At 51.1% G+C, this 57,671-nt stretch carries 46 protein-coding genes and 1 other RNA gene (1 of these 47 running past the window's edge); 24 read left to right on the top strand and 23 right to left on the bottom strand.

From position 1 onward, the window contains the following. The 4 genes from VE954_RS19135 to VE954_RS19120 form a co-directional block, all read left to right on the top strand. On the top strand, positions 1-1,008 hold the 3' portion of the coding sequence (locus VE954_RS19135) for a DNA topoisomerase VI subunit B (protein WP_324955688.1). Its footprint begins 1,128 nt before the window's first position; only the last 1,008 of its 2,136 coding nucleotides appear in the window; its start codon lies beyond the left edge, outside the window; it ends in the stop codon at positions 1,006-1,008. A 16-nt stretch (positions 1,009-1,024) separates the two neighbouring features. Next, positions 1,025-2,176, top strand: a complete 1,152-nt coding sequence (locus VE954_RS19130; protein WP_324955686.1) for a hypothetical protein — start codon at positions 1,025-1,027, stop codon at positions 2,174-2,176. A gap of 213 nt (positions 2,177-2,389) precedes the next feature. Continuing rightward, a complete protein-coding gene (locus VE954_RS19125; protein ID WP_141736834.1) occupies positions 2,390-2,623 on the top strand; it encodes a KH domain-containing protein in 234 nt (77 codons plus the stop codon). Between the two features lie 5 nt (positions 2,624-2,628). Then, positions 2,629-3,633: a glycoside hydrolase family 3 N-terminal domain-containing protein gene (locus VE954_RS19120; RefSeq protein WP_324955682.1), complete on the top strand. Its 1,005-nt coding sequence runs from the start codon at positions 2,629-2,631 to the stop codon at positions 3,631-3,633. A gap of 24 nt (positions 3,634-3,657) precedes the next feature. On the opposite strand, the gene VE954_RS19115 is transcribed toward VE954_RS19120, so the two are convergent. From VE954_RS19115 to rnpB, 5 genes are all read right to left on the bottom strand, one after another. Beyond that, positions 3,658-4,989 (bottom strand): hemolysin family protein, encoded by a 1,332-nt coding sequence (locus VE954_RS19115; protein ID WP_324955680.1) that lies wholly within the window; start codon positions 4,987-4,989, stop codon positions 3,658-3,660. A gap of 3 nt (positions 4,990-4,992) precedes the next feature. Then, on the bottom strand, positions 4,993-5,541 hold the full coding sequence (ybeY, locus tag VE954_RS19110; RefSeq protein ID WP_324955678.1) for an rRNA maturation RNase YbeY: 549 nt from the start codon (positions 5,539-5,541) through the stop codon (positions 4,993-4,995). A gap of 9 nt (positions 5,542-5,550) precedes the next feature. Continuing rightward, entirely contained in the window at positions 5,551-5,853 is a 303-nt protein-coding gene (locus VE954_RS19105; RefSeq protein ID WP_324955676.1) for a hypothetical protein, read from the bottom strand. A 70-nt stretch (positions 5,854-5,923) separates the two neighbouring features. Continuing rightward, entirely contained in the window at positions 5,924-6,649 is a 726-nt protein-coding gene (gene trmB / locus VE954_RS19100) for a hypothetical protein (RefSeq protein WP_324955674.1), read from the bottom strand. Between the two features lie 43 nt (positions 6,650-6,692). Further along, an RNA gene (rnpB, locus tag VE954_RS19095) (RNase P RNA component class A) lies at positions 6,693-7,130 on the bottom strand. 235 nt (positions 7,131-7,365) lie between these two features. Between rnpB and VE954_RS19090 the strand changes: the two genes are divergently transcribed. Both VE954_RS19090 and VE954_RS19085 read left to right on the top strand, forming a co-directional pair. Then, a complete protein-coding gene (locus VE954_RS19090; protein WP_324955672.1) occupies positions 7,366-8,400 on the top strand; it encodes a DUF3103 family protein in 1,035 nt (344 codons plus the stop codon). Between the two features lie 150 nt (positions 8,401-8,550). Further along, positions 8,551-9,312 (top strand): transporter substrate-binding domain-containing protein, encoded by a 762-nt coding sequence (locus VE954_RS19085; RefSeq protein ID WP_324955670.1) that lies wholly within the window; start codon positions 8,551-8,553, stop codon positions 9,310-9,312. A 13-nt stretch (positions 9,313-9,325) separates the two neighbouring features. On the opposite strand, the gene VE954_RS19080 is transcribed toward VE954_RS19085, so the two are convergent. The 3 genes from VE954_RS19080 to VE954_RS19070 all read right to left on the bottom strand — a co-directional run bounded on the left by VE954_RS19080 (position 9,326) and on the right by VE954_RS19070 (position 14,317). Then, positions 9,326-11,041 (bottom strand): adenylate/guanylate cyclase domain-containing protein, encoded by a 1,716-nt coding sequence (locus VE954_RS19080; RefSeq protein WP_324955668.1) that lies wholly within the window; start codon positions 11,039-11,041, stop codon positions 9,326-9,328. Between the two features lie 146 nt (positions 11,042-11,187). Next, complete coding sequence (locus tag VE954_RS19075; protein ID WP_324955666.1) at positions 11,188-12,264, bottom strand: methyl-accepting chemotaxis protein; 1,077 nt, start codon at positions 12,262-12,264, stop codon at positions 11,188-11,190. 109 nt (positions 12,265-12,373) lie between these two features. Next, positions 12,374-14,317: a 7TM diverse intracellular signaling domain-containing protein gene (locus VE954_RS19070; RefSeq protein ID WP_324955664.1), complete on the bottom strand. Its 1,944-nt coding sequence runs from the start codon at positions 14,315-14,317 to the stop codon at positions 12,374-12,376. Positions 14,318-14,615: 298 nt separating this feature from the next. On the opposite strand from VE954_RS19070, the gene VE954_RS19065 reads away from it, so the two are divergent. After that, positions 14,616-17,711, top strand: coding sequence for a 7TM diverse intracellular signaling domain-containing protein (locus tag VE954_RS19065; RefSeq protein ID WP_324955662.1), 3,096 nt, complete (start codon positions 14,616-14,618; stop codon positions 17,709-17,711). A gap of 68 nt (positions 17,712-17,779) precedes the next feature. Further along, complete coding sequence (locus VE954_RS19060; protein WP_324955661.1) at positions 17,780-18,298, top strand: TspO/MBR family protein; 519 nt, start codon at positions 17,780-17,782, stop codon at positions 18,296-18,298. A 28-nt stretch (positions 18,299-18,326) separates the two neighbouring features. On the opposite strand, the gene VE954_RS19055 is transcribed toward VE954_RS19060, so the two are convergent. Next, positions 18,327-18,452, bottom strand: a complete 126-nt coding sequence (locus VE954_RS19055; RefSeq protein WP_324955659.1) for a hypothetical protein — start codon at positions 18,450-18,452, stop codon at positions 18,327-18,329. Positions 18,453-18,645: 193 nt separating this feature from the next. On the opposite strand from VE954_RS19055, the gene VE954_RS19050 reads away from it, so the two are divergent. The 4 genes from VE954_RS19050 to VE954_RS19035 all read left to right on the top strand — a co-directional run bounded on the left by VE954_RS19050 (position 18,646) and on the right by VE954_RS19035 (position 23,695). Next, positions 18,646-20,718, top strand: a complete 2,073-nt coding sequence (locus tag VE954_RS19050; RefSeq protein ID WP_324955657.1) for a methyl-accepting chemotaxis protein — start codon at positions 18,646-18,648, stop codon at positions 20,716-20,718. A 343-nt stretch (positions 20,719-21,061) separates the two neighbouring features. Next, positions 21,062-22,264 carry a M48 family metalloprotease gene (locus VE954_RS19045; protein ID WP_324955655.1) on the top strand — a complete coding sequence of 401 codons (1,203 nt, stop codon included), beginning with the start codon at positions 21,062-21,064 and terminating at the stop codon, positions 22,262-22,264. 210 nt (positions 22,265-22,474) lie between these two features. Continuing rightward, the gene (locus VE954_RS19040) at positions 22,475-22,804 is read left to right on the top strand and encodes a hypothetical protein (RefSeq protein WP_324955653.1); all 330 of its coding nucleotides are present in this window, start codon (positions 22,475-22,477) and stop codon (positions 22,802-22,804) included. A gap of 345 nt (positions 22,805-23,149) precedes the next feature. Then, positions 23,150-23,695 (top strand): lipocalin family protein, encoded by a 546-nt coding sequence (locus tag VE954_RS19035; protein ID WP_324955651.1) that lies wholly within the window; start codon positions 23,150-23,152, stop codon positions 23,693-23,695. A gap of 12 nt (positions 23,696-23,707) precedes the next feature. On the opposite strand, the gene VE954_RS19030 is transcribed toward VE954_RS19035, so the two are convergent. Together VE954_RS19030 and VE954_RS19025 are read right to left on the bottom strand one after the other, a co-directional pair. Next, the gene (locus VE954_RS19030; protein WP_324955649.1) at positions 23,708-25,693 is read right to left on the bottom strand and encodes a cation:proton antiporter; all 1,986 of its coding nucleotides are present in this window, start codon (positions 25,691-25,693) and stop codon (positions 23,708-23,710) included. Between the two features lie 24 nt (positions 25,694-25,717). Further along, positions 25,718-26,062, bottom strand: coding sequence for an RNHCP domain-containing protein (locus tag VE954_RS19025; protein WP_324955647.1), 345 nt, complete (start codon positions 26,060-26,062; stop codon positions 25,718-25,720). A gap of 115 nt (positions 26,063-26,177) precedes the next feature. Here VE954_RS19025 and VE954_RS19020 point away from each other — a divergent pair, with 115 nt between their 5' ends. Both VE954_RS19020 and VE954_RS19015 read left to right on the top strand, forming a co-directional pair. Next, positions 26,178-27,554, top strand: coding sequence for a hypothetical protein (locus tag VE954_RS19020; RefSeq protein WP_324955645.1), 1,377 nt, complete (start codon positions 26,178-26,180; stop codon positions 27,552-27,554). Positions 27,555-29,093: 1,539 nt separating this feature from the next. Further along, positions 29,094-29,852, top strand: a complete 759-nt coding sequence (locus VE954_RS19015; RefSeq protein WP_324955643.1) for a hypothetical protein — start codon at positions 29,094-29,096, stop codon at positions 29,850-29,852. Between the two features lie 324 nt (positions 29,853-30,176). Here VE954_RS19015 and VE954_RS19010 read toward each other — a convergent pair whose 3' ends face one another. The 3 genes from VE954_RS19010 to VE954_RS19000 form a co-directional block, all read right to left on the bottom strand. Further along, the gene (locus VE954_RS19010) at positions 30,177-31,928 is read right to left on the bottom strand and encodes a leucine-rich repeat domain-containing protein (protein ID WP_324955641.1); all 1,752 of its coding nucleotides are present in this window, start codon (positions 31,926-31,928) and stop codon (positions 30,177-30,179) included. A 100-nt stretch (positions 31,929-32,028) separates the two neighbouring features. Continuing rightward, positions 32,029-32,625, bottom strand: a complete 597-nt coding sequence (locus VE954_RS19005) for a hypothetical protein (protein ID WP_324955639.1) — start codon at positions 32,623-32,625, stop codon at positions 32,029-32,031. Between the two features lie 266 nt (positions 32,626-32,891). Further along, on the bottom strand, positions 32,892-33,671 hold the full coding sequence (locus VE954_RS19000; protein WP_324955637.1) for a sterol desaturase family protein: 780 nt from the start codon (positions 33,669-33,671) through the stop codon (positions 32,892-32,894). A 221-nt stretch (positions 33,672-33,892) separates the two neighbouring features. Here VE954_RS19000 and VE954_RS18995 point away from each other — a divergent pair, with 221 nt between their 5' ends. Further along, positions 33,893-35,977: an ATP-binding protein gene (locus VE954_RS18995; RefSeq protein ID WP_324955635.1), complete on the top strand. Its 2,085-nt coding sequence runs from the start codon at positions 33,893-33,895 to the stop codon at positions 35,975-35,977. 21 nt (positions 35,978-35,998) lie between these two features. On the opposite strand, the gene VE954_RS18990 is transcribed toward VE954_RS18995, so the two are convergent. Continuing rightward, positions 35,999-36,634 (bottom strand): CAP domain-containing protein, encoded by a 636-nt coding sequence (locus VE954_RS18990; protein ID WP_324955633.1) that lies wholly within the window; start codon positions 36,632-36,634, stop codon positions 35,999-36,001. Between the two features lie 318 nt (positions 36,635-36,952). On the opposite strand from VE954_RS18990, the gene VE954_RS18985 reads away from it, so the two are divergent. Both VE954_RS18985 and VE954_RS18980 read left to right on the top strand, forming a co-directional pair. Then, positions 36,953-38,632 (top strand): right-handed parallel beta-helix repeat-containing protein, encoded by a 1,680-nt coding sequence (locus tag VE954_RS18985; protein ID WP_324955631.1) that lies wholly within the window; start codon positions 36,953-36,955, stop codon positions 38,630-38,632. 303 nt (positions 38,633-38,935) lie between these two features. Continuing rightward, complete coding sequence (locus tag VE954_RS18980) at positions 38,936-39,685, top strand: DUF4360 domain-containing protein (RefSeq protein WP_324955629.1); 750 nt, start codon at positions 38,936-38,938, stop codon at positions 39,683-39,685. 43 nt (positions 39,686-39,728) lie between these two features. Here the strand turns inward: VE954_RS18980 and VE954_RS18975 are convergent, their stop codons facing one another. The 6 genes from VE954_RS18975 to VE954_RS18950 form a co-directional block, all read right to left on the bottom strand. Beyond that, complete coding sequence (locus VE954_RS18975; protein ID WP_324955627.1) at positions 39,729-40,358, bottom strand: hypothetical protein; 630 nt, start codon at positions 40,356-40,358, stop codon at positions 39,729-39,731. A gap of 33 nt (positions 40,359-40,391) precedes the next feature. Beyond that, positions 40,392-40,919 carry a hypothetical protein gene (locus VE954_RS18970; protein WP_324955625.1) on the bottom strand — a complete coding sequence of 176 codons (528 nt, stop codon included), beginning with the start codon at positions 40,917-40,919 and terminating at the stop codon, positions 40,392-40,394. Between the two features lie 15 nt (positions 40,920-40,934). Next, positions 40,935-43,313 carry a hypothetical protein gene (locus tag VE954_RS18965; protein ID WP_324955623.1) on the bottom strand — a complete coding sequence of 793 codons (2,379 nt, stop codon included), beginning with the start codon at positions 43,311-43,313 and terminating at the stop codon, positions 40,935-40,937. Positions 43,314-43,754: 441 nt separating this feature from the next. Next, positions 43,755-45,092: a hypothetical protein gene (locus VE954_RS18960; RefSeq protein ID WP_324955621.1), complete on the bottom strand. Its 1,338-nt coding sequence runs from the start codon at positions 45,090-45,092 to the stop codon at positions 43,755-43,757. A gap of 616 nt (positions 45,093-45,708) precedes the next feature. Then, positions 45,709-46,470, bottom strand: a complete 762-nt coding sequence (locus tag VE954_RS18955; protein WP_324955619.1) for a hypothetical protein — start codon at positions 46,468-46,470, stop codon at positions 45,709-45,711. Between the two features lie 217 nt (positions 46,471-46,687). Then, positions 46,688-48,397 carry a right-handed parallel beta-helix repeat-containing protein gene (locus VE954_RS18950; RefSeq protein ID WP_324955617.1) on the bottom strand — a complete coding sequence of 570 codons (1,710 nt, stop codon included), beginning with the start codon at positions 48,395-48,397 and terminating at the stop codon, positions 46,688-46,690. Positions 48,398-48,638: 241 nt separating this feature from the next. On the opposite strand from VE954_RS18950, the gene VE954_RS18945 reads away from it, so the two are divergent. Further along, complete coding sequence (locus tag VE954_RS18945) at positions 48,639-49,430, top strand: hypothetical protein (protein WP_324955616.1); 792 nt, start codon at positions 48,639-48,641, stop codon at positions 49,428-49,430. A gap of 9 nt (positions 49,431-49,439) precedes the next feature. On the opposite strand, the gene VE954_RS18940 is transcribed toward VE954_RS18945, so the two are convergent. Both VE954_RS18940 and VE954_RS18935 read right to left on the bottom strand, forming a co-directional pair. Beyond that, positions 49,440-50,090 carry a DUF4360 domain-containing protein gene (locus VE954_RS18940; protein WP_324955614.1) on the bottom strand — a complete coding sequence of 217 codons (651 nt, stop codon included), beginning with the start codon at positions 50,088-50,090 and terminating at the stop codon, positions 49,440-49,442. A 279-nt stretch (positions 50,091-50,369) separates the two neighbouring features. Beyond that, positions 50,370-51,116: an RICIN domain-containing protein gene (locus VE954_RS18935; RefSeq protein ID WP_324955612.1), complete on the bottom strand. Its 747-nt coding sequence runs from the start codon at positions 51,114-51,116 to the stop codon at positions 50,370-50,372. Between the two features lie 555 nt (positions 51,117-51,671). Here VE954_RS18935 and VE954_RS18930 point away from each other — a divergent pair. The 6 genes from VE954_RS18930 to VE954_RS18905 all read left to right on the top strand — a co-directional run. After that, the gene (locus VE954_RS18930) at positions 51,672-52,271 is read left to right on the top strand and encodes a hypothetical protein (protein ID WP_324955610.1); all 600 of its coding nucleotides are present in this window, start codon (positions 51,672-51,674) and stop codon (positions 52,269-52,271) included. A 528-nt stretch (positions 52,272-52,799) separates the two neighbouring features. Further along, positions 52,800-53,708 carry a hypothetical protein gene (locus VE954_RS18925; protein ID WP_324955608.1) on the top strand — a complete coding sequence of 303 codons (909 nt, stop codon included), beginning with the start codon at positions 52,800-52,802 and terminating at the stop codon, positions 53,706-53,708. A 164-nt stretch (positions 53,709-53,872) separates the two neighbouring features. After that, the gene (locus VE954_RS18920) at positions 53,873-54,352 is read left to right on the top strand and encodes a sigma-70 family RNA polymerase sigma factor (RefSeq protein WP_324955606.1); all 480 of its coding nucleotides are present in this window, start codon (positions 53,873-53,875) and stop codon (positions 54,350-54,352) included. Further along, entirely contained in the window at positions 54,345-55,139 is a 795-nt protein-coding gene (locus tag VE954_RS18915; protein WP_324955604.1) for a hypothetical protein, read from the top strand. The genes VE954_RS18920 and VE954_RS18915 overlap by 8 nt, the downstream gene beginning before the upstream one ends. Further along, on the top strand, positions 55,136-57,136 hold the full coding sequence (locus tag VE954_RS18910; protein ID WP_324955602.1) for a caspase family protein: 2,001 nt from the start codon (positions 55,136-55,138) through the stop codon (positions 57,134-57,136). The genes VE954_RS18915 and VE954_RS18910 overlap by 4 nt, the downstream gene beginning before the upstream one ends. After that, positions 57,136-57,671: hypothetical protein (locus VE954_RS18905; protein ID WP_324955600.1), on the top strand; the 536-nt coding region annotated here is incomplete at its 3' end. The genes VE954_RS18910 and VE954_RS18905, both read left to right, overlap by 1 nt.

Genomic DNA, 57,671 nt, shown 5'->3' with positions numbered 1-57,671 from the left:
GCTGAAGGTGAAGACGACGAAGCCTGTCAGGTCCTGCGCTTTGCCAACCGCGTGCCTCTGCAGTTCGACAAGGCCGGTTGTGCGATCGTCAAAGCCATCACTTCGGTCAACTGGAAAGTCTACGGCATGAAGCAGGCCCGCGGTGCGATTCCGCAGGGGCCTTATATTATCGCCGTTTCCATCGTTTCGCCCTTTATCAAATTTAAAAACGCTTCCAAGGAAACGATCGATGCCTCGGATGAACTCGTCGAAGAAATTCGCCGAGCGTTGATGCAGGGTGGACAGAGACTGTCCCGCCACCTGCGCCGTGAGCATAAGGAAGCTATGCTGGAAAGCAAGATGGCTCACATCGAGCAGTTTGCACCGATTCTGGTCGAAGGTCTGGTGCGCATGACCTCGTCGGGCGATGATCGCCGGCAGGCGGCCCACCGTGGTCTGCTTAAAATCCTGGGACGCGATACGCAGGAAGCAGCCAAGGAGCTGGAAGAAGCGGAAGCTCAGCTCGACGTCGCCATCAAGCGCAAGAAGAAGCGTTTGGGTGCTGCTTATGAACTGACCCTGACCAACGCGGAAAAAGGCATTACGGATGATGAAGAGGACGAAGAGGAACTAACGCCTGCATCCGACGATCGCCCTCGCGGCAGCAAGCGTGGGAAATCCCGTGAAGTGGTCGACGAAATCGATGTCGAGGAGCTGGCCGAGGAAACGGTGACATCCGGGAAAAAGACCAAGGTGAAGGCTATCGCCAAGAGCAAGGCCGAAGCCGCCCGTAGCACAGCGAAAGCGGCCGCCAAAGCCCCACCACCTAAAACCAAAGCCAAAGGTCAAGCCGCCGCCAAGGAAGCTCCGAAAGCTTCGGCTCAAGGCACGACCAAAAAAGCTCCTAAAGCGGCCAAGGCTACCAAGGCCACCAAGGCCACCAAGGCCACCAAGGCCACGAAGCCGGCTGCAAAAAAGACCAAGCCCAAGCCGACTAAAAAAGTTCCCAGCAAGGGCAAGAAAAAGTAAGCAAAGGAGTTCAATAATGCGCGGCAAGGTTCTACAGCACGATATACCTGATTTGTCGATTGAGCTGTGCGAGAGACTGCTGAAGGATCTGGAAAAAGCCAAACGCCCGGTGATTGAAGCCACCAAGTGTAGTCTGGATAACGCCCTCTACGACTTTAAAGTAGGCTTTCTGACTCCTGGCAAAAAGAAGGTGACGACGGAGCTGAACGTGGCGTCCGTGAAAAAAATGTCACGGGCGGTCTTCATGCTGGAGATTCTGCTGCGAAACATCGCCACGGGTGCGGTCAACACCAAGCGCGAGCTTTACTATATTTCCAAAGGTGAAGTGAAGCATAACGCCTTCATGAAACCCATCGACTTTGGTGATCAGGATGAATCTGATGGCATTATCGATTTCATCTGCGAGATCCTGGAATGTTACCGGGAAGAGCTGAATTGCTATGCCAACGACCGCGGGGGGCAGACTTACTCCCAGCAGCTGGTCGTCGAAGAATCGCTGTCGGATGGAACCAGCGCCACGATTGATCTTTCTCAGCTCGGTACCTCGCCATTTCAGCCAAAAAACCGGCCACAAAATCTGACCCTGCGGGCTCGTAAAAAAATCGACTATTGTCTGATCGTCGAATCGGAAGGTACGGCGAACACTTTGGTAGCGAATGGTTATACCAAGCGGCACAACTGCATCCTGGTTGGTGCTCAAGGTGTGCCTTCGAACGCGGTACGCGGTTGGCTCAGGCGGATTCAGGATCAGCTGCAGGTGCCTTTGTATTTCTTCGGCGACCTTGACGCCTATACGATGCAGAACATCTTCCGGACCCTGAAAGCTGGTTCGGCTGCCTCACTCATTCGGAACTCCAATTATTCGGCTCCGGACGTCAGATTTTTGGGCGTTTTGCCCGAAGATATCAAGAAATACGATTTGAATGACTACCCCGTTAAAGAGAACGATGCGCAGGAAGTCAGAGCCTTGAAAAAGGCCAGAGACGCCTTGGCGAACGATCCGTTCTTCCGTGACAAACGCAACAAGGGCCTTGCTGATATTCTGCGTTGGCTCCTTGAAAACAAGCGTCGTTGCGAACAGCAGGCGTTTTTCACCGTCGATCCACGTGATCCAACCATGCCAGAAAAAATCATAGTAGAGAAGATCAAGAGCGGCATATATGTTTGATATTATTTACTTATTTTGGCGAATAAGGCGCCAGGGAGAGTGATTGAAGCAGTGTTCGTTCCTACTCGGAAAAAATGGGTAGGCCTCAGATTGCCTTCTTTTCTTCAACTGGAACTTTCTGTAAGATTGAAGATAGGAGAGGTTTAAGGCCTTGTGATTTGCGGTAACTGATTCACACGGAAGATAGATATGGCTCAACACGATGATGGTTCTATGAAGGCTCTTGTGGAGTACGTGGCGAAAGCTCTGGTGGATGAGGTTGATCGTATCGAAATCAGTGAGATCACGGGAAACCAGACCAATATCATTGAACTCAAGGTCGCCAAAGAGGACATCGGCAAGGTCATCGGTCGTCAGGGAAGGACTGCGGATGCGATCCGTACTATCCTCAACTGCGCTGCTGCCAAGCTGAATAGGCGTTACATCCTTCAAATTATTGACGAGTAAAGACGATGTCCCCAGATCAGGCCAGCGCAGTTATCCTGGCTGCGCTCGAAGGCACTTCGCTTTCCGCTGAAGAGCAGAAGTGCTTCCAAAGACTACCGCCAGCAGGATTCACACTCTTCCGTCGTAATCTTTCACCTGAATTCGCAAGGGTTCGGCGTCTGTGTACGAGCCTTCAATCCTTGATTGATGCAAGTGCGCCGCCGATGATGCTTGCAATCGATCAGGAAGGTGGACGGGTTGCCCGCCTGAAACAACCGTTTCCTGACGGTGGACCAGCCATGCTCCTGGCTGAAGGGCGCGTGGATACCGATGCCCTGCTGACTGTGGAAAATCATGGCTACATAGTGGGATCGGCGTTGGCCGGGCTTGGGTTGAATGTCAACTTCGCCCCGGTCGTCGACGTCCTAAGCAATGACGATAATACTGCCATTGGTGATCGTTGCTTTGGTCGCAGCACTGAGTCTGTGACGCAACGTGCGTTCGCTTATTTGCATGGGCTACAGGCGTCAGGTGTTCTGGGTTGTCTGAAGCATTTTCCCGGGCAGGGTGATGCCGGAGCGGATACCCATGAGCAGGGAACCGTGATTGACGCCAGCATGGATACTTTGTTCAACCGTGAACTCATGCCCTTTCTGGCTTTGATGAACGAATGCCCCATGGTGATGATATCCCACGCGGTCTATCCTGCGTTGGATGCCGAACTGCCCGCCAGTCTTTCGACCAAGGTGATGCAGGGGTTTTTACGTGATCGCCTGAAATACAAGGGTTTGATCGTTACCGATGATATGAACATGAAAGCCATCGCGCAGGACCGGGAAAGCTGGACCGCAGCGGTGATCGCCTCAGTTGCCGCGGGGGCGGATCTGGTTCTCGTGTGCCGGGAATTGGACCGTTATCGTTGGGCTGTTGATGCTCTGTCACGTGAGGCGCAACGGAGCTTTAGCTTTCATCGGCGAATGAACGAAGCCCAGAAGAAACTGGCGGAAGTGCGGGTCCGGCTGCGGCGTTAACGCAAGCCGGGGAGACTGACCTGGTTAGCTTCCTGACTCGGCTGCTGAGACTGCCTGTGACGAGCGATGGCGAATCACACGTAGCCTTTCAATGCGATGGCGATCGACCTCAGTGACCTCAAAGGTCAATTCCCCATGAGTCACAGTCTGACCGACTTCCGGCAAATGGCCCAGCAACTGGGTCATCCAGCCCGCCATGGTATCGACTTCACCTTCCACATCCTTGGCGAACGACTCATTCAAATCAAAGAAATCCATGAACTCGGTGATGTTCACATACCCGGCCACATCATAGACGTCATCCTCGATCTGCAGGATCGCGGCTTCTTCCGCATCAAATTCATCCTGAATATCGCCGACGATTTCCTCGAGGATATCTTCCATCGTCACAAGGCCAGCTGTCCCGCCATATTCATCGATGATGATGGCCATATGGTTCTTGGATTGCTTCAATTCCTTGAAGACTTCCATCAGGGGTTTGCTTTCCGGTACGAATTGAGGTTCGCGCATCACGGCGGTCAAAGGCGTGGGCTGATTGGTGGCGGCTTTGGAACGTTTGGGATCGGACAGATACCGCAAAAGATCCTTGGCGAAGACAATGCCCATCACGTTATCGATCTGCTCGTCATAAACGGGCAAACGCGAATGACCGGACTGAATGATCGTGCGAACCGCCTGATCGATACTATCGTTCTTTTCCACAGCGAAAATATCGGTCCTTGGCGTCATGACTTCGCGGACTTTGGTTTCGTCGAACTCAAAGACACCGTTGATCATGTCCTTTTTCATATCCTCGATGACGCCGGATTTTTCCCCGACTTCCAGAAGGTATTCGAGTTCCTCTTCGGTGATCGCAGCTTGCAGGGTTTGATCGCTGCCCAGTTTGCGAATCACAAAATTAGCCAGTTCCGAGAACAGCCAGATGATGGGAAAGAACAAGCGATAGAGAACATACATCACCATCATCGCGACGCGCGCCACCTGCTCGGAGTTCGCACGGGCGAATGATTTTGGGATGATCTCGCCGAGCACCAAAAAGAGCAGGGTCACAACCCCGATGGCCACGCTGATCGCCTGATCACCAAAGAACCGCATCGCGAGGTCAGTGGCCACCACGGACGCCATGACCTTGCAAAAGTTATTAAAGATCAGAATGGTGGTGAGAACGCGCGAAGGTTGGGCCAGCCAGAGCCGCAGCGATTGCGACATCTGTTCCTTGCGGGCCACGATTTGCCGCATTTTCAAAGCACCCAGCGACGTGATCGCGGTTTCGGCCGCCGAAAAAAACGCAGCACCGATGATCGACAGGCCGATCACCAGCATTTCAGTAAGATCTTGGGAAAGGGCAAAGTCCATCGCTTAGCCTCTAACCTCGCAGCAGCCCGTCCAGAGGGGGCTTTGCTCGGCACGTTCGAGGAAAGCCATGATCGCCTGCTGTTCGGCGATCATACGTTGTTCGTCTTCAGGTTGCAGATGGTCGTGTCCACATAGATGCAGAATACCATGCACCAATAGAAAAGCGGTTTCGCGATCGAGCTTGTTTCCGATATTTTCAGCATTGGCCAGAGCATCCGCCGGGCTAATGATCACATCACCCAGCATCTGCGGGGGCATGTCATCGTCCTGGTGCGACTCCGGCAAAGGCCACTGGGGTGGCGCAAAATGCAAAGGTTCCGCCCATTCCTCTTGAGGGAAGGACAGAACATCGGTGGATTGATCCTTGCCGCGATATTGATGATTGAGGGTCTTCATTTCATCCTGGTCGATAAAATCCCAGGACACTTCATAATCAGGCAGACCCAGGCCGGCGCAAATCACGCGCGACAGGCGATCGATAATCGGTGCCTGGATTTCAAAATGGTGCAGGGGCGTCTCGACGATAAATGAGGGACGACTGTCTGATTCCAAAGCTTTTTTCTACTCCTTGCGAAAACGACTTAAATTCACAGGGGCCGCATCCCCGGGCGCCGGCTCATCTTCGGCCGACTTCTTCTTGATCCGGAGTCCTCTCTGCATACTTTCCAGAGGGGCAACCTGGCAGCGGGGAAGCGTGTTCGTATCCCTGCTCTGTGAATTCAAAGCTACCACATCTTGCGCGAATCTGGCGAGATCCGTTCCGGCCCACTGAGACGCCGCAGGACCAGATCCATCCTGGGCCGCATGATCCTTGAAGGCAAGGATGATGCCATCTTCTGGTTTTCGATAGGGTTTTTCGCTCATGCCCGCCGATTCTCCTGTGTGGACTTCATACGATTCGGCAGGTTGAGGCTGAGTCTTGATGGGGAAAAACTTACAGATCGGTCCGGATTGGGCCTTTGGAGGTCCAACAGAATTCATGACAAGGCAAACCCTGCTCACGGAATAGTCTCTCAAAGCGACTGGTGTAGATCCCCGATGGTATCCCTTGGCGTGTTTGGTGCTGTTCCCAAACGCTTGGGTCAAAGGCTTCGCAAACATCGGTGTAGTAAGGCTCACAGTCGGTCTTGAGCCAAAAAAAGCCACCCGGTTTCAGCTTTTTCTGCAGAATGCGCACAAAATCCTGCTGGACCAGACGATTTTTCATCTGGCGTTTCTTTTGGGCCCAAGGATCAGGGAAAAAGATAAAAATTCCGTCCAGTTCGCCATCCGCAAAGACCTGGTCCAAGGCTTTGGCGTTGCAGAGAACGCTCACCATATTGCGGGACCCTTGGGCGAGGCTTTTTTGGGCCACCTTCACGACTCGTTTGAAGGTGATGTCCATGCCAATAAAGGCAGTCTCAGGATGCTCCGTCGCCATTTTCAGGATGACTTCGCCAAAGTGACTGCCGATTTCCAAAATCAGCTGCTGGGGTGTTTCACCCATAGCGTCTGCGAAGTGCTGGCGCCATTGCCCAGGCAAACTTTCCATGGCCGGACCATAGAGCAAGGGTAGATCACCGGATTCCATGCCTTCCTTGAGAAGGGTCAGGTAGCGATTGACCTCGGGCCGCATACGCTCCAGGGGATCGTGAAAGGGATTGGCAGTCTTGATGGGCATGTAAGAGGGTTCCTTTGAAGTCCGGAGGCGAGTCCATCGTACCTTAGTGGGCTGTTATAAGCCGGATTCTGTCGAGTCCCGAAAGACCCCGACTGTCATTAATCTGGGATTGACGTTACCGTCAACCTCGGGCGGCCTACCCAAGGGCTGGATCGGGCCGATCTTGTTCCTTTGATCCTCAACATCCGAACATAAATTGAGGTCGCCCTCAACGCTACGTACGTCTTATGAAGCCGCCGGAACCCCTTTGTTTGGCCTTGCATCGAATGGGGTTTACCTAGCCAGCCTGTTACCAGGACTGCTGGTGAGCTCTTACCTCACCGTTTCACCCTTACCGGCCTGTCCTTGCGGTCAGGCAGGCGGTTTACTTTCTGTTGCACTTGCCGTCGGGTTTCCCCGCCTGGCCGTTAGCCAGCATTCTGCCCTGCGATGTCCGGACTTTCCTCGATTCAGCGAACTGAACCGCGACAGTCTAAACCCTCATAGTACGATGGACTCGCCTATCGGAGTCCTTGGATAAGAGAAAAGGAGCAGTCTGTCAACCAGGATAAGCGAAAGGCGAGGCAGGACGCGGAAATAAACGCCGTCTTTTTCTACAAACTGTCGGCAGCCTCAACACACGATTCAGGTTAATTCACTGGAATCACATCGGGACAGCAGGGCATAGTCTTTGCTGACAAAACTTCATGACAAGCCACAACAATAGGGGAAACCTGATGAGAGCCATGACAGCCGGAATCGTGCTTGCCGTCCTGAGTGTTGCGTGCGGTCGCCACGTGGAGCAGAAAAGTGCGGTCCAAAGCATTGCTTCGACCGCCAATGATCACTTGATTGCCGATGTGGAAGCAGCCACTCAAGTTAACCAGGAATTGAAACTCAGTCAGGTCATCGCCCGAAAGGAATACTACGGCCTCAGCGAGCGGGAAGTGAAGATTATCCGTGAGGCCTTCACAGCCGCGGAATATGATCGGCTGGTCCTGAAATTCCTGGATCCGAATCAGAAGCGCGGCCTGGCGTCCCCACAGTGGGCCTTTATTCCTAACGTCTCGGATGACTCGGGCGAATTGAAGGAAATTGAGGTCGTCGATAAGCAGGGGCGTAAAGAGTTGATCGACGGAACGGATAGGGTGGAAGACCTGGCGTTCCCCCTTATCACCCTTGGATTTTCCGAGAAAATCGAAGGGGCCACCCAACTGAAATTGGCTGATGTTCCGGCGGCCGACGGTGGTCTGATGCTGAATTCCCTCGAATTCAGTAACGATCATGAGCCATGGATCAAAGGCGGCGCGGAAGTCTATGCCGTGATCAGTTTCCTTGGCAAGGATGGCAAAGGCACCAGTGAGCTGGTGGAATTTCCATCCGTGGATAACGACGGGAAACGCTACGATCTGCGGCAGATCGTTCACCTGTGGCCGCAGAATAAATATCAGATCGCCAACATTGCCTTTTTTGAACATGATTCAGGCTATAACTATTCTGAGCTCACCAAAATTTTCATCACGGCGGCCACCAGTATCGTGACCTCGATCATTGATCCCACGCAAACCACAACGATCGCCATTGCGGGTTTGGTCGGACAACTGGCAGGTAAAATTGTGGATGCTCTTCCGGCTGGATCGTTGACCGATGACGACGATTATATGGACACGATTAACACCATCGAAAAATATGCGCCCGGCGTCCGTAGTGGAGTCAGCGGCAATGCCAGGGTTGAAATGTCTTTGTATCAGGTGAAAATCAACGACGAGTAACTTATAGGCAATTCTGCGCAAGCGAGGACGTCATCATGCAGGATGTCCTCGCCCGCTATCATCTATCTTCCTTGCCCCAGACCCTGTAAACTTTCTGCAAAGCCTGGCTTGGGCAGCTTGCTCAAGCGTATCTCAAATTCAATAGGCCTTATGCTCAAATTTCTTCGATCACCTCCAGCATTAGCGCAAAGTTTGCTGCTGGCCATCCTTCTGGCCTTGTTTGCAGGCAACGTCTTCGCCCAATCGCATCCCAGGACGTACGCCATCGGTGTGGAGGATGTCGACTATCCCCCTATCTTTAGCATTCAACAGGGTACCTTTACGGGCTATAGCCGCGACCTTTTGGATCTGTTTGCCCGTCATGAATCCATTCATTTCGTCTACCGGCCTTTTCCCATTCGGCGCCTGATGAAGGAATATGAAAAAGGCCATGTGGATGGCATTTTTCCAGACAATCCTAAATGGGATTCTGCCGATAAAAAGCGCTTTAAGGTTCATTATTCAGCGCCAGCTTTGACGTTTCAGGATGCGATCATGGTCCAGGCGGATCGGGTGGGTCAGCCCATGCAATCACTTGGTATCATCATTGGCTTTCAGCCTTGGAAATTCATGGACGATATCGAGGCCGGGCGCATCCGCGTTTCGAATGCTCCCGGCGCCGTCAGCCTTCTGCAGATGGTTTTGAATGGGCGGGTGGATGGCGGGAATGTGGCGCTGCAGGTGGCGCGTTATCATCTGGCGCGTTTGGGAAAACTTCACGCCCTGCAGCCTGATCCGAAACTTATGCCCCTGGTTAACAGCCACTATCATCTGTCGAGTGTTCGCTACCCGGAGCTGATCAAAAGTTTTGACAAGTTTTTGCTGAAGGAGCACATAGCTGTCAAAGCTTTGCAGCAGAAGTATGGTTTTTAACCTCGCGTGGCGATCACGCCGCATCCTTCTGGCTTTTTTCCTCGATCAGCAGAAAGGATCGAATGCGCCCTTTGCCTTTGATCTCGCGTTCACCGAGGGACTGCATATGAAAGCTGCTTTGCAGGCAGCGGAAGGTGGATTCGGTCACCTGAATTTTTCCGGGGACGCCGGATGACTCCATACGACTTGCGGTATTGACAGTATCACCCCAAAGATCATAGAGAAATTTCTTCGTCCCAATGACACCGGCCACCACCGGGCCTGTATTGATCCCGATACGGACCTCGAGCGTCTGCCCACGCGCATCACCGATGGCATGCAGTACGGTCAGCATATCCAGGGCCATCCGGGCCGTCGCCTCAGCGTGATCGGCTCGCTTTTCAGGCAAACCACCGACCACCATATAGGCATCGCCAATGGTTTTGATTTTTTCCAGGCCATGTTTTTCGGCCAGTTTATCAAAAGCCGAAAAGACTTCATTCAGCAGATTGACCAGATGCTCGGGGCTGACCTGGGTCGACATCGTCGTGAAATCCACGATGTCGGCGAAGAGAATGGTAACGTCAGGATAACTTTCCGCGATAACCCCGCTGTCCTCTTTCAGTCTGTTGGCAATTGCATCAGGCAGAATGTTATGAAGCAGACGTTCCGACTTGCCTTTTTCGATTTCAAGAAGCCCATGCAGGTCATCGTGGGCTTTCAGCATGCGGTTGATCGAATCCGCCAGCAGTCCAATTTCATCCGAGCCGCTCGAACTGATCCGTTGACTGAGATCCTGACTTCCACCCAGAGCCACCACCTCGGCCGTTAGCCGTGACATCCTTGAGAGGATCAGGCGCTCCAAGAGCCAGAGTATCATGGCGGAAAAAACCGTCGCGCAGATCACAACCGCTGTCATCAAATAATAAAGACTCTTCTGACCCTGGATGAATATGGTTCTTGGCAAATTCAAAAACATATAAAGCGCGGGTTTTCCATCCAGATCATGGATCACTTCCACAGCCAACAATTCCTGCCCGTTCAAAGGCTGCATGGCTCGGGCATGATCGGCTTCCAGACCCTGGGTCAAAGCCTGGTAGGAATCCGAAAGGCCAGACTCCTGCACCGACTTCCATTCCAGTTGTAAACGGGTTTGTTTAGCCAGCATCTGGTTCTCCACCTTGGACAGGAGACGACCGGTCACCATCAATCCCTGGGATGGGCCCTGCAGATTGCTTTGCAGAACCTCACGGCATACCACGAACATGACGCCATCCCGAGTTTGGACCAGACCTTTAACTGACGTTGCAGATTGCTGAGGCTTGAGTCGCGTGAGGCGGGATTGAATCGCTTCGTTCCAATGAGATGGCATGGGTATGGAGCGTCCTTCATCCAGGTCGAAGGCCCCTTGGTAAACCATGGATCCAGCCGGATCGACCAGAACGATGAAATTCCAGCGCGTGTTGCTGTAAGTTGAATCCACAAGGTTTACATCGGCAAAAGCCCGGTCACGACTGTTCATGAAACGGTAGAGGTCATCCCAGTAGCTGTAATCCTGGGTGGTCCGATCCATATGGTCCAAAGATCCCATGAGCGCATTCAAGCCGCGATCCAGGTTTTCCTCGGCATCCTGCCTCTCGATCTGCAGATAACTATCCAGAAGGATGGTGCGCAGACTCAAGGTCAGCACCACGAGCAAGGCGGCCAGAGTGAGGCCAGTAACAACCAGGGTTTTCAAGCGTAGTGACATGAGTCCATCCTTGCCTTGTTTCGCAGCAGGGATGGCATCGGTTGAGCGGAGGCGGAGCTGAATCCAATAACCTTTTACTTTTGATGCTGAATGTGGATTTTACTGGCAAAAGGGCAAGGGGGAATCTCCCAAGGCCGCTGGCATTCTTACGCCGCCTGGGGGATTGCGGCCGTTTCGCCTGATAATGAGTCCTGACCCTGCACCACGCGTGTGAGGCGAAGAACAGCGGCATCGAGCTGGCCCGACTCTTCGACCAGTTCGGTGCTGGACTCACTTGTTTCCATGGAAGTCGAAGCCGCTTTTTGCGTGGCTTCATCAATTTGCGATAGAGCAAGCACCACCTGGGACATGGCACGCGCCTGTTCCTGCGAGGCCTCCGAGATATCGGTCATGAGCGAGGTCGCTGATTCCGTGACCTCGACTATGTTTTTCAAATGATGGCTCATATCCTCCGCCAGTCGCGCCCCGTGCTTGGTGGAGTTGCTGTTGCTGCGGATGATGCTGGTAATTTCCTTGGACGCTGATGAACTCCGCTGCGCCAGGGAACGCACAGCCTCAGCCACCACCGCGAAACCTTTGCCGTGTTCGCCGGCTCGCGCCGCTTCAATTGCCGCATTCAAAGCCAGAAGGTTGGTCTGAAAAGCGATCTCTTCGATCATTTGAATGATTTCCTCGGCCCGCTTGCTCGAGGCCACAATGCTTTGCATGGCGGATTGCATTTGCTCCACATCCTTGAATCCGGCTCGCGCCGTTTGCAAGGACTCACTCGCCAGACTGCGCGCTTTCAACGATCGTTCGGAATTTTCCTTGATCATGCGCGATACGGATTCCGTGGTCGCCGCTGTTTCCTCGAGCGCAGCGGCATTCTCGGTGGTGAGCGATGCCAATAGTGAACTGGCTTCATTCAGAGAGTGACCCGTGTGACGAACTGAGTGACTGCTCCGGGTCACAATCTCGACCGATTGATTCACTTCCTGAACGAGTCGCAAAGCGACCCCACCCACCACGAGGCCGAGCAACGCAAACAGGATGACGGAAAAAATCACCATACGCATCAGCACCGAGCGAAAGGTTTCGTTCACGTCATCAAGGTAGACGCCGGCGCCGATGACCCAATTCCATTGGGGAATGAGTTTGACAAAGGAAACCTTGGGCACGGCCTGGCCTCCGGCATTGCTCGGGGAAGGCGCGACATGTGGCCTACCTCTCTGCACAACAATCATGCCTTGCGCATCGGAAAACGGTAAGAATTCTGTAGAAGGCGCGTCTTGAGGAAATTGAGGTGTGACGTTAAATTTCGGCGAAATTTTCGGAGTTTTCCAAAGGATAGGATTAGGCGGACGACTTCTGTGTGGTCCCCATGGAAGTCAGCATCTGATAATAGACCTGTCGGGCTTTGGGATCATCGCGGACGACTTCGTTGTGCGCCTGCAGATCGAATACGTTGAAGTCCCCTTGCAGAATGGAATCAAGATTCTTGTGCACCTGATCCTGCAGAATCAGGATGCTCTCGGGGACAGCGTTTTTTAACAGGACCTTCCGCATCCCTTCATAGCGCGTCGCCAGGACAATGGCGCGACCGTAGAGATCGTATTCCCGCGCTCCAGTTTCCGGATAGAACCCGGCGATACTGTCCATCGCAATCCCAATTCCACAGTGCACAGGTTCGAGCAATTGAAAGTGTCGGGCTTCCTGCTGAAACACGTCATGGAATTTCAAAGCCAATTCGTAGGCCCCCTGAGCAATGGAGCCGTGGGGTGAGCGAAAGGGATAGCCGACGCTGCAAAGGAATCCATCCCCCAGTTCCTTGATCCGGTAAGCCCCGGCGCGAAGCTCCAGACCATCATACCCTTCCATCATAATCTCATTGCAACGGCGGAAGACGCTGCGGAAAAAATCCTTGGCCTTCTCGTGCTGGATGCGCGAGCTGGACATGATATCAAAGCTAATGACACAGGCTTCGCCGGCATGGGTCGGCATCGTCTGCTCCAGCTGATATCCGGATTTGATCATGGAAAGTTGATGGGGATAGAACACCTTCATGAGCTGATCGTAACTATGGGCTTTGGCCTTCTGCTCGGCATGAATGGTGGCCTTGAAGCCTTTCAATTTATTAGCCTGGGCCAGCGAGAGGAGGCAGATTTTAAGGATGAGGAAGGTCACCTGGCTGTATTGGGTCACGAGATTGAGCGGCAGAAGATTCATGAAATTGGCAATCTGGCTGCTTGCCCCCAGCATATAGAAACACCAGGCGAAGCAATAAATCTTGACATAAAGTTGGGTGTCGCCCTTCCGTATCCTGGCAATCCCTGCATGGACGCACAGAACGATAGCAACAGTCGCGATAAGGATGCAGGCAAAGGTGGAAATATAGGTCAGGAAAGGAGCTGTGAGAATGGTAGGAACACAGAGCCAACCGGTGACCTTGACCCATTTGAACAGGAACGACGTCCGAGGTATGTCCAGAAACTGCGGAATGAACAGCATGGTCGCCAGTACCACCACTGATACACAGATCGATCCCATGAAATCGATCATGAGGTCAAAATTAAAAATTTCATGACAAAGACCAGGCAAAAGGCCCAACGCGAAGATCTGGTAAAAGAGGTGGGTCGCGATAAAAAGGCTATAAGACAGGAAAACGGTTTCGTTCAAACTGATATAGATAAAGAGATTGTAGATGAGGATCAGAAAGAGGCCGCCGAGGATCACATCCACATAGCTGCGGACAGCCGTTTCATGGCGGTAGAAATTGATCATGGACCAGACCCTGATGGGGATCTGCACGCTGGTATTACCGGCACCCCTAAAATAAAACTGATTGGCTCCACGCTTCAGGGGCACGAGGAAGGAATTGCTTCGGGTCTTGAGTTCACGTTCAGAATACGGAGCTTTCAGTCCGACACTCTTTTTGGACCAGCCACTGGCAGTCTGAGAGTACAGCACTAATTTGCTTAGGAAAAAGTAGTCGACATGAAAGACGACTTCACGATCCCGATCGCTGTTTATCGTAAAACGGCCCAGGACCGTATCGCGTATCATGCCGAAGTTCAGGGTTCGGTCCTGGGAAACCTGCAGGGGTCCATCGTTGAGCTCCTGGATGATGGCCTCCAGCTCAGGTTCGCCTTGCACCAGCTTGAATTCGATGTGAGTGCCGAGGTACCCGCCATCCCAGGGCCGGCTGTCGTCGATGACGAATTCGGACGCAAGCCCTTTCGCTCCAGCCAATAGAAGCAGGAAGCTTAGCCACCGAATATGATTCAGAAAATGTGTCATTCCAAGCCGAACCGTCCTGTGGGATTGGACCCAAGTCAAATCAAGGAATTACCGTCTTTCCTGTATCGGACTGTTGGTGATAAAAAGCAGTGCGGCTTTGAGTTTCGGGTTGCCGACAGGGCAAAATCGATTCCAGGCCATCGAAAGATTTGAAAATACCGGTCGACTTATTGGAAAATATTGCAGTGATCTAACTGATATCATTAGTCCAAAAAAATGAAATTGCTTTTTTACTTCATCAAAAACTTAAGAATCCGAAAAAGAGCCGTCCCACAATTGTTGTGAAGGAAAATCTTAGGTGCGATTCGGCTGGCTCATTCTCGTCCATAGCCTTGTTCTGCTCCTGGCACGTCCCGCCCAGGCTCAGCAGGAGATGAAGGTCTATACGCTCGCAGAACAGGAAAATGGTTCTGAGCTGGCGCCTTTCATTTATTCCTACGAGGATAAATTCAGCAAGCGCACCCTATCGCAACTTACACAGCCACAGTTCAAGCGCTTTAAACTCAATAAGAAGCGCTCCATCACCTTCAGTTATTCCAGTTCGGCCTTCTGGTTGCGCTTTGCGGTGGCCAATCCCTCGGAAGTCGACCGCAATATTGCGATCAAGGTCGACTATCCCCTGCTGGATGAGATTAGCTTTTTCGATGCGGGCAGGAACGGCTACGAAGAGACCGTGTCTGGCGATTCGGAGCCCTATTCCACGCGTTGGCTGAAGTCCCGTAACTTTGCTTTCCCGGCCACCATCGCGGCCGGGGAGACTAAAATCTTTTACGTACGGGTCAAATCCAGCAGCACGGTGACTTTGCCATTGCAGATTTGGGATGCCGAGACCCTCAAGGAGCATGCGTCGGACGAGGGTCCTGCGTTTGGTCTTTACTTCGGCTGCATGATTGCGATCCTTCTCTATAATGCTTTCATCTATGTCTCGACTCGCAGCCGCACTTATCTCAGTTACGTTTGCTTTCTCCTCGCGAGCATATTTTTCTATCTGTCCTGGACCGGCGTTGGCACGATGTTTTTTTGGGGCGACAACCAATGGATGATCCAGAGGGGATGGCCCGTTGCCGGCGGGATGGTGGGTGCCTTCAGTATAAGCTTTCTGCACCTCTTCCTGGACCTCGATACGAAGATGCCGAAGCTGGCTCGCGTGAACCGCGTGCTGATGTATCTATCTGCGGTTATGGGTTTCGCCAACATGGTGCTGCCTCTGGGGCTGGCCTATAAGATCGGTTTCTCGTGTGGTGCCTTCGGTTCTTTCTATGCTTTCGGTGTCGCTGGTTACATGACCGTAAAGGGCAACCGTCAGGCGGTTTTTTATATTATCGCCTGGTCCGTGTTCCTGGCGGCTATTGCCTTAAGCGCGCTGTCAGTCATGGGCGTGCTGTCCCTGCCGATGGTCATCGGCTCGTATGGCAGCCAGATCGGTTCCGCCTTGGAAGCCATCCTTCTGTCCCTGGGTTTGGCAGACCGTATCAACGTGATGAAAAAGAAAGAGCTGGAGCAGTCCAATCACATCATCGAAGGCCTCAGCAAGATACGCTTGCTCAAGAATCGATTGGAAACGGTCCTGACCGCCACCAAGCAGATGTCGGAACACTTGGAAAAGACCCATGCCCTCCAGGCTGCGAGCATTCATATTCAAAAGGAATTGAGCAACCTCGAAACGCGGCATGTCTGGTTTTTGGAACAGGATGAAAACACGGGTGATGTCCGCCGCCTCGTGCTGAGCGACGATCAAGGGGAACACGCGACCTGGGAGATGGAGTGGCTGGACGCACGCGAATGCATGCGGAACAAGCGGGAAATCATTGTCCCTGCGATATGGAAAGGCATGCGCTTTGGTGTCTTCTGCATTGGTGTGGCTGACGAGAACACGCCGCTGCCTATCGAGGATATCAATTTCCTGGAAACCATGATGCAGTCCCTGGCGCTTTCGCTCCAGAACATCGACTATCAGAATAATTTGAAGGATATGGTCGATGCCCGAACCTCGGAATTGAACCTGGCACTCGGATCTTTGACCGACAGACAGCGGAAGATCGACGATATTCTGTTGAATATCGAGCAGGGTATCTTTACCTTCGACGAAAATTTCCACATCGGCGAGGAATATTCGCAGCACCTCTTGGAAATATTTAAAATCCAAAAAGGTGATATGTCCAAGCTTACCATCAATGACATTCTATTTAAGAATACCGATATGAGCCTGGACAAGCAGAACACGGTCATCGAATCTTTGAAGTCCAGTGTGGATGTGGAGGCCTTCCTTTGGGACGCCAACACTCACCATCTGCCTCATGAAATCGTCAAACTCTATCCCAGCGGGCCTCGCAACATTGAGCTGGAGTGGAAGCCCCTGGTCAGCGTCGATGATCATGTCGACCAGGTGATGGTCGTGGCCAAGGACGTTACGGATAGACGGGCTCTGCAACGCCGGTTGGAAGAGGAAGAGGTCCAGAAGAAACGCTTTATTCAGATCCTCACGCGTATGGTGTCGATCGACAAGAATATCCTCGATGGTTATTTTGCCGAGGTGCAGAAGGATATCAGCCATATCAAGGATGAAATCCAAGGGCATTTCAACGATACTCTGGTCTTCCGCATGCTGCATACCATGAAAGGTCTGAGCCGCTCGTTGAAATTCGATCAGCTCTCGGCCATCATTCATGAATGCGAGGGCGTGATTGTGGAGCCGGCGCATAATATTCAGCAGAAAATGGAACACTTCATTCCCAAATTCACCGAAATGGAACACTGTTTCGGTGAGTATATGCGGGTGTATGATCAGGTCTTCGGCATGCATGTGACCGATTTGCATAACTGGAACCTGATGCAGTTCCTGGCCCAGGTGCTGCCGGAGCGACTCGACGCCATTCGCAACCAGAACTACCCGATCGGGGCCATCAGCTGCAACGATCGCGTGATGAACTGGAACATTGAAGTAGTGAGCGATTTGCGCGAAATCCTTTTGCATCTGTTTAACAACAGTCTCGATCACGGCTTCCTTCTGCCCTTCGGTCACCAGCTGGCGAAGAAGCCCATCCAGATCGATCTGAGCGCGCGTGTTGTCGAGCATGACGTGGAAATCACGCTCGAGGATTACGGAGCCGGGATTGATATCGAGAAACTCGTGGCGAAAGCCAAATCGCGCGGCATCGCCTTCGATCCACGCGACCCCTATGAATTGATCTTCCATGACGGCTTATCCACGGCCCAGAAAGCGACCATGACCAGTGGTCGTGGGGTAGGGCTCGCTGCCGTGCGGAGCCGGGTTGCGGACCTGGGCGGCACCATCTCTTATGGCTCGATAGATCATGTCGGGACCAAATTCGTGATCCGCGTGCCTTTGGCCATTGCAGTCGTCGAGCCGGACTCCATGCAAAAGGTGTCTTAAGGTCTGAGCCTGCTGGCTTGATATTTGCTTTCACTCCCCCGGATGAAAAACGCGATGGGAGTACTGATATGAAAGCAACATCGATACCGCTATCTTCCGGTCAAAGCCTCGCTGTCGCCCTTGCCGGGACAGCCTTGGCTGCAGTACTGGCTCGTAGGCTGGCCCCTACGCCTGACCGCGGCGCCACTAAAACCTGGTACGATAAACTGGAAAAACCTGCGTTTCAGCCACCGAAGAAAGCCTTTGGTCCGGTTTGGATGGCCCTCTATGCCTGTAGCACAGTCGGGGCATGGCGTCTCCTCAAGGCTCCACCCAGTATCGACCGCAGCAAGGCCTTGACGCTGTGGACGGCGCAGTTGGGCTTGAATGCCGTGTGGTCGAAACTTTTTTTCGGGGGACGTCAAGGCAAGGCAAGTTTGGTGGATAGCGCCAGTAACGTGATCGACTCAGCTGCGCTTACGTATTATGCTGCCAAGGTGGATAGACCGTCGGCTGTGCTCTTCGCCCCGATGGTGGCGTGGCTCGCACTGGCAACCGGGGTCAACGAAGAGATTTGGAGAAAAAATCCAGGGGCCTTCCGGGATTGAACCCTGGCCGGCCCTGGCCGGCCCCCCCTCATGTACAACCGCGCAAAACATAAAACAGCAAGAGGATAGGCAGAGGCACACCGAGAAGCCAAAGCAAGAGCCAGCCCACTTTACCTTCACTCAAATTCTTCGAAAAAGGTTTTAAAATCTTCATACGTTTGCTCCTTGTCACGGCACTCATCAGCTGATTTATGTATTGCAAGCGCCAGGCCAAATAAAAAGAAAGTGGCCGTGTTGCGTGCGTCACTATTACGAAATCTTCACCTGTCATGGTCTCACTGGCCCTTCCAAACGCTCCGAAGGGCTGTTCAGTGGTTGTTACATTTTCCCGAGGAAAGTTTATATCCATGAACTGGTTTTTGGATCGAAGTCTTCGTGTTCGCATGCTCCTCTCCACCTTTGTCTCGCTTTTGACAACGAGCTTGATCTGCACAGCATTGGGAGGATTTCAAATTGCGGATCTGTCCATGACAGCGTCCAAGGCCCAGGCACAACTGGAATTGGCAGCGACCTCAGCCGAGATTCAGAACCAAATCAATGCACCCTTCGATTTGATTCGAACCATGGCTTTGAATCTGCAAGTTTTCCGCGAGCAAAACCGAATGCCTCTGACAAGGCAGGACGTCATGGATATGATGCGCGTTCTGGTCGAAAAAAATCCTGATGTGTTGGGCATCTGGACGACCTGGGAACCCAATGCCTTTGATGGGCAGGATCAAAAGTTCGCCCATGCGCCGGTGCATGACGCCAGCGGTCGCTTTGCGCCTTACGCTGTTCATGTGGATGACGGCAAGGTTGGAATGGAAGTGAATAAGGACTATGAGGTTGAAGGGAAGGGTGACTACTACCTGGTGCCACGCCGCCTGATGAAAGAAGTCATCATGGAACCTTACGCCTATAATGTGAACGGCAAGGATGTGCTCATGACATCCATCGTGGTCCCCATCATGGTCCAAGGAAAATTCCTGGGCGCGGTGGGTGCGGATATCAAATTGGATTTTCTCCAGCAGCTTTTGGAACAGAAAAGCCAGGCGATGGGTCAAGGTCAGTTGATCCTTATTTCACACACGAAAAAAATTGCGGCATTTTCGGGCGCGCCCCAGTGGATCAGCAAAATGATAGAGGACGTCCGTGATGAAAATTATCGCCCTTTGGCGGATGCGCGATTGAATAGCAAGGACAGTGTGAGTTTGGACGAGAGGAATCTATCCAGCGTCAAAGCTTTGCATTTCGGTCAAACGGCGACATCATGGTATCTGGAAGCGGTCATTCCCACTTCGGTCATCAGGGAGCCAGCGCAGAAATCGGTTCTGATTCTGGTGGGCCTGTCAGCTTTGGTGGCCGTTGCGTCCTTGATACTCACGGGCCTTACATTGACCCGGGTCAGTGCCGAGCTGCAGCAGGTCGCAGCGCGCTTACGCAGTTCGATCTCCTTGGCATTGAAGACGGCCGGGTCGTTACGCGAGACTTCCTCCAAGTCATCCAGTGCCGCAACCGAGCAAGCGTCTGCCATTCAAGAGACGGTCGCCACCCTGAATGAAATTACAGCGATGGTGAATCGCAGCGTGGAGATCGTGAGCAGCTCCGCCCAGAAAGCTGAAAATAGCTTTGCTATCGCCAATGAAGGCAAACGGGAAATGGATCGCATGCGGCAGTCGATGCACGATATTGAAAATGCGATTGGTCAAATGATCGAACAGATCCACGATAACAACAAAAGGATCGGACAAACGGCTGTTATCATCGATAAGATCGCCGATCGCACCGGCGTGATCAATGATATCGTGTTCCAGACCAAACTTCTGTCCTTCAATGCATCAGTCGAAGCCGCTCGCGCGGGAGAACATGGCAAGGGTTTCGCCGTGGTGGCTGAGGAAGTTGGTAACCTCGCCCGCATGAGCGGAGCCGCGGCCACTGAGATTACGAGTTTGCTCGACGCGAGTCGAAAGGATGTCAGTGCTATCATCGAACAGTCCAAGAACCAGGCTGCCGGCTGGATGGAAATGGGTAAAGAGAAAGTGTCGACGGGCGTAGCTATTGCCGATCGCTGCGATGAGATTCTGAATGAAGTCGTGGAGCAGGTTGGGAGTGTGAAGACGCTTATGGAAGAGATCCATACCGCGGCCAAGGAAGAGGCCCAAGGGGTCAATAATATCACCAGCGCCATGAATGAACTTGATGTGGCGACGCATTTGAATTCCGATATGGCCCATGAAACGATGGGTTTTTCCAGTTCGCTGGGTGAAGAAGCGGAGAAACTGAATCTGGCTGTTCAGCAGCTGGCTACGGTGGTCATGGGAGGGGGCGCAGCGAATCAGTCGGGTCATGTGCTTTCAAAGGTTTTACCGCTAAAAAGGAACATCGAAGCTGCAGATGATTTTGAAGATGAGGACGAGGCGCCGCTCGATCGCGCCTCATAAGGATCCCATTCAGCCGTTTTTCGCCCCCATCACTTCAAAGCCCATCGAATGTAGTATTTCCTCTTGCATATTCTGCGTTTAGAAAAGATTGAGGTGATTTTTAGGCGAATTAGCAACGCACGGCCATTTCCTTACAAGGGAAACGTTCATCATTACTCTATGATGCCTATTTCTGCCTGACGACCAGCACACATCCTGAACTCGACTCGATGCCGCATGATAGTTTCCTCATGTTATAAGCTCCCGGATCGCACTACTTTTTTTCTTTTCACTTTGGAAACAGCAGTGGTTCAGCTGTTGCATTGCGTAGCAAAGCCTTTACTTCTTTGAGTCGGAGATCGAGATGAACCTTCGTGTGACTTGGAAACCCCTTGCGCTATGTCTCATGGTCTATCTTCTTAATTCGGGCTGCGGGACACCTGACTATTCGACTCTCGACCATACGCTCGGCAAAACGACTCGGGAGCGCAAGATGCCCCTGAAAAAGTGCGAGCCTTCCAAGACGAGCGACCCCAAGATTGCTTACCTGCAAACGCTTCTTACAGCTTTGATGAAAGCCAACCCGAACACCTTTAAAGGTATTCTAGCGCCATCGAAGTTTTGCCTGACTATCGATCCGGGTCAGGAGATCAATGCTTCCGCCAACCCCGTGGACGGGACTATTTCTGTCAACGTGGGTTTGATCAAAGCCATGAATACGGATGCGGAAGTCGCTGGGACTTTAGCTCATGAACTGGCCCATATAACCATGGCCCATACGGCAAAGCTTGAAAACGACAAAGTAGCCGCTAGCCCGGCCTATAAGAAATTGAGTGCAGAAGCTGAAGGATTCAACACAAAGATCAAGCAAGCCAAGGCAGGGGCGTATGCTGCGCTTCAAGCTGCTTACAAATCGGATGCAACCATCCCAACCGCGCTTCGGAGCCTGAAAAGCTATCCGGACTTCAAAATTTTACTGGATAGTATCGGAAAAAGCTCGGGGACTGTTCTGTCCGGCATCGACGCACAGGCCGAATTTTTTGATGATTTCATTTTTATACGTGACTCGATTTCCTTCGACCCTCAGGACCCCGCCAAAATTAAGGCTAACAAAGGCTGGGCGAGTGTAATCGCTGTCGTTGAGCGTACAGAGACGGCTTACTTGACTCACGAAGATGCTCTCTATGCTGTTTATGATAAAATCAGTAAGCTGCCTCGTGACGAAATCATTCAAGATGGTGCAGGCGCTGCCCAGAATTGGCTGGAGCAGGAGGCAGACGAAGTTGGTTTCGAGCTTTATCTGCGTGCCGGATTCATACCGCAGAAATACCTGGTCGTCCACGATATCATCATGTCACAATCGAAGGCGGATAAGGCATGCGCTGCTATGCTGGCTCAAGGCACCTTGCCAAAACGCGGGCAAGCTTCCCATCCAGATTCCTGCTGGCGAGTCTACAATATCAATAAAAGAGAGCTTATTACGCATAAGGAATATGCTGCCTTCAAAGGCAATACGAAAACGACAGTCGTTCCTGGCAAATTGAAAGACATCAAAGCTGGCCTTTAGCAGCGTGCGTGTTGGCCGATAAATCAAGCCGCTGCAGAACCGGAATCTTAAAGAGGATTCGCTATGAACTCGCACCGTGGATTGCGAAGCAGAAAGCAGAGAATTTGGTCCCGTCTGTTTCTCTACGCGACTTCGTTCGGCGTGGGATTTTGGTCGGGACTGTGGCTCGCCGAATTGGTCGCTCAAATGCCGCGATTTTGGAGTTGAACGATGAACGCGATTCAAAAATCATTTCTGATGATTGGCTTCCTTGCACTCGTTGTGGCTTGCAAGTCGAAGCCGCCTGTCGCCACAGCTTACAAGGCGAGGTTGGAAGAGGGTCAAGGAGCTTCGGGCGGTAATATCGTGGTTCAGGGCGCGATGCTCTGGAATACGAAGTGCATGGGTTGTCACGGACCCTTGTCAACGACCGATAAGCTTCGCTCCGTGACGACGAAACAGGAAGTTTTGGATGCGAAACTGGGTCAGCCGGCTCATGATTCAGTAACCTGGCCCAATGACAGTGAGGCGACAGCACTAGTGAAAGTGCTTAATCCTTAGGGCTCTCTCTCGCGCCTGTAAACGAGGCTCGGAGCTTCGACTGGAAAGTTTCAGTTCACTCAGCCAGTGCATGGAAGATCCAAGTGAGGTCTTCATTATTTAGGTCGATTCACCCTCGCGTACTCTGATCATCGATCATGGCCACCTCCGCGCAATATTCAGCCAAAAGCACAAACTGACGCCCTTGTTCTTGCCAACAAGCCGGAACTGGAAAAAGTTTCAGAGAAATGCGATGGCCCCTGCGTATCTTCTCCCCTTGTGGGGGAAGAAGGTTGCGTCTATAAAGGGAAATGTTGTGTACAACATGTGCATCAATATAATATGTGCAAATTCCCGGAGGTTCCTATGAAACAAACTTGGATTCAAAAGCTGGCCCTCAGCGCTGTCCTGACGTTCGGCGCCAGCCTGCCAGCCCTTACGGCTGCTGAGCTGCAAACTGTTCCGTCCGTTAATGTTTCTCAGTACCTGGGGAAATGGTACGAAATCGCCCGCCTGCCCCAGGTTTTTCAGTTGGGATGCACAGCTGTTACGGCGGAGTATTCCCTGAATGACGATGGCAGTGTGAAGGTCTTCAATTCATGTCGCTTTCTGGACCCGGAAAAGGGCTTTCCCATCACGATCACGGGCAAGGCCACTCCCGTGGATGAGTCCAATTCCAAATTGGATGTGACCTTCTTTAACGGCCTCACCAAAGGCAAGTACTGGGTATTGGAACTGGACCCCGAATATCAGTGGGCTCTGGTGGGGGAGCCAGACCGTGAGGCCCTGTTTGTGCTGAGTCGTGCGCCAACTTTGGATGATGCGATCTATCAGGATCTGCTCAAGGCCGCGGTCGAAAAGCATGGTTATGACATTTCAAAGCTGGAAAAGACCAAACAGCTTGTCAATTAAGTGTGGCGTCGACTAACCAAACATGGAAAGCGCGGCCTCGATGGCCGCTGTTGAACCCACAACATAAACAATGTCTCCAGGCTGCAGGGCTTGATGGGGATCGGGTTCGGGTAAAAAATCGGGACCACGTCGAAGGGCGATCACCAGGAGTCCCGTGCTGCTGCGCAGGCGCAATTCCACGGGTGATCGACCCGCCACAGCCGAGTTATCCCGGACCAGTATGCTTTCGATTTTAATGCCGTCGATACCCCCGGCCACCTGCAGCTCGGGCCTTGGCACTTTGATGGGACGCAGGCTCTCCTGCAGATCACGCCGCACGAGGTGGATGCTTTCATGGATCACGTTGCGCGGTTGATCCAAAAGCCTCAAAATACGGGCGATCATCTCCACCGCGCCTTCCACTTCTTCGGCCACCACGTCCGCTGCGCCCTGAGCCAGAAGGCTGTTTTTTTCTCGTAAATAACGGGTCCGCATGAGAATCGGCACGTCAGGCGCCACCCTTCGTGCGGTGTCCACGACGCGCTGTGCGGCCCTTGGATCGTCCATCATGAGGACCAGCAGACGGGCGCTGGAAAGATGCGCATGGCCCAGGGCTTCTTCACTGGTCGCGTCTCCATAAAAAACCGGCTGACCTCGCACTTTTGCCTGGCGCACGATTTCGGCATTGAGTTCCAAAACGATATGCGGCACAGCACAACGCTGCAAGGCGCGCGCTGTTTCCCGACCTGCCAGGCCAAAACCCACGATGACCACATGATGCGAAGGTTGTTCGCGACCCTGATCAAATTCATCGATACTCCGTACACCCAGCAGTCGCTCCAAAGGAGCCAAAAGTTTTTCACCGGCGGTGATGTGCGGGGCCATGCGAAGCAGCAGGGGCGTCAGGAACATGCTGATGACACCTGCGGCGAGCAAGGGTCGGGTTTCGGCATCGGTGATCAGCCCGCTGCTGGTCGCGAGTTTGGAAAGGACAAAACCAAATTCACCAAACTGAGCGAGCCCAACTCCGGCAAGCCAGGCGACGCGCGCAGGAAACTTCATCAGCAGCGCGGCGATGGTGGCAACCAAACCTTTGATTATGACCAGGCCGAACAGCATGCCCATGACGATATGCGGCTGGTCGATCAGAGTTGCTGGCTGGAAGAGCATGCCAAGCGAAATAAAAAACACACTCACAAAGGCATCTCGCAGAGGCAATATATCGCTCATCGCGCGTTGCCCAAATTGGGTGTCAGCGACCACCATGCCCCCAAGAAAGGCGCCAAGGGCCAGCGACAGTCCCGCCAGCGAAGTGAGCCATGCGGTCCCAATGCAGATTCCCAGGATGGCCAATAAGAAGACTTCGCGACTGCGGCTGGCATCCACCCAGCTGAGCCAGCGCGGAATGACAAAGCGTGACACCGACCCTAACGCGATCACCAGGAACACGGCCTTGGCGAAGGCAAGACCAATATCCTGAAGGGCACTGACCTGGGATTGATGGCTCACCAGAAAGGGCACGATAAGCACCATGGGAACCACACAGAGATCCTGGAAAATCAGAGTGCCGACAATGAATCGACCATGCGGCACATCCAGTTCCCGACGTTCGCTGAGAGCTCTCAGGACAATCGCCGTGCTCGATAAGGAAAAGACGAAACCATAGAAAAGGCCGAGCGGCAAAGGAATCGCGAACAGGCTCGCAATCGCAACGGTGACGACTATGGTGAGAATGACCTGAAAAAAGCCGCCCAGGGCGACCTGCTTGAAAATGTGTTTCAGCCGACTCGCCGAAAATTCCAAACCAATGGTGAACAAGAGGAAGACCACACCGATTTCGGCGAGGACCTCGATCGATTCCATGGAGCGAACCCAGCCGACGCCATAAGGTCCAATCAAAGCCCCAGTCGCGAGCAGTCCGGCAACGGCAGGCAGCTTCAGTTTGGATAGAATCAGAGTCACGGAGACTCCGATAACTGCGATCAACGCCAATTCATTGAGATGCGGAACCTGACTCATGGTGCCCCTGACGCCTTGTTTGGGTCAGTTTAGGGGAGCCCGTGGGGTAAGATCCAGGATTTTTTGGTAGTCGTCACCCATGATGGGATCATCGATCAGCGCGATGTTGCGGGTTTCAGCTGCGCAACGCGTGCAGCGGAAGAGGAGGACGAGGCCTTTCTTGCCACTCAGCTCATAGCCGATGGGGCGCAAAATCCCCTGACACGGATTGGCTCGATCGCCAGGAAAGACGTCGACATGCTTGCTATGCAGACAATGAGGACAGTGGTTGCGACAGGTCCGCCTGGCCGGTGGGACCTGGGCTCCGCAGTTCTCACAACAGAAACTTTCATTGATTTTTTGAAATTTGCCAAGCGTAGGCTCAGTCATGAGGCCGTTCCTTGTCGGTCGCCGTTCCCTGGATCCACTCAACTTTTCCTGGGATTCACCGATCCCCCATGTAGAAAAGCCATAGGAAGGGAACCTTATAGTGGAAGGGCAGGTTTTGAGCAAGAGAAACCTCAGTCAAGTACTGCTCCTCGTGATGCTACTGGGTTGCACCAAAGCCTCTTCCGAGAGCGATGAATCCGCTGCGACCAGTCCATCCGGAGAGACTATTAAAGGCGCCATCAAAAGCGTGACGGGCAGTCAGTCCGAAATGAATCAGTGGGTGCTGGCCCTGGTTGAGCGCGATACAGGGATTGCTCATTCTGGAGTCATCAACGCGGTTGGAAATTACACGATTGAAGGCGTCGATACCTCAGTGGCGTATACTTTGGTGCTGCTGGATCCTCAGTACCGTTTTTCAGCAATCCTGACCTACGCTGGTTTGAATCCAGGCAAGGTTCGTCAGTATTTTGCGATTACGGCGAGTCGTCTGCCTACGCTCGTGCACAATGGACCGATCATTAACTTCACCGATTTCAGCAGCGTGGACTGGGAAAAAAACGAAGCGGCGGACAGCGACGACAATCTGATTCCCGACGCTTTGGAAGTTTCTGGCAGTCTGGCCTCGACCATTGACACGGATGGTGATGGTGAAACCAATGATCTTGACGGTGATATCGACGGTGATGGCCTGCCCAATTGGTTTGATTCTGATGATGATGACGATGGTATTCCGGATGCTTTTGATCCCGATGCCGACGCTGATGAGGTCACCGATCTTTCCCAGGATCACGGCGACCAGTATTTCCCACGCATCGTCAAGTACATTGCTGTTCAACTGGTGCAGGATGTTCAAGGCGACGGAAGTCTGGCCAGTACGTTGATGCTCACCTCGCAGCTCATGGAGGATGAAAAAGCAACATCAGTGCTGGTGAAAGGATCCAGTACCCTGTTCACGGATGCCGATGCTGTGCAGTTCGATCCGACCACGGGGGATGCTTCGCTTTCGAGTTGGGATCAGACTCTGTTGGATGATGGCAACAATGAAGATGGCGAAGCCAACGATGGGACCTTTGCAAGGCGGGTGGAGCTGGCCAGCACGGCTGTGCCGAAAGCCAATCAGGTGTTCTTTGTGCAGGTCACTCAAGGTTCGGGAGACTCGCGGATCGTTAATGAATTTCCCTTCACCTTTCCCAGTATGGTCACAGGGGTGATCACGGGGTCCTACACACGTGCCACAAGAAAAGTGACATTGACAGGGGCACCGTTTGGTACTGTCACCGATTTCCACTGGTCCGTTCATGTGTACGATGCGAACGGCATCAAGGTCTTTGCTTCGGAACCCATTGCGGGTACCAGCGAAACTTATATTCTGCCCAGCGGCGCGACGGATGCAGGTGAAACCTACACTGCACGTATCGTAGCGACTGCAATCGATCGTATTCCCAGTTTTCCTTCCTGGGTGATGCGAAGCGGTAGTTTCAATTTGCAGTGAATTGGGAAAAAAGAAAAAACTCTCGCGGGAGAGTTTTCTCAGGATGATGCTTTGTGATTGGATATTGTGATGTGATGAAGAAGAAATGGGGGGGGAACATTTGAATCGGAAGCTGACTTGGATCCTTTTCTCCCTCGATCCCGGGGATCAGCTTCGACTGGGAATCTCATCCTGAGTCTTTGATCGACCTCAGCGGCCGTTCATGCAGGAATACAAAGCAAAGCTCGTACCACATTCTCAAGCTCACCAAAAATTTTCCTGAAAGCCTTTCTCCGCGCAGAAAAGACTGTCATAGTGCGTCATAATGTATAAAATTCGTCTGACACCAACGCTTTGGATCCCAGGACTTGTGGGATATAAGTCGAACTGTCGCCGTACTCCACCCTGTCGGCGCACCAGGACATGTACGTCAATATTAGCGTGTGTCCTGCCGTTCCTCTTTTGTCCGAATCCGGACCAACCCAGGCCTGCATCATCGAGAACACAGGTGAAAAAAATGGATGTCACCGGGCTGAACATGTTCGTCGTCATGATGAACGATCGAACATGTATAAGTAATTTCTCAGGACAAGCGCAGTTCCTTGCGTCTTTTAGGCGATTTGCGTCGTTATGCTCAGTTCCGCGCCGCCGACAGTCTATCTTTGGCTGCAGAGAATGCGGATGACTGGATTGGGAGTCGGTCTTGGTGCCGGTGTTGGATTGGGAGGCGCCAAGACTTCTGCGCTCCAGCCTGCCGCAGGGTCAGTACGAAGTCGAAGGTCTTCGGTCCTATGGCCGCCGTTGCTACGAGAAGTCAAACACCTCTACCGATTCAAGCGCCTGGCGAGTTTAACTCATGCTTGTTGCGCCTGCGGCATTGGTCGGACAATGACGCAACTTCGAAAGTGTAAAAGATTTTTCGATCATTCCATTCATTTCTCCACTCTGGCCAGGAGCATCACAAACCTTGTCAAAGACACTCTTTAATTTTGCGTCCACCTTGCAACTATAGCCACCCACTTATCGTACAAATTATATAATTATATCGGATAATTAATGGTATTTCCCGACGCTAAATTTCCTTCGGACACCTTAGCCCGTCTTACACTACAAAGATTATGCAATATTGCAGGCCACTTGCAAAAAATCTAACCGATGGGAGCACTTTTTTTGTCAGTGCTGATTACGAATAATGCGCTTAAAATTCAATGACTTGAGCGAGTCAATCGTCGGCCTGCTTCTTGTATTAGTTGATGTAGGGAAAGTGAGCGGTTTTAAGAGTTGGTTGATTGGATATCGAGACGATGGCTCTGCCGTTATCTAATGTCGTTTCACTTACTCTTACCGTTTTCCTCTCAGCATGTTCTGGTTAACAGGGTTTAAGAATATTAAACCCTATTCTTTCCTAAATCATGAACGTGTTGCCATTGTAAGGAGAGAGATCGAGTTACACAGTGAAACTACCGTCGAGCTGATCGCACAATCGACGTAAATGCGGGTTGCTTGGATGCGTCATGAGTATAAATTCTGCGATCAAAAACTTTAAAGGGGAGTTGGGTCATGCGAGAGACTTCGCGCAAATTTGAAGCGGTTCAGATGGCAGTTAAAAAATATTTTGAACGCTTTCCGCGGGTGAGCATAAAGGCCTTGTCGTTAAAAACGTCAGTCCCTTATGCAACGCTCCGACGGATTATACAGGCCGAAGTCAATGACATCAAAGATGAGACTATATTCAAGCTGATCGACCGGGTCATGCAACGGGAAGACAGGATGAGCTTCATAAGGGACTATTATCCGTCACTCGCCAAGGTGGTCATCGACCAGCCAGAACAGTTGGATGAAGATGGCGTCATAACCGCTTTAAAACGATTTCGGTACATGGATCCGCATAACTTTATCATTAAATTGTCTTTGACCAAAGCAGGTATGACCCGCGCGGATATTCAACGCCTTACGGGGAGTTATGGGATTGGCGCGCTTGACGAGATGCTGCATGGTGGTTTGCTCATGGAAGATGGCGACACAATACGTTTTGCGGGCAAGAACTTTGGGATGGACGATGTCGATGATATACAGCAGCAGATTCGAAAAGACTTGAACTATTTTCCTCGTAATCTTGTGGGCACTCAATATGCTCGAATCGGACACATATCTGAATCCATAACCTTGGAAGCGCTGGCCCGTATTGTGGCCATGAGCGGTGACTTGATGAAAGAAGTAGAAGTTGCGAAGGATAGAGGGACTGGAAGCACGCCTTTCTTCTTCGACATCCTAATAGGGACCTATGATAGAGATACTTTGGGCGAGGATGAAAAATGACTGCCTTAGCGTGGTTTGGCGCGCATTCCACAAGGCCTAAGCCACGGAAGCGATTGATCCAGGATTTGCTTTCAGTGCCGATTTTTCTTCGAACGTGACCCCGCCAGCCCAAGTCCCGAGCCACCAGGGACCAGAACGCCTCTCGTTACGCCCTAACCTCATAAAACCAAGGCAACCACCTTGGGCCCCCCTGAGACGCTGCCAGAGGCCTCTGATGCTTCTCCGTTCCCCGATGGACGACGTTCGCCTCCAGCCCCGCTGCCACCGGCATAGCCGCTGCCGCGGCACTTTGGAGCTCCTGCAGGATCATCATTCCAGCTGGCTCTAAGGATTCCGGCAAAAACGCTGTAAGGGGAAAGCAATGTTGAGCTCTGTTGGACAGTTAGCAGGAGATTTTTGAATCGTAGTCCCTAGTGGAATACGAAAAGCCAAGAGTTTCGTCAGGGGCAGGACTCTTAACGGGACAAGGTTCTGAACCTGGGTACTGCTCATGTCAATTTTTTGCAACGTTTTCATCGACGCTATGGGCTGCAGGTCGAGCACCGGATTGCTATTCATAACTAATTCCGTCAATGGAAGTTTGGCAATGGGGGTGAGATCCGCGACCCTATTCCCGGATATGTCTAGAACGTTCAGACTTGAAAATGCTTCCATTCCCTTTAAGTCTGCAATGTTAGATGCTGAAAATCTTAACGTTCTAATTCGCTGAGGGGCCGAAATTTGACCAATGATTTCAAAAGGCAGGCCACTAAGGTCGATGTCTGCCAAGCTCGGCAGGCTATTCAACGGGCTTAAATCGGTTACTGAGGTTCCCTCAAGATGAATCTTATTAAGTTTGCCAAGTGTCTTAAGAGTTTCAATCGAAGTGAATGGGTTGCGTGACAAAGACGAGCTGATTAAGTTCGGAAAATTAGCCATAAAAGAGATGTCTGTGAGGTTGCAGGCATCGCAATTGAACACTTCAAGACTCGGCATCAATCCAATGGCACTGGAGCTTGTTATGGGAGCGCCGCTTAGCTCCACTTCGCGCAGTTTGGAGAACCTTGTTAGGATGGAAATGTCGGAAACTGTGCTTTCCAGGACAGTTAATAATTCGATGTTTATGGAATTTCCCAAGACCGAAAGGTCAGAAAACCGGGTTTCGCTGATGAAGACTCGCTTCAGGGACGCTAAATCCCTCAAGGGTGAAAAATCGATAGGCTCTGTTTCGTTCGTGGATCTAAAACTCAGTTGCTCAAGCTTTTTTAGTTTGCTCAAAGGAGTCAGGTCGGTCGCCGCCACGTCAAGTAACCCAAGGTTCTGCAAATCCGTGAGCTCGCCAAGTGCAGCTAAGTTATTCACTGGCACGGAATCCAGCAGAATCGACTTGAGAGTCTTTTGTTGCGCTAGACCAGTAATGTCAGTTAATGGATTGCCGTTGATATAAAGGGTGATGATATTCGTCGGCAAAATTACTTGTTTCAGATCCTGAATGCCGCAGAAACTTAAATCAAGGCGTCGAATCGTTTCTGAACTCAAATTGATGCCTCGAGTGAGGTCGGAAGACGATAAGTCAAGGTAGTTCAGCTTGGAAAGGGTCCTCAGGACACTGTAATCGAGTATCGGATTGTTGCCGATGCTCAGACTCTCCAAATCAAGCTTGGTTAATGGCGTCAAATCAGATATCAGATTGTTCCCTGCTCCAAGGTTCCGTAGGTACGTGAATTTAAGCGGAGAAAGGTCAGTGACTTTGTTGCCGAAGAGTTCGAGATAAGTGACGTTAGGAGGCAGGCCCTTTAGAGGCGTTAAGTCGACTAATTCTCGCGACGAGAGGTCCAGCTCTTTCACGCTTCTCATTCTTAGAGATGCTTCTTCACACGTTTTTGCATCCAAAGCATCCAAGACTGCAAATACTGTCCTGTTGATTTCATTTGATACGGTAGCTTGGACGGTTTCCGGGCAGGTGGTATCGAAGGAAAATGGCAAAGCAATGCTTTGAAATGGTTTATTCGCTGCCTGACCTAGGGAATCCGCATCCATTGTCACATTTGCAGGCAATATGGGGTGTCCTTTGCCTCGGACTGATGTCGTCTGCATCGGGAAAATCCTGGTGCAACTCGTCGATAGAGCAGGCAGTATCCCAACTGCTATCAAGCCTAGCGCTATGTATATTTTAGCAGCCTCATGTCCCATGATTTTACGGGCCCCCTATGACGTCAGCAGGTGCTTCGTTGGCCGCGGTGGCGTTGGTTTTCGTTGGCGGCGTCTCCATAAATACTGAGTTGCTGTAACTCTTGAAATTTCCATTAAGATCGGTGACATTCATTATGATGGCGAAACCGGAAAGCCAATCAGCGAATGTTCCAGTAAAGTTTGAAAATGAATAATAAACTTCATGCTCGAGGAATTGGGTGTCTTCCGTTTTGAAAATGGATACCATGGAATCCGGGGAAGACCTGGATTGAACGTAACTCCAGTCAATTTTCGACGCGAAGGAACTGGTGTTAATCCGCGCATGCGTATCATTGCTATATATGGCGCAACCTATTGTGGTGGCATTTTCGGCATCAAAAGGCACATTCACCTGATCGCAGTGCAGATAACTTCCTACTATATTATTGGGAGGGTCAACGCGTTCTGAGTTGGGATCCTCTTTTTCGGCCTGTCTTTCGACATTATTCAAGCTACCTTTTTTAATGGCCTCGTTGGACAGGTTTTTCTTATCCTGGCAAGCTAGCAGCAGAATTACGCCAGAAATGGCGAGCCCCAATGTTTTACTTTTTGTAAAAATCATACTGTCCTCCACGACCCTTACTTTATCGGCAATGTTTGGTGCGAGCGTTAGGTCCACCTGATCTTGCAATGTGATCCATGGTTTAACCTGATCTAAATATTCCCTGGCCAGGCCCAGGGTTAGGCAAAAAAAAGCACCCCATAAATAGTATGTTGGCCGATGGCAATGAAGGCTATGCTTGGCCTGGTCTTATGCCTGGCATGTTAGGTTGGTCGGCTTTAAGTGCAGGCTAGTCGGAAAGGCGAGAATATCGACGAGGGGGTGTTTCAGGAACGCTTTCTCATCCAGTCCCGGATCCGCCTCCAGAGATGCCGCTCACCCGCAAAGGTATATTCTAGAAGCCAGTTTTCATAGCTGACTTCGACGATGGTTCCAAAACGTAGCGCCGTTTTTTCAATGGCCCTGTGACCATAGAGGAAGGTTCCAAAGAGGTGATCGAAGAAGAGAAAGACGTTTCCAAAATTTTTATCGATAAGCTCAGGGTTGCTTGCGTGATGGACGGCGTGGTTGGCTGGCGTATTAATAAGGTATTCGAGCCATCCGAGGTTGACCTTTTTGTAGTCCCCATAGTGCTGGATGAATGCGAGGGCCGAGCTGCCGTAGACGACGACAAATGCGAGTTCCTGGTGCACATCCAGCAACATAAGGCAAAGGCAGGCAAAGATATTGAAGCCAATGAGATAGCCATAGGCGACGATCGAGGCCATGAAAAAGCCAAATTCCTTAGGCTTGTGATGTGCAAAGTGGGAGGCATACCAAACGTAGAGGTTTCTGTGTGAGATCCTATGAAACCAGTAAAAAATGAACTCATAGAGGAGAACAGCCAGACATAATGACAATAGGCTATGGCTCTGGTTGCTGTTGCCTCCGAAAAGCGCAAATGAGGATTCAATAAAAAAAACCGTTCCGATGACGATGGTATTTGAGATGACTATTTTTTTGAAATCACGCATGCCGCGGTTTTTCCAAAGCGATCCTGTAAGGATAAAGAAGAAAATGCACTCAATCAAGACAAGAGCAATCAAGAGCTCATTAGTTGAAACCATTCCTGCGACTCCACCCGACGTGACATTTAGCTTTTGGTAGGCTCCTTCAGAAATACCTATCGGATACTGCAGACGTGCAGGAGGATGTTTGTGAACTTGTAACGATTACAATTGGGTAAAAATCTGTGGAAAATTAATCCGAATGCATCAGCCAGGGTTAGGCTTAGAGGACCGAAGCCGATAAGATGGACGTCAAAGTTTGGGTATTTACTGGAGACTCCGTGACAGATCTTTCGCTCAAGCAGCAGGCTACCCATCTTTACATGCGGGATGGGCGTTCGGTGTTCATAGTCGCCGCGTTCTCGGTCTCCCTTTTGATTCTAGCTAGGTCAGGGCTCGACCTTTACTTTGCTCCTGACTTGTTCTTTCATATTTTAATGGTACGGTTCACAATAACGGCAATGGCCATCATTGGCGGTACTGTTGTAAGACGTTCGGAGAGCCTCGTCCTTTATGACCGTCTGATGATAGCGATGTCCGCCTATGTGCAGCTGGCCATCGGCTACATGATCACGATCGTGCCGGACGCCACGGTCGAGAAATATCTGCTCGGCTATGTTCTCTGTATCCTGGGCCTCGGCAGTACCCTGGTATGGCGAATCAAAAGCTTTGGGATATTCGCAGCAGCAGTGTTGGTCGGGCAGATACTTATGGGATGGGTCGCAGGCACTCCTGTGAGCCAGCTCATCTATATCGTGATCGTGACACTCTCCTCGCTTGTTATCGCGGGCGTATTTGTTGTGGTTCGGAGCCGTGTGACCATCAACAACTATTTGCAAAAACTCCTGGTCGATGAGCGTACCGAACGCCTTAACAAAATCTTCGCTTCGGTTGAAAACGCCATTGCCGTCATTGGGCCGAAGGATGGGCGCCCCACACTCTCCGACTGGCGCTCGGCGTCGTTTGATCGATCCTTTGCGGAGCTGAAAGGGAAAGAGATCGCCTTCGCGGACTTCATTGGTAGGTTTCAACTCTCGAGCGACCAAAAGGCCCTTCACAATACGGTCGTCCAATCCTCAATCGGGGAATCGATCCTCAACTTTGAGACAAATGCCGGAAACTTTGCCTCTCGACTGGTGCGAGTTTCGCCGGACGACAAAAAATCGATATACGATGCTGCCTACAGCCCCCTGGTCAACAAAGATGAGACAGTTACGGGCATTCTTATTTCGTTACTGGATGTTACGGATCGTCTCCACTCTGAGGAGCGAGCGCGCGAAAACGAGTTCATATCCGAATGCATGATGGACGTCATCAAGGTCGGCTATGGGAAATTTATCCGTGGTGTTCAGCAGCTATCGGAGCTGTTGGCCAAAGGTGAGCTGGCTCTTCAACGTCTTCTTGAAGCTCATGACAACGTGAGGCGAAGGATGTCGGACGAGTATTTCGCCTTTCTGCATACGATAAAGGGAAATGCCCGATCGCTTGGGTTCAATTCTATCGCAAATCAGGCACATGCCACCGAGAGTGCGCTAAACGAGATCAGAACAGGCCATATCACTTCTCGCGCCAAGGATGCTCTGCTCAGCTTGGAAATGTCCAGGCTCAGCCGTCACATGCGCGTCTATCAGAAGATCATGCAGGATATTGGCGGTCATGAGAGCAATATAACCCTTCCGCGCAAGGGCTTCAAGAAGGCCATGTCGCTGGGCTCATGGCGTGAGATTCGGGATGCCATTGAAAGAGGGGATGAGGACGCAGACGAGCTTCGGGAGTTCCTTTCAAACGGATTCATGTCTTTCAAACATGGTCTCCACGAGTTGAGCCACTCATTGGAAAAAACAGCTCGGGCGCTTTCCAAGCCCATGCCGAAGCTCAAGCTACTGGGCAACGATCCCTGGCTCACAGCCGAGGCCGCGCATGAAATTAAGGACGCTGTTATGCATGTTGCCACCAATGCGCTAGATCATGGCATAGAAGCACCTGAGGAGAGAAGGGCAGCCGGAAAATCGGAAATTGGGGAAATTGCCATAACCGCTAATCTTACGGCCGCTGGTGCAAGGATAACCATCGAAGACGACGGGCGCGGGCTTGCCATTGCTCGTCTCAGGGAAATTCTTAGCGCTCAGGGGGCTGATCCACTTCAGAGCGATATTGATGTCGCCATGTCCATCTTTCGAAGCGGACTCTCCACCAGGGAGAGTGTCACGGAGATTTCCGGGCGCGGAGTAGGCATGGCTGCCGTGAAGGAAATCATCGAAAGGCAGGGTGGGCACGTAGACCTTGCGCTTGGGGAAAAGCGTGAGGCAGGCTATTGCTCATTTGCCATCACAATTGACCTGCCGTCGTCGGCTATCTGGGGCTGAAGGATGGCCGGACAAGGCCAATCAGTCTCCAAATTCATGAAACCAAAAAGCTCCATTGGCATCTGCTTTGATGCCAACACCCAGACGCTTCCATTCAGCTGATTCGATGTTGGCACGATGCCCGACCCCTTTGCCTTCCTTCATCATTTCACACAATGGAACATGTATTCCGTGCTTCCATGTCCAGCCTGTGCCAGATGCTGAACCGATGTTTTCCTGAGTCCATCCGGCCTCGCAATTCTTGCCATAGCTGCGCTCTCTGTTCATGCAATTTTTAATGAAATAGCCGTGTCCAGAATTTGCTTGAAGAGCCTGCTCTGCAATAGCATGAAGTCGATCGTCCGGTTTGAGAGGCGCAAGGCAGGTTCGTGCACGTATGTGATTGACTGCTTTGAGGGAATATTGTCGAAGTTCTGCAAGTGAAGGCGGAGCTTCGCTCTTCCATTGTCCCTCATCAAACCCTAGGATGCGATCGTCTTTGCAAAATGGTGCTAAAAAATTTGCGTCGCACGTCCCTTGGACTGCATCGGGCGGATCTTCGTTTGCATCAGGATTTTCGGATTTATCTCGATCCGCCGGCGCGTCTTTACGGTTCGAATCATTTCCGCACGAGATCATGAAAATAAATAAGGAGAGTGACAAAAATCTTAAGTGCATTACTCGAATCCTTTTAGAGTCATTATCAGGGTTTTCACTAGGTACTCTTATCCTTAAAAAAAGGACTCGTAAAGTGTTGTATCACAAAAATAGAGTAGGAAGTGTGACCAGTTTGCGTCAGCTGTCTGCGAGCGCATACTGTTTTCCAGTCAAGAGGATTGAACTCTTGATTAATTACTTCGTGATGACTTTTTTTTCCACCGTGACTTCAGATCGTGAAATTGATCGACCCAGAGAATGAGTTCTCTCGCCAGCCCATTGCAAGACGTTGTAAGCTGCTCCCAGCTCGAAAAAAACAACGTTTTCTGGAGTTATTGGATGAAAAATTTCTTATTGATATTGATCACTCATGTTTTCTACCTAGGTTTGGCAGCGACCTATGCTCCTCATGTTATGGCAGCTGTCAAACCCGAAGCACGTGCATCAATAAACTACTATGTAAGCGTACACGGCGATGATAAGCAAAGCGGACTTTCACCTGGCGAAGCCTGGCGGAGCCTTCAGCCGATAAATAGTATGGACATCCATGACCAAGTAAATATCCTCTTGGAAGCCGGACAGTCCTTCGAAGGACCCCTTAAGTTTGACGCTCAGGATAGCCGCGATGATGATCGTTATATCAGAGTCAGCTCATTTGGGAATGGTCGGGCCAGCATCGTGGCTCCTGCTGGAGAAGCTGGAATAACTGCTTACAATATCGGGAACATTAGCATTGAGCACTTGCAGCTGCACGGAGCTGACGTCGCCAGCCGTGAAGCAGGCATCTCCTTCTTCAATGATTTGGACGGAAATGTAAAGCTTCGGAATATCATCATCAAGAATGTCGAAGTCAGCGGCTTTCGCAATGGGATCTCTATCAGAGCGTACAACCAACTCTCGGGGTTTGAGCGAGTCCGCGTGGAGTCAAGCCATTTGCATCATAACAAGGCTGCTGGACTCGAGGTTTGGGGCTACACTGACGCCGAGCTGATAGGCTACGCTCACCGCGATTTTTATGTAGCAGGTAATACCGTCCACAATAATCACGGCGATCCTGAATACTTCGCCAATCATAGCGGCAATGGAATTGTCGTCGGAAACATCGAGCGATCCTTGCTTGAATATAATCTGGCTTATGAAAACGGAGGCGAAAATCACAATTCAGGCGGTGGGCCCGTAGGAATTTGGGCCTGGGACTGCAGCCGTGTCACGATCCAGTTCAACGTCTCTCACCATAATCGAACCGGTAACTATGCTGATGGGGGAGGGTTTGACCTCGATGGTGGTTGTCAGGACTCAGTCATGCAGTATAATTTCTCGCATGACAATGACGGAGCCGGCTACCTGATGGGGCAGTACGAGGGAGCACGGCCGATGAAGAACAATATCCTGCGCTACAACCTCAGCGTCAATGATGGGCGCAGAAATTCCCTATACGGTGGGATAACATTATTCCGCCTAGGGGATACAACCTTCAGCGGCGCTGCGATTTACCAGAATACTGTATACATAGAGCCATCCTCTACCGGTCAGCCGGTTGCTTTCAGCTCGATCAGTGATGGTATTGAAAACGTGGTCGTGGCCAATAATATCTTTGTCACGACAGGTACGGTTCCCTTGCTGTCGTTGGAGCAGGGGTTTGACGCAACCTTCGTAGGCAACAACTATTTCAACACAGAAGGCAGCCCGCGCTTTGACGATCAAGGTAAAATTTTTACCAGCTTGGAGAATTGGCGCTTGGGTACGCAGCGCGAGATGTGGAATGGCCAGCCCAGTGGCCATGCCTGGGAACCAGGATTCAGTGTAAAACTTCCCATGGAGCCAAAAAGCAGGACGACCCCGACGAGCTACCAGCTGAGCAAGCTGTCGCCTCTCATCAATGCGGGTGTTGCTCTGGAAGCACTCCAATTGCCTCGGGTGAATCGAGATTTTTTTGGACATAAGATAGATGAGACCACATCGCCCCCAGATCCAGGCTTTTACGAAGCACCCATGGTGGATTCATCCTCTGCAAAATGATGCTGGCCAGGGAGCGGCCGGCTACCGGTTCCACCAGAGCCGCCGCCATACCAGCTGCATCCTTAATAGGATGAATGCTCAACGTGGTTGCGGCGACCGATGCCATCGTGGTTGCATGGTGAGCTTGTCGCAATCGTCACCGTGTCGCAAGCTGTCGACGGAAGTGCCAGGAGGTGCTCAGAATACAGACGTTTGGTGACGATATAAAAAATATGATTATGAATTGCTTCGGTTTGGTCGAGGGTTTGTTACTTGCAAAGGGTGACCTTGTGGATTCCAGGATAGTTCCCATTGGAGGTTAAGATGCGTAAGAGTAAATTCCTGCTGCCTTTCCTGTTCCTCACCCTAGTGGTTTCGGCGAACTGCAGCCGAAAGAAAAGTGAAAAATCCGCGGGTGGACGTGATGAGTCCGAAGAAAAAATCCTTTCCGGGGACGAGGACACCGACTCCGAAATTGATGACGTGACACAAGAAGTCACTGACAAGGCCATGGCGGACAAGGCGGCAGATCCTGCGGTCCTGGGCGCATCCGAAAAAGGTCAGTTTCCAGAGATCGTGAGCTCCATCTTCGGCGGCAACGGCTGTCCCTCGGCCGGAACGCCTGTGAAGGCAGTTATGGACAATGTTACCGGGCACCTTTCGCTGGAATATCCCAACCTCACGGCTATTGCAGCGGATACCACATTGTTCCGGGTTTTCTGCCGATATTCCCTTTCACTCAACGTCCCACAGAACAAGCAGCTGGTTGTCCAGCATACAGCTGATGCCAAGGTCAATATCGAAGCCACGCTCCCGGCCAGCGGCAGCACTATAAACGGCAACTATTATTTCAACAGCGATTTTGATGGACTTGCGAATTTCACCGAGATCGCTGTCCCGGCCGGCAACACTCAGAAATTGAGCCCACCGCTTAAAGCCAATGCCGTGAAATCGGGTTGCGGAACTTCAGAGATTCTGCACTTTGCTGCGGTCGCTCAGGTTCCACAAGGGACAGGTACTCTGGCGGTCAAGTCCACTGGGTCGTTCCTCTTCAAACTCGTGCCCTGCCCTTGAGGCCGCTTTAAGACACTCTTGGCTGCAGACTATGTCCACTGGGTTAGCGGGAGACTGGCAAGGATCTCCATTCAATGTGCCCTCTGTTAATGGTTGTCTGACAGGTCTGCTGGTCCCGCCGGTTCATGAGCTGGCAGGTCCCGCCCCAGCCGCCGCCACATTGTTCAAGCATAGGCCGCGCATCAATCCAGGGACCGCAACGCGTGTGGAAAAGTTTATGGTCACTCCAGGTGAAACCAAAGCCATCGGCGCTATAGACGGGAGTTTTTGAATCCTGTGGTGAAACATCCGCCTCCCCAGCCCCGGGAACCAGCTTGATGGAAAAGCTCCCAGCGGTGCAGCCATCGCTCCACATCAGACACACACGGGCCTGAAGCTTACGTCCCGGGTCCACGGCCTCGTCGAATTCTGCCGCATGAGTCTGACCCCAACCCATTTGCAACCTTTTCCACGCAGGCCCAACGGCATCCTTGAAGTCAATGGGCAGGTCGGAAGTTCCAACGAATCGCGGCACTTTGAGCTTTTCCTGCAGGCTCGCGATCTCACCCTGCTGGATCGCAAGGAGCGCTCGGAGCTGATCCATTTCCTTATTAGCAGCCTGAACGCCCGGGCCACTCGACAGCAGGAAGACGATCGCCGAAAAATAACACAGTTGGTTTGCATTCTGTCTCATCAAACTTCATCCTCTCAACGCCCCAGGTAAGACTTATCGTCGACGGCAGTAGATTTCGAGCTTGTCCACGCATCCATTCGAAAATTCCGTCACCACCTGATTATTGGCAGACAGCGACCAGTAACGATGACGCCAGGATCCCTTCGGACAGGAATCATCATCAGCGGCATCGGTACCGGTGTAAAAGGCAAAGCCCCCCCACTTCATATCTTTTGAAGGGTCGTCCGTGTAAATAAGATAAGGCAGGCGGTTATGTATCTTTTTACCTCGATTCCAGACTACGCAGGTCACTGGTTGAGGCTCTTCGCCGTTATAAATCATGGCATATTCATAATCTTTGAGCGGAAACTGGGGCAGCGAACAGACTGCTGCAATCTGGTCTATGGTTCCGCAAGGTTTCCAGCTTCTATCCATCCTCTCCAGGATGGAACTGATCTGCCCTTGTTGAAGCGCGACGACTTTATCAAGGTTATCAGCAGCGGCGCATACGCCTTCAAGGTTGGGGCCAAGACCGCAGAGCACGACCAACGCAGGGAACAGTTCCAAGGGTCTGCACTTCATAATATCTGTATTCTCCTATTCAGGCATCTGGCATAAGGCTTTGACATCAGGCAAAGCCAAAGTCAGATCACTGGTGCAATCCATAGCCACAGGGTCAAAGAATAGAGCCGGCAAAGACAGCCGCTCCTGCCGGCTCAGGGCCAAATTTTCAAAGGGATCTTTGAGGTCTTCACGATAGAGGACTCGATAGAATTGCGCGGGGATCGCCAGTGCGGCAGTCAACCGCTGGGCAGCCGGGTCATCCCTTTCTGGAAGCTGCACGACTAGCTGCGACTCCGGTGCTTCGTAGGCCTGCAGGTTATGAAGGTCGGTGTCCAGACCCACGAGAGCCGCATAGTTGTTCAAGGTCGCAGTTGAATTGTTGATCAGGCGAAGAGCGGAAACATCACCCTGAATCGCATTGCCGCTCACATTCAGATAGATGAGGCCAGGGAACTTTCGACCCCAGTGCGAAGCGCTAGCCAGGGTCTCTGAAGGGATGCTGAGTCCAGAATGCGACACATCGAGGAACTTGAGCTGATGGAGCAGGGACAGTTGTTGGAGACTTTCTTCGCTTTTCGATTGAAAGACATGAGTTTGGTTAAGATTGAGATAGCTGAGGGTGGAGCGCAGAGCCTCAAGGCCCGTCAGAGACTCCAAGGGATTCTCGGCAAGGTTGAGAACAGCGAGCTGCGTGAACTGCTTGAGAGGCAGTACGGAGCTCAACGAGTTTTGACTGAGATCAATGGAAATCAGTTGCGATCCAAATCCAAGGGATGAAGGAAGATCATGAAGGTTGTTTCGAGCCAGATTCAGTTCCTGAAGCGACGACATAACGTTGAGATCTTCCAAATCAACGCCATCGAGCCGATTGCCTGGCACGATCAGGGCCTTGAGCTTACGCAAACGGCTAAATGGTTTGAGGGTTTCAATTCCTGCGTCTGGGAGCGCCAGGGAAGCAGACTTCATGAGCTGAGCGCTATGCCTCTGGCATTTTTCCAGCGTACTCAAGTTATCCCCGACATCCTCTTGCCGGTAAGCCTTCATATAGGCAGCCACGGCCCGCGTTTCGCCCGTGTCGTCTGCGGATTCAAGGTAGTCCAAGCATGACTTATAAAAGGGGAGTTGCCTGACATCCGCCTCCGAGCCACAGCCTAGGCTATAAACTCTCGCTTTCCACTGCCCTGGAACATATTTTCGAACCAGGTACTCCTTGGATTCGCTGGTGATAGGCACCATGCGTTCAGGATCAGCAGCCAGTTCATCCAGCAGCTGAGGCGCGAAGAATCGAGCGGCAGACTCGCAGTTGAATTCCACAAGAACAGCCTCATCGGCGACCAGCCTCATCACTGGATTGCGCAGGGCAGCCTGCACGTCGTTCGCTTGTTGATTGATAATCCGATAGGCTTGGCTCGCGAACTGCGGGTATAATGCGCTGGGACACCGCAAGGTAGGCTGCTCAGCCATTTGGCCCTGCATCACAGCAGAAAATTCCGGGTCATTGGCGGTGATGATCTCCAGGCTGCCCGTCGAAGGAAGACCGAAAGCCTCTTGCAAGGCACCGTCGGTCGCCGAGCAGTTGAGACGAAAAGCCTTGCCCTGGGTTAGAAGTACGCGCATGAGGCCTTGTTCAGCATCGTGGACGCGATAAAGCCGGGCATCAAAATCCGGGTCGGACTGAGGATGGGCGGGAAGGAATAAATTCTGCGGAAGTGGCGAGGCACTGCTAAAACAATGCAAAGCACCAACATTCTCGGATCCTGGAATGTCTCCGAAACTCTCTCTCAAGACCGGGATGGCTTTTCGATCGGGCGTTTCCTTCCAGAAGGCATCGAGAAGGTTCGAGCAACCCAGTTCAAAGAGCTGCTTATCCCTGGGGCTCGACGCATTGAATCGAACCACATGATGGACTTTGTTGGCATTCTGGTCGAGAACACGGAAGACCTGGCTAAAAAGAGGAAGTCCAGTATTTTGACCAACCAGAGCATCGCAACGCAGGATGGGCTGCTCTGCGACCTTGAATAAAGCATTCAAGTCGTTCTCGGCGATAACTTCGACATCATCCGAATCCAGAAAAACGTCCCCGAAGGCTTTCAGGACAGCTTGAGGATCCCGCCCCTTGCAGTCTATAGCAAAACCTATGGTTTGAATGACGGCGGACCCGCCTGCGTCTTGCGTCTTTTGGCTCAGGATCACCACGGGAAATGTCGCAGGCAGGTCTTTGAGTTCAGTGCTCTGACGGTCGATGACCTTATACATCCTGGCTTCAAGAAGTGTTGAGTCAATCGCTGCCTGACCAAGATTGAATGCCGACGGTCCCGACGGAACATTAAGAAAAACATACCCCGCTTTTTTCAAAGGCTGGCACGCCAACGCCATCAAGACTCCGAGTATTGCAATAAGCGCTTTGTTCACTGAGCTCCTCATTGGCGTTCCTTTTCCGACCGCATCGTGCTGTCTTCAAATGCCGGTTTTGATTCGTGCAACCGTAGCCACATGAAGCAAGGATAAGACCAAATCCTACTGCACTGAGATGTTCGGCGTTTCACGTCACGGGATGGGGAAAAATCAAAGCCTCAGACGAGACTTTGTCCTCAAATCCGGACAAGTATGATCAAAAAAACGGACACGATAAAAAGTCAAAATGACTTGTTTAGAGTCGAAGCTCTGGGTTCAGGATGTCAGCCCCATGATATGGAAATTCCAAGTCAGGATAGAAGCAGGCTTAAGCCCGCAATCTGCAAATGGCAGTGGATAGAGCGAGGTAAGGTGGCAGCGAAGGGGGACCCTCGATGTCCAGTCGGCCTTTCGATCCTGGCGCGAGGGTCATTAAAATCTTAACTGAGCGGCTTACTTCTAGGGGCAGACCTCGCTCGTGAATACAGCAGCGGCGGGTGCAGAGATTAGCCCGGGAACGCTCATTCGCAACTGTACAGACCTTGTTTGACCTGGATTGATCGTGATCAGCGATTGGCCAATTCCATCCCTGGAGGTCTGCATCATTGCATTCTCAGATTTTGAGAAGTCTTTCTGAGCATAGAGGACAATATGGTCGAGGAAAGGTGTAGAATTGTCGACGCCGATTGATACCGGTCCGTTCCAGTAAATGCTCGGCAAATCTTCTTTTATTGCATTATATACGCCATAGGTGGGTGCCTGGTTTCCTTTTAGGCCAGCATAGCTTACAATTTCTGGGCGTACACTCATACATGTCGATCCACTGTTGGTTATATTGAATTTCAAATCATAAAGTGTCCCATAGTTTCCGAAGTTGTCGTTGGCTGAATCGGAAGCGAATCTGTCCGCTGCAATAGATTGTTCTTCAGATGCTATGCGATATCCGCGATAGTAATAAGGTCCTGGCAATGAAAAGTTTTCTGTAGCAGCGATTTTGCTGGCTGAATAAACTCCCATGGCTCGTCCATGGCCAACGCCCTTAAACCAGTTGATCCAAGCAACATTTCCTTTTGCTACCTGTGAAGGCACGGGTTGTCCGGCCCAGGTGGCAGCTTGAGGTTGCGCAAGAACGATAGGCGTAACGCAAGAGTCGAATCCAGTATCTATAACTTCGATGCTCAACCTGCCGTCAATATAAGAATTTGCGCCTGGAACCGCCTCAACTTGAGTATAACCGTCTCCCAACGTTATGATGCGTTCGTCGGGATTGCCAAAATAAAAGGATCGACTGACCTCGGCAGAAACGAAATTAGGGCTCCTGGTATTCCAGGGTCCTGATCGGAGGTGTCCCTTGACTTTGACTCGTGTGCCTTTAGTCCCCGTAAGGCCAAATGATATGTAGCCGTTTACTGCCATTATGTGGGCAATATACACTTCTATTTTTTTCGTAAGAAAGGGCGAGGTCGAGCCCATCTGCCAGCAGGTGTTTGTCCAGTCAATGACTTGCATGCTGGAGTTCGGTGCCGAAGCTGTGTACGGGTAGCTCGCCGTATCGCCTCGTTGAGGGTTGCCACTGAATCCGTCGGCTGATGCAACAACGCCATAGTTTGTCACAGTTTCTGGATTATTGCTGATGAACATTGAATGGCCAAGGTCATTGGGGTCGATATTAAGCGCTTGGAGTTGGGAAAGGTTTGGAAGGCCTGTGGTTGCAGGTCCAATACTGGCAGCTTGAACAGCCCATGTGCAAAACAGAGAAGCGATAGAGCCCACAAGGCCTAACGTGGTTTTCTTCATTTTGATTTTTCCTTTTCTAGCTCGCATTGCACGAATCGTATTCGCAATCTCCAAACGAGGAAAGTGCTGAGTAATACCTAATTTGCTATGAACTTGGATTCCAGGTGACAGTTGACGAAACAGTAATGGATTCGCATTCTTTGTTGTAGGCGATTTTATGGGGAAGCAGATTTTTTTTGATCACTGAGGTTTCAATTAAGTTCAGTGTGGCGTGCGACGTATACGAAGCATTGAACGAAATCTCCAGGCGGTTATCCGCCTGGAGCGTTTTCTGATGAGGTTACGGATCGCCTGTCAAACGTATCAACTTCTGGGCCGAAAATATCATGAGTAAAATCCGAGTATTCCCTATAGCGATCCCAGATCGAAGGGAGGCTATTTTCCTGTGCGAGTGCCGCAATAAGCAGTAATTTCGAAGGAAAATGACCTATGCTAGAAGACTGTGGTGCCTAAAGGCAACATTGTGGCGATAAAAGGCCTTTAACTATTTGATTTGTTTGGAAAATGTATCGAATCAACGATCTAAAATCTCCACAATGAGGCTTGAGATATACGGTCAAGAACCTCATTTCAGCGCGATAAATTTTGGGATCATGTTGGTCGCTCAAAAGATTATTCAGCGACAGTCGGTTTTGTTGAACGTATAGGCATAAAAAGGTTGGCTGCAGGCACCTAAGATAACTGGGCCGGTTCTATAAGTCAAAAATGAATAAGTAATCAGCGTTTCCAGATTCGGCTCAGGAAGTGAATCAAAAGGAATGACTTCCTGGATAGCTTCTCGAAAATCCGGGCTGTTCCTGTACGCGTCAGCAAAACATTTCCCGTAAGCCTTCGATGTCGCCGTCAACTGCGCTGCAACAACATCGAATTTACTCTGGAACGGTGCTTTACCAGTCCAACTGAAACCCTTGGATCCGCCTTCCAAGCTTGTGACACTGGCTACAACACAGCCGCCGTTGCGATAATCGCTGCCTTGTGCTCTCGCGATCCCTAGGCGTGACGCGTCGAATATCTTCGCAAGAGTGTCCCTTCCAAAACCCATTTCACGGACATAGTCGTTCGGCGTTGAACCGATGGACGAGACGGTCTGATTGTACTGCGAACTAATCAACTGGTTATCCTGTGCGACCAGTTTATCGAGTTCGGCGGTGGCAGCATCCTGCTTGCCGAATACATAAAAAGCATAGCCACCAATACTAACCGCTCCGCCAAGTGCAACCCAACCTGCGATGGCTTGCCAACCAACGACCAGGCCGGCCAGGGCAGGCGCGATTTTTTGCTCCGAATTGTCTTGAGACTGATTTTGTCCATCGGAGCAACTCATCTGAGCGAAAGCTATGCCACAGACCAAAAGTGTAGAAATGGTTTTACGATACATACTTTGGTTTCCCTGTATTAAGTTGGAAAGAGTTGCAATGGCCATGCAGGCCACATTGCGGAATTTATAATTCAGCGTAAATATAGCGGCTGATTATGATCATTTCAATGTCTGTGGGCGCTACAGAACGCAATTAAAGTCTCTCGGTGTAAACTGGCTTTTGACAAGTTGATCAGAAAGGAATTTCATGAAAATAGTTGGATTGACTTTCGTGGGATCAACTCGGCTCTGACGATGGCAACTCCTCTATCCATCTTTGCAGTGCTTTATGGAACGTGAATCGGATGGATGAATTGATGGCAACGCTTCTGTCTTCCTCGACATAATAAGATACCGCGCCCTTCTGGAAGCGGACCGGGCCCGCACCATCCCACACGAATATGTCAAGCTTCTGACCATCGGCGTAGCCCTGCGTTGAAAGGGACGCTATCACTCCGGGTTCGGAGGCTGAGACGAAGGCTTGCTCGAAGATCGGAACAATCATGCTGTCAGTCTGATCCAAGTAACGAAAGCCTTGGCCCTCTCGAACTTCCACCTTAGCGTATAAATTATTGCTGAACAGCGGCATGCCGATAGCAGCAGGGCTACAGGCGGCTTCGGGAGCCCGAACATTTTCGAAGCGGTTGTTCTCGATCAAAACATTTTCCAAAACAGTCGCGCAAGAAAATATGGCTGTCGTCTGCGTTGAGCTATTTGTCAGGTTTCGGACATTATTCCTGCGTATCTTGATATTTTTGCCATGCTGGTAGAAATAGAAAAGGTACTTCGGATTGATAAAATCATTCGATTCGATCGTGATATTCTGGTTCATCCCGTTCGGGCTCAATGGGCCTCCGTTGTACGAAGAAGTCTGGATGCCGCCGCAATTGATGAACTCATTGTGGAGTATATCCACGGGCCCACCGACGCCACCGGCGATCAGAAAGGCAGAGCCTGGACAGTTCTCAAAGCGATTCGAAGTAAAGATATAAGGCTGAGTTGACAGATCGCCCTGGGCCAGAGCGATGGCTCCATCTGCCTGTGCATCATGAAATCTGTTGTTCCTAAACTCAGTGCCCTTGGCCGCGAAAAGCGTTCCGATCTCAATCCAAAACCTGCCCTTGCCGAATTCAGAATCTTCGACGATAGAGCCTATGGCTGGAGTTACATTGTATGTGGAAGCGTTGGTGTCCTCTGACTTAATGCCTCGAATAGTGAGCTTACCCATTCCTGCGCCTCCATTGTAGATGACCTCGCCTTTATAGGAGTGAACCCAGATTCGTTCGAGGGTCACGTCATCGACGTGATCATTAGCGGCGAGTATAATACCTTTATGCGTGATGTCCCAGCCGTCCCCAGTCACAGGGTCGGCGGGCCATCCATAATTCCCTGTAAACCCCGAGCCGCCATCCAGCTCAAAGTCCCGAAGCACAATATTTTTACGTGCCGGAAGCGAGGCCGTTCCGAGGATTTGTATACCATTGCCCCTAAAAACCGCTCCGTCTCGCAACACCCATTCACCGGGGGTACGGAGCCGAGTCCCACCGATGCCAGAATCCATACCAGCTCCCCATATCGTGACGTTGTCGACGTCGATGATCACGGACGATCCCCAGCCACGATCGGGATTGGTGGCGAGGAAAAAACTACCAGATGGCAGACAGACAACACCACCGCCTGCCCGGCCTGCATCCGCGATGGCCTTATTGATAGTATCCGTGTTCGAGCGTTGTGTTGCCTTGGACATATCGTCCGCAATAAAGGGACCAAAGTCTCTTACGTCCCTGGAGCGTGACTCACTGATGCAGGCTGTTGGCAGTGCATTCTTTTTGAGTAAGGCGCGTCGTGAATCGTGGGTTCCGTGGATTGTACCCGTACCCACAAGCAGAGTGGAAAGCACGGCGAGCCATAGAATCGCTCCTCTATGATTCAGCAAAGAACGGTGCATGAACAGCTCCTTTGATGGCGGCAATGGGTCGAGTCAAATAAGGTAGCCGAGTCAGGCAGGATTATGAAGCTGCTTTACAATCATGAGGTTCTGGTGGAATGGTTAGACCCAACATGGCCTCGCTGCCTTAAAAAAGATGTGGCTAGACTCGACCCTATAATAAGAAAGGGAACCTATGCGCCAGAGACTCGGAGAAAACCGACTGCTTCAACGATCCCCTTGGCTTGGAGTGGTACTCAGTATGCTGACAACGATTCAAGCTTGTTCAAAAGACTCATCTCTTCCCGGCATGACAAACCCGGCGCCGAGCAGGGGTAGCGTGAATGCAGACACTTCACTCAATTCACTGGACGTCATTGTTAGTGATATGCTGGCGCCTCACGAGGGTCTTATGCACGGGGTCCCTGCTTCATACAGCTGGAGCGCAAAGCCACGGGTGGGCATGGGAAACGACGCGGGAAGCTGGACAGCACTGACAGCCTGGGGACAGGTTTATGAGGCTGCTGAAGGGTCAAGAGCGGTGAATACCAGGGTGGCGCTTCGCAACTCTGCAGCATACTTTTTAAGCAAAGCATCGAAGACCTGGAAAAGAATTCAATTCAGTGACGATGTTGAAGGTGCCGCCTACCGTGAAGATTTCAGTGGAGATTATAATCAACCAGCGGATATTCGTCGTGAAGACGATGGTAGCATCTCCGTACCTGTCGGCCATGGGTTTAACTTTCACTTTTGGCCCCGTGGTGGCCGCGCCCCAATCGATCCCAACGATATTGGGGGGATTTTCACGACGTTTCAGGCAAGGCTGGTGTTGGACGATAAGACCAAGCCCGATGACCGCCAAAATGCTCGGTTTCTGGCAGGTTCAGGCGCTGATTATTGGCTTAACCCCTATTCGGTCTGGGACGACTGGAAGACCAATGGAGATGTGGGCATTGGTCGCATGCGTTTTGTAGAATCGACGTGGGCTAGTTATAATATGCATAGTTTAACGGAACAGGAGGTCCGCGATAACCCTCCTCCGATAGAATGGTAATGAGATGGCTTAGGGGGAGCAGCGACGCCATATGAGGTCGATTTCAGGATCCAATTCTTCTGAATCGATGGCGAACGAACCCTCGGCGCTCGGAAATTGCTTTGACTTGAAATTTCTCATGACGAGACTGGTGCTAATAGTAAGGTGTGGTTCCTTGTCACAGGGCGACCAAAGTTCAGTGGAGGTGGATGTGATGAGCCCGAACTGATCAGTATAGACATAGAGACCGGACCAAGGACCATTTTTTTGGAGTGAAAGTCGTGGCGAGGCCGCCTGACGTTCAAATTGGAAGTCGGTGTAAAGGGTGGAACTCACTCCCTCGTCGATGTCCATGTATCCGGCATAGCGGAAGGATCCGAGCGTGAACTGCCAGCCGATGGGAACGTTGAGTTTGAGCCGCATTGCGCATTGGGACCGACCATACGATAGGGGAAGATCAGGGCCTAACTCGACCTTGAAATCATCGTAGATGAATTTCAGGGCCGTCTTATCTTCCGAAACAGACGCTGGCATGTGTACCCATGAACACCCGCCGCCGGCGAAATTGATTGACTTGATGCTGACCGGTTCATCCGGTACCAGCTCGCTGGCGAAAGTCGAAGTGGCAAGGCTAAGGGCGCTAAGAAGGAGACTGGGGATAACACGCTTGGAACGTAACATGTTGCTGACCTTTCAAGCCAATGGAGGAGTGATTCCAATTTCTCCTTTGCAGGGTTTGTACCAAGCTTGGGCCGCATCTATCAGGCATACATGATGTGTGGAGGGCTTGATATCATGATCTCTCGTTGTCCTGGCGGGAGTATAAGATGGAAAAAGATCTGCCAAGACTTGCTTAGTTTCGGCCTTTGGGAGTTCTGCGACGAGGGGATACGCCCCCGCCGGGTTACTGCCTTAACTCATAACGCAACCCAACCTGAACCCAGGCATCGAAGCATACTATCATGCCCCTCTCTGGCTAAAATAAGTTGGGTTCGTCGTACAAGTGTTTTGTACTATGTCCTTAGTGCCATCGATAAAGACACAAAGAGTGCTCTTTTTATTTTGGAGCTGAAATTCAGTCCCGGATTTCGGTAAGAAGCGGAAGAGTTCCGCTGTATCTCCATCCCGTCGGCAGGCCCACTGATGTATGTTAGCATTCGGAGTCGTCAACCCTGCATTTACGTAAACACATTTACTGCTATGCTTGGCTACCATTCTGAACCAGGTATCGTCCACATATTCAAGACTAAAGGTCTGATTATCAGCTGCATTACAGGTAAAAGCACGTATATTCGCACCATCGACCGTTGATGCTGAAAACACATTCATACAATCGCTTTGAACAAAAAAGACTAGATTTTCAATCAATTTCACCGTCGGAGTAGGTTGCTTCGCAACCGGTGGAACGACGGCTGGCTTGGGTGGCGTGGACGGCATCTCGAGTTTTTTCTTTTCCTCTTCAAGCGCCTGCTTATCAGCAAGCGCCTTATCGAGCTCCATTTGGATTTTCGCCTTTTCTTCGTCGGACATGCGCTGAGATTGTTCAAGCTGATCCTGTAGGTTCCTGATATTTGAATTGACTTGATCCAAATCCTGGCGAATTTCGGCTGGGTCGTCTGCAGACTCAGCTTCAATGGTCGCGCGCTTTGCGCCACAAGCTGCGAGATGAAGCATCAACGTTCCAAGGATCATAGACTTGCTGAGCATAACACCATCCATTGCAAAGTTTACCCATGACGTCCATGACAGCTAGCAATTATGAGTCCAAGTGCTCAAACCGTTTAAGACCCTATAAGCATTCAAATCAACTTTTGAGAAGGCGTCGTCGTCCGCAAAGCGCGTCGTCAGGAAAAAGTTCGATTTATTAATTTATGATGCCGATATCCAAGAGCAACAATGCCCTTCTATCATCGAGTTACGCGATCGAGCACGTGATGTGCGATTCATTCCAGTATGACATTCATCACGCGAAAAATATTTATGCAGCCGATTTGTTGGACGCACTGAGCATGCCACTCTCATCCATCGGCACTAAAAAAAATATTTTTGGCAAGAACGAACATTACTCTCAATAACTTGGGATCATTCTGAGTGGGTCAGTTGCTATCTCTGCCAACGAAAAATAGGGTTGGATTCCGATCGCACAGAGCAGTGGCTGGAATCTTGCTGTGGTGTTGCCGTTGCCGGGTTACGGCTCAAAGTTGCTTTCACCAAGGAGCATTTATGAAACAGCGCAGCAAGTTGATCCTGAAGACACTCATCATGGTGACCATCGCATTATCAGCCACTCATTGTAAACCACAGACACCCGATTCCGATGTCAAAAGATTTGTAAGCCATGCAAATGTCAATGGAGCCAAGCTCATACTCTGGTCCGTTGAGAAGAAGGATAGCAGCGGAAAGATTGTGCTTGATTCTTTTGGGCACAAGTTGCGTTGTATTTATTATAAGGAAGGTCCGGCCGGCATGACTGACACGGAATTGATGAGAACTTCCCAACTTTTGACTCCGAAATATCTGTCCGATGGTTATCTTCTTATGCAATTGCAAAGGCAGAAACTGGCAGCGTTGAAAGGCTATGTGACGGGATCTATCAGTGTCCCCGGTAAATGCTCGCTCGAGGTGCTCATGAAAGCTGATTTCAGTCCTTGTATCACTAACCTCCTGGAGGTAAAGAGAAAGGCCGTGGATTTTGCTTCAGCTGAAGAAGCACAAATTCTTATTATGCAAGGTAAACTTATGATGGGCACCCAGTATCCAGTGGTGGAACCGATTCTTAGACAAGCTGTCCTGGCGACCAAGGCATCTGCATTTCAAGGGTTTAGTGGAGTCTGTCCGAAAGTGTCGACTTTAATTAGGTAATTCTGGCCATTCCCATCAACTGGCCAATGGCTTTCCATGGACGGATCGCAGCATGTCGCCGGGGTCATTGGTCCCGACCTTTTCTCGAAAATATCTTCCTAAATCAACAAGCTAGACTGTTCCAAGGTCACTTATTCGGCGAAGAGCGCCTCACGAACCTAATCACTAACCTGATTAATCTTGGATAACGCTAACTTAGGCTACTTATTAGGTCAGCGGACCAGATAGATGTTGGTTCCAGAGGGGCAGGATCAAGAGATAAATCTGGGAAATTCCTGCCATAAGAGTATGGCCCGGAGATTGAAAGAAGATGATGATAATCGCAGCTCAAAATGAATTCCGGGACACCAATTATGAACGGATACTGATCCTTATTATTGCATATTGAATTTCCAGGGGTGAATCCAATCGTACTGTTATCTGGAGGGGCGTATGAGACATTACGGGCTGTTCATTTTCTCAGTGGTTTTGGCCGCATCTTGTGGGACGGGTAGGCCAAACTCATTGACTGAAGAACTCGAGAAAACAGTGACAGAAAATAGAGAGCTCGGTCTGGAAGTTGACCGGCTTCGGGATGAGCGTTCGCGAATTGCTGGAGAGCTGGATATTAATAATGAAAAGGCAAATCAGCTGGACGCCTATATCGAGGATTTGAATGTAGCTGGTTCCCAGGCGCAGAATGCCTATCAAACTCAGCTGGAAGCTCAAACGCAAGCTTTGGCTGAAACTGAGGCTGACCTTGCCAAGCTGAAGGTGGAGCTGGACAATGCCCCTACTCCTGAAGAGCAGAGCTTAACGCAGCAGAAGATCATCGATCTTGAAACCAGGAGCAAAAAGCAGGATGCTGATGTCGTATCGCTCAAACAGTTGTTGGAGGCTTCCAGGACAGGGGAAGCAGCTGTGGCTAAACGACTAGCTGAAGAAATTAGAAAAGCCCGTGACGTTTATGATGAGCAGGTTGGTAAGCTCGAAGGTATGGAGGCCGCCAACGCGAAATTGACAGCGGCTCTGGCTACACGGCAGGATGCCAATCGTAAACTTCAGGACAAGGCGGCCCAGCTGGAGGTGAAGAACTCTGAACTGAGAAAGCAGCTCGGCGCTGCCAGCTCTCGGATCAAGCAGCTGGACACTGCCCTTACGAACCTAAAAAACCGGTATACTGAGCTTAAGAGCATTCATGCAAAGACCACAGAGGATCTAAGCAAAACCAAAATGGATCTGGGTGCGGCCAGAGCCAGCGCTGCGGCATTGCAAGCTGAGCTCAATGCCCTCAGGTTGAAGAATAAGCAGCTGGAAACCAAAAACAAGGAACTGGAAGCGGAAGTGCAAAAGGCCAGGGCTGAAGCCGTTCAGGCGCGAGCAGAAGCTGAAAAAGCCAAGGCTGACGCAGCAGCTGCTGCCACGTCTGCGACGAAGTCATCAGATGGAATTAACTGAAAACTGCCCTCACGTGTATTGATCATTCCAGGATTCTTTGTAAAGGATCCTTTGGATATTCTAGTAATTCTTTGATATCACTCAGGCAAAAATTATTGACAGTCCTGGTAACAGTTCTGGCTCCGGGAGGTGTTGAGTCTCATGGATCCGTAGAGGAGTGCTCATTGGATATCGAACAACTCTATAAGCAATACGCTCCGATGGTATATAGGCGCTGCCTACGGCTTCTCGGAAACCAGGAAAGAGCCAGGGAAGCGATGCAGGATGTATTCGTGAAGGTCCTGACAGCCAAGGGGCAGTTGACCGACGCAGCTCCATCGGCATTGCTGTATCAGGTCGCAACCAACACCTGCCTTAACATCATCCGCTCATCCAGGAGTCGGCCCGAGGTTCCTGATAGTGACCTGATCCTGACCATAGCGCAGAGCGATTCCGAAGAGGAGCAAGCTGTGACGTCGATATTCGTCAAGACTTTAATGCGAAAACAAGTTCCATCAACGAGCTTGATAGCCGCCCTTCTCTTTCTCGACGGGTTGACTCTGGAACAGGTGGCTAAGGAAGTTCATCTTTCCGTCTCAGGAGTTCGGAAACGACTTCGAAAGTTCAAGGATGAAGTAGCTAAGGAGAGGCTTCAAGATGGCTGATTACAATAATAAGCAAAGTCAGGTTCCGCAGCTCGACCTCGAACGCTGGTCAACCGGAGACTTGAATGATCATGACAAACAAAAGTTGACGCTCCGCTTTGGCGAAGAACTGATCCTGGCCGAGCTTCGCAAGCTTGAGCAGGAAAACAAAGACTTTTGGCTGCAAAACCGTTTCGAGGATGGAATTGAGGATCTCAAAGGGAGGCTTCGGTCCGCGAATCACGCGAACAAGCCAACTTTTCCTAGGTCTAGACGCGTAGCGCCATTCATTTTTCTGCCGTTGGTGCTCCTAGCAAGTGTGCTTCTGTTGCTTATCCCGCAGCGTCTTTCTATCGACTCAGATACGATACTGGTGAAAGGCGACAACGCCCATCTTCTCATTTTCAAAAAAACCTTGGACGGGGCAGTCAAGCTAAGTCCAGGGGATGTGCTCAAGCCCGGAGATGTCGTACAGCTAGCCTACGAAACGCGTGAAGCTGGTTACGGGATGATCTTCTCCGTAGATTCCCAGGGGATTTGGACGCAGCATTTTCCGGAGGGTCCGTCGCAATCGAACGAGCTTAAGACCGGAGCCCGCATGTATCTGAGCTCAGCTTATAAGCTGGATGCATCCCCGCGGTTCGAGCGGTTTTACTTGATTCGATCCCATCAAGCGTTTGATACACCAGCCATGGAAAGAACGCTCCGTAGCCTGACTGTGAAAAAAGACTATGAAGGGCTCGAACATCTGCCCATCGACAAGGGTTTTGAGCAGTCAACGATCCTAATCAAAAAAGGAAATCCATGAAGGGATTTCGCCTAAGCTTCATTTTGTTTCTCGCGTTGATACCGTTCGCAAGCTTGAGCGCTGCGAAGGATGGGCCGCCGAGACGCTACGCTCTGGTGGTCGGAGCCAACAATGGTGGCCTCGATCGCCCGAAATTGCGCTTCGCCGACCGTGATGCTGAGGCATTCGGGAGGCTGCTGGAGCAGATTGGAGGCGTCAACCAGGAGGATATGCGGCTTCTCCGCGATTCAACCCGTAAGAGTCTGCTCCAAGGCCTGGCGGAAATCGGCAAGCTGATGCAGCAAACCAATCGGCCGAGTGAATTCGTCTTTTATTATTCGGGACATTCCAATGAGAACGGCTTGCTCATGGGTAACGAAATCTATAGTTACTCAGACCTTAAGGCTCGCATCCAAGGACTCTCAGCCAAGGTCAAGGTCTTGGTTCTCGACTCATGTAACTCAGGGGCCCTCACAACGACAAAAGGGGGTACAAAACAAGAGGCTTTTCTTTTCAGCGGGGTCCACCAGAGTTCTGGCTTTGCCATTGTAACCTCGAGTTCTGCCGATGAAGCTTCACAGGAATCAGAAAGACTCAATGCCTCGTTTTTCACTCATTTCCTGATATCGGGCCTGCGGGGAGCAGCTGATTCCAATCGGGATAAGCTCGTGACTCTCAATGAGGCTTATCAGCATGCCTACTCGGAAACGCTGCAGCGGACAGCAAAGACCCGGGTGGGAGTCCAGCATCCTTCTTATGATTTTCAATTGAAGGGGCAGGGTGACCTCGTCCTTACCAATTTACGCAAACCCAGCTCGTCTTTGGAGGTGCCGAGGAATTTGGTCGGGCGATTCTATTTGAAGGCTCTCTCCGGTTCTTTTGTGGCTGAATTTGACAAAAAGGGGCCTGATCCTCAGATCCTGGCTCTTGAGTCGGGAACTTACGAATTGATACAGAGTTCCGGTGATCGGTATTTTGTCGCTCGATTTACCCTTGCTGATAACCAGCGCGTATCAGTGGGTAATCTCAAATTGCTCGAAGTGCCTGCTGAGCAGGTCATGACACGCGGCGACGAGACCTATCCTGTCTTTCTGGAAAAGACCCTCTACCGGTTTAGCCTCTGGCCAGAGCCATACGATCCAGGTCATTTTCAGGATAAACGCTATGCAAATATCCACGTCACGCCCTTAGTGGGATCCATCCCAAGAGTCACCGGTGCCGGTATCGGACTGGTTGGGCATGTGAGCGAAGAAGCTGAAGGCGTCATCGCTGCTTTAGGTTTTAGCTATAATCATCGGACCGTATACGGGCTTCAGTTGAGTGGTGGTTTCAACTCGACCGATACCATCAAGGGTCTGCAATTCGGTTCAGCGAATGCCGCGAGACAGACCATCGGCGGCCAGCTTGGATTTTTCAATTCCAGTGGAGAGCTGCGCGGTGTCCAGTTTGGTCTTGTGAATATAGCTGGACCTGTCACAGGGTTTCAGATAGGCCTCGTCAATGTTTCAAATACGATCGAAGGCCTATCTCTGGCTCCTGTGGTTTTTATCCGAAGTGGAATTTTCAGGATGGAATCGTGGACTGACTCGCTGGGTTTTGCCTACCTTAGTCTCAGCACCGGACCTCGATATTATTATACAAGCCTGCATTTCGGCAGCAACGGCAAGTATCCAGCAGCCGGGTTTACCTTTGGTTTCCGCTTGCCTTTGGCAAGTAGCTCCTTGAACATTGACGCCGGAACTTATTTGCATCGGGACGAGCAGCAAGAGAAGCCGAAATATGAAGCGAAATTCCTGTCTGTGAGGCGTTTAAGATTATTTTATCACATGCCCATTGCGGAGCATTATGCCCTAATTCTCGGGGTGTCTGAGGTCAGGCAGATCTTTTCGCACAAGGAAATCTCACGCATTGATCCCCAAAAATCTCTGACGTTCGAATCTTCAGATCAAGGTGATTTCGAACGACGTCATCGAGGGTTTGTGCTGGGATTCTCTTACCTATTTGTCGGAGGTGCCTGATGAAAGGACTATGGATGACCTTGATATTGCTCGGGGTTTCATTACCAGGGTTCGCCAACGATCAAGCGATCTCTATCGCAGCGGCGCCTTTGTCGCTAGCTGCACTCGAAGAAACCAGTCTGGATCTGGCCCTGGGATACGAGACCCGTTACGCACCCGGTTTTTCTTTTGTTTATGAATATGGCCTTCTGCAGTCGTCATCACCTGGAACAGAGTGGGGTGATACGGCAGCTTTGTCCACTGTTCATATGCACAAATTCTTCTGGGGTGGGCGGCAAAGACTTGAAGGCGGGCTCGTCATTTGGGGCGGAGTTTCAGCTTTCCAGGCAGATGGGTATTTTGATCTGAGTAACAGTCCTTACCCTTCATTCCATAGCAGGCGTTTCAAGGCCCGGGGGCTCTTTGCTGAGTCTGGTGTTGGCCGCCAATGGGATATTCACGAGAATCTGCATTTCGGAATTGACTGGCTGGCTTTTGCATGGCCTCTGACATCGACAACTAAGGTCTCAAAACCCGACACTCGTGCCTCTGATGT

The sequence above is a fragment of the Oligoflexus sp. genome, assembly GCF_035638955.1.
Taxonomy (GTDB): Bacteria; Bdellovibrionota_B; Oligoflexia; order Oligoflexales; family Oligoflexaceae; genus Oligoflexus.
Note: the sequence above shows the minus strand (reverse complement) of the source record. Positions and strands in the feature narration are given on the sequence as shown.

Excerpts from the sequence above, each read along its gene's own strand:
- VE954_RS19105 (WP_324955676.1), bottom strand. The coding sequence starts at position 5,853 with ATGAGCGAAAAACCCTATCGAAAACCAGAAGATGGCATCATCCTTGCC.
- VE954_RS18945 (WP_324955616.1), top strand. The coding sequence starts at position 48,639 with ATGCTGACAACGATTCAAGCTTGTTCAAAAGACTCATCTCTTCCCGGC.
- VE954_RS18955 (WP_324955619.1), bottom strand. The coding sequence starts at position 46,470 with ATGTATCGTAAAACCATTTCTACACTTTTGGTCTGTGGCATAGCTTTC.
- VE954_RS18980 (WP_324955629.1), top strand. The coding sequence starts at position 38,936 with ATGCGTAAGAGTAAATTCCTGCTGCCTTTCCTGTTCCTCACCCTAGTG.
- VE954_RS18960 (WP_324955621.1), bottom strand. The coding sequence starts at position 45,092 with ATGAAGAAAACCACGTTAGGCCTTGTGGGCTCTATCGCTTCTCTGTTT.
- VE954_RS18970 (WP_324955625.1), bottom strand. The coding sequence starts at position 40,919 with ATGAAGTGCAGACCCTTGGAACTGTTCCCTGCGTTGGTCGTGCTCTGC.
- trmB (WP_324955674.1), bottom strand. The coding sequence starts at position 6,649 with ATGCCCATCAAGACTGCCAATCCCTTTCACGATCCCCTGGAGCGTATG.
- VE954_RS19035 (WP_324955651.1), top strand. The coding sequence starts at position 23,150 with ATGAAACAAACTTGGATTCAAAAGCTGGCCCTCAGCGCTGTCCTGACG.
- VE954_RS19030 (WP_324955649.1), bottom strand. The coding sequence starts at position 25,693 with ATGAGTCAGGTTCCGCATCTCAATGAATTGGCGTTGATCGCAGTTATC.
- VE954_RS19130 (WP_324955686.1), top strand. The coding sequence starts at position 1,025 with ATGCGCGGCAAGGTTCTACAGCACGATATACCTGATTTGTCGATTGAG.
- VE954_RS19125 (WP_141736834.1), top strand. The coding sequence starts at position 2,390 with ATGAAGGCTCTTGTGGAGTACGTGGCGAAAGCTCTGGTGGATGAGGTT.
- VE954_RS18940 (WP_324955614.1), bottom strand. The coding sequence starts at position 50,090 with ATGTTACGTTCCAAGCGTGTTATCCCCAGTCTCCTTCTTAGCGCCCTT.
- VE954_RS19055 (WP_324955659.1), bottom strand. The coding sequence starts at position 18,452 with ATGAAGATTTTAAAACCTTTTTCGAAGAATTTGAGTGAAGGTAAAGTG.
- VE954_RS19085 (WP_324955670.1), top strand. The coding sequence starts at position 8,551 with ATGCTCAAATTTCTTCGATCACCTCCAGCATTAGCGCAAAGTTTGCTG.
- VE954_RS18950 (WP_324955617.1), bottom strand. The coding sequence starts at position 48,397 with ATGCACCGTTCTTTGCTGAATCATAGAGGAGCGATTCTATGGCTCGCC.
- VE954_RS19045 (WP_324955655.1), top strand. The coding sequence starts at position 21,062 with ATGAACCTTCGTGTGACTTGGAAACCCCTTGCGCTATGTCTCATGGTC.
- VE954_RS18985 (WP_324955631.1), top strand. The coding sequence starts at position 36,953 with ATGAAAAATTTCTTATTGATATTGATCACTCATGTTTTCTACCTAGGT.
- VE954_RS18915 (WP_324955604.1), top strand. The coding sequence starts at position 54,345 with ATGGCTGATTACAATAATAAGCAAAGTCAGGTTCCGCAGCTCGACCTC.
- VE954_RS19005 (WP_324955639.1), bottom strand. The coding sequence starts at position 32,625 with ATGATTTTTACAAAAAGTAAAACATTGGGGCTCGCCATTTCTGGCGTA.
- VE954_RS18935 (WP_324955612.1), bottom strand. The coding sequence starts at position 51,116 with ATGCTCAGCAAGTCTATGATCCTTGGAACGTTGATGCTTCATCTCGCA.
- VE954_RS18910 (WP_324955602.1), top strand. The coding sequence starts at position 55,136 with ATGAAGGGATTTCGCCTAAGCTTCATTTTGTTTCTCGCGTTGATACCG.
- VE954_RS19115 (WP_324955680.1), bottom strand. The coding sequence starts at position 4,989 with ATGGACTTTGCCCTTTCCCAAGATCTTACTGAAATGCTGGTGATCGGC.
- VE954_RS19040 (WP_324955653.1), top strand. The coding sequence starts at position 22,475 with ATGAACGCGATTCAAAAATCATTTCTGATGATTGGCTTCCTTGCACTC.
- VE954_RS19000 (WP_324955637.1), bottom strand. The coding sequence starts at position 33,671 with ATGGTTTCAACTAATGAGCTCTTGATTGCTCTTGTCTTGATTGAGTGC.
- VE954_RS19025 (WP_324955647.1), bottom strand. The coding sequence starts at position 26,062 with ATGACTGAGCCTACGCTTGGCAAATTTCAAAAAATCAATGAAAGTTTC.
- VE954_RS19050 (WP_324955657.1), top strand. The coding sequence starts at position 18,646 with ATGAACTGGTTTTTGGATCGAAGTCTTCGTGTTCGCATGCTCCTCTCC.
- VE954_RS18990 (WP_324955633.1), bottom strand. The coding sequence starts at position 36,634 with ATGCACTTAAGATTTTTGTCACTCTCCTTATTTATTTTCATGATCTCG.
- VE954_RS19015 (WP_324955643.1), top strand. The coding sequence starts at position 29,094 with ATGCGAGAGACTTCGCGCAAATTTGAAGCGGTTCAGATGGCAGTTAAA.
- VE954_RS19090 (WP_324955672.1), top strand. The coding sequence starts at position 7,366 with ATGAGAGCCATGACAGCCGGAATCGTGCTTGCCGTCCTGAGTGTTGCG.
- VE954_RS19070 (WP_324955664.1), bottom strand. The coding sequence starts at position 14,317 with ATGACACATTTTCTGAATCATATTCGGTGGCTAAGCTTCCTGCTTCTA.
- VE954_RS19120 (WP_324955682.1), top strand. The coding sequence starts at position 2,629 with ATGTCCCCAGATCAGGCCAGCGCAGTTATCCTGGCTGCGCTCGAAGGC.
- VE954_RS18930 (WP_324955610.1), top strand. The coding sequence starts at position 51,672 with ATGGTGACCATCGCATTATCAGCCACTCATTGTAAACCACAGACACCC.
- VE954_RS19010 (WP_324955641.1), bottom strand. The coding sequence starts at position 31,928 with ATGCAGACGACATCAGTCCGAGGCAAAGGACACCCCATATTGCCTGCA.
- VE954_RS19075 (WP_324955666.1), bottom strand. The coding sequence starts at position 12,264 with ATGATTGTTGTGCAGAGAGGTAGGCCACATGTCGCGCCTTCCCCGAGC.
- VE954_RS18975 (WP_324955627.1), bottom strand. The coding sequence starts at position 40,358 with ATGAGACAGAATGCAAACCAACTGTGTTATTTTTCGGCGATCGTCTTC.
- VE954_RS19060 (WP_324955661.1), top strand. The coding sequence starts at position 17,780 with ATGAAAGCAACATCGATACCGCTATCTTCCGGTCAAAGCCTCGCTGTC.
- VE954_RS19080 (WP_324955668.1), bottom strand. The coding sequence starts at position 11,041 with ATGTCACTACGCTTGAAAACCCTGGTTGTTACTGGCCTCACTCTGGCC.